Consider the following 57,671-nt stretch of genomic DNA (forward strand, 5'->3'; position numbering starts at 1 on the left):
AGGACCGCAAGGTGACACCGGAGCACAAGGACCACAAGGTATTCAAGGACCTACTGGTGTTGGAATTCCCCAAACTATATCGATTAGTGATCATGACATCACATTATCAGATGGTGGTGGAACCGTGACAGTACCAGATGATACTATATATAATACCGATGGCACTTTAACTGGCAATAGGGTGATGACAATGGGTAATTTCAATCTACAGTTTGATTCAGACTTAGATAATAGAAATACCTTAACTCTTCGAAGAACTAACAACGCAAGAGAGCTCGGTATTTCATTTAGAAACTCTGGTAATGCTTATGCTGCGGCAATTGGATTTGGAACAACGGCTAATGGTAATAACAATGGACTAAATTTCTATGCCGGTGGTAATCAAGGTGATCCAGCAGATATTCAAGAAACATTAAGTCTAAGAAATAATAATCAAATTAGATTTAGCCGATATGGAACTATAGACACCTATCAATTTGATAATACCCCTACTCGATTCTTAGGAATTGAAGCGGATGGCGATGTAGTAACTGTAGATCCAGCTTCTATAGGAAGTGATGACCAAACTGCTTCTGAAGTAGATTCTGATACTCCTGTAGATGTAGATGGTGATGGAAATACCGAAGCAACAGTAGAAGATGTAATTCAGGATATTGCACCGATTACCTCTAAGGCTGCCAGGATATTCTATCCTCCATCAATTGCTATTGATGCAAGCACTATTTCAGCAAATACAGCTGCTCCAGGTGATGAAAGTGTAGATCTTTATCAACAATATATCGATCAATTTACATTAGCAAATGCAGCTACATCACAATCAAGTGCTGGTGCTCCTGGGGCTATCCCAACATATGCTGCAAATGAATTATATTATTATGTAACATATTTTGACCCTACAGTTTTTGCAAACGTTGCTATTGATGCGAACGGAGTTATGACCTATGATATAATAGGTACGCCTGCTGATTTTAACACATTAATTAATGTAGTATTCGTAGTACGATAATTTTAGTAAACGATTTAATGAGGCTAACAAAGAAAACATATTATCTGATTCTTTTAATAACTCTATCAAATACATATATATTTGGTCAGGATACTTTCTTAGATAATTTCACACCTGCCAATTATACTGGAAATGACGGAACCCAAAATTGGAATGGGGGTTGGACCGAAAATGATTTTGGAGGAACTAACTCAGGAGCTGGAAGAATTCGTATAAATAATAATCAGCTCAGGTTTAGAAATTTTGATTCTGGATCTAATCTTTATATATTAAGAAACGTTGATTTGTCTGCCTATTCTGCTGCTGTTTTAACATTTGATTATAATAGGACGAATGGTAATGAAAGCGTAGGTGCTTTCTTTTTAAATACCTCTACAGGGTTTTATGATTTTGCTATTGGTACTCCCACAGGTGGTGGGGCTTCAGGTAGTTTAACTTTTAACATCCCTGCCGCCTACATCAATGCAAGTTCATCCATCCTTTTCTTTTCCAATAGTGGTGATTGGGGTAATAATGAAACTGTTTTTATAGACAATGTTCTTATAACCGCTACTGGATCAACTCCTGAAATTTCTATTAACGATGTTACAGTCAATGAAAATGCAGGTACTATAGATTTTACAGTTTCTCATACAGGCGGAACTACTACAGGAAATTTTACTATAGAATATAACACAGTAGATAATTCTGCAAATGCTCCTGGAGATTATCTAGCATCGACAGGTACCACAATAAATTTTACAGGAACCAGTCTTAGCTCACAAACCATTTCTATACCTATTATAGATGATAATGAAGCAGAAAATGCAGAAAACTTTTTCGTAAATCTCAGTAATCCAAGTGATGGATCTGTTACTATAACGGATAATCAAGGAATTGGAACTATCAATGCAAACGACCAAATCTCTATAACTATAAATAACGTTTCTGTTAATGAATCCGCAGGAACCGCTAATTTTACTGTAACCTCTTCTGGTGGTTCGCTAATAGGAGGATATACTTTGGATTTTGCTACTGCTGATGATAGTGCCACTGTTGCTAACAATGATTATACAGATACCAGTGCTTCCTTAACTTTTTCTGGAAGTTTAAATGAAACTGAAACTATAACAGTACCTATCCTAGAAGATACCACATTCGAATTAGATGAAACTTACTTTGTGAATTTAAGTAACCCAAGCAGCAGTTTAGTTACAATTTCAGATGATCAAGGTTTGGGAACTATTGTAGATAATGATGCTGGGATAAGCATAAATGATATATCGGTTAATGAAACTGCAGGTAGTGTTACCTTCACAGTGACACTTACTCGAGATGTTCCTGGAGGATTTTCTGTGGAATATAATACAACCAATAATACTGCGGTTTCTCCTAATGATTATACAGCAACAGGTTCTCCCAATCCCATAATTAATTTTACTGGAAATAATGGAGAAACACAAAGTATTACTATTCCTATAATTGATGACACAGATATTGAAGGAGTTGAAACATTCTTTGTAAATCTCTTGAACACGAGTAGTTCATTTGTAGAGATAACCGATAATCAGGGTATAGGTACTATTATTGATGATGAAGCTCCTTTTATAATCACAGATACCGTTACTGATAATGCTTGTAGTGGAATTTTTGTTGATAGTGGCTCCCTTAACGGACAATATAATGATAATGAAACTATAACTTATACACTTTGTCCAGACACACCCGGAAGTTCTATTGTTTTAAATTTTACATCATTTGATATTGAAAGCCCTTTTGATTTTTTACAAGTTTATGAAGGGACTAATACAACTACTTTAATAGACACATACAATAATGGAAATATCCCTACAACGGTAATCTCAACTGATCCTTCCGGTTGTTTAACTTTTATTTTTGACTCAGATGGATCTGTCACAGGAAATGGTTGGGAAGCTACTATATCTTGTTCCTCATCATCAACTCTAGTAACAGTAAACAATGTCACAGTAAATGAAAATGCTGGAACTGCAACATTTACAGCAACACATTCTGGAGGAAATGTTCCTGGTGGTTTTACTGTGAATTATGCCACTTTAGATGATACTGCATATGCAGATTCTGATTTTGTAAATACAACGGGAACTCTAAATTTTTCAGGGACTTCTGGAGAAAGTCAAACAATTACAGTATCTATTATAAATAATGTTTTTGGAGAAAATACAGAAACGTTTTTTCTTAACCTAAGTAACTCGACCTCACCTTTAGTAGGTTTAATTAATGGAGTTGGAACCATCCTTGATGATGGAGATGCTGCTGTTGCGGATGATGTACCATTAGCAATCTTCGATGATTTTAATGGATATTACGACTATGCTCTAACTGCCGGAACGCTAAGAACTGCTGACGAAGGAGTAGATCCTTGTTCTATAACGGCATCTTCATCAAATATTCTTACTACCCCAATACTAGCTGGTTCTACAATTGAAAGAGCATATTTAACTTGGGGGCATTCTGGTCAAGCTGCTGATGATGTAGTTACATTTCAAGGACAATCTGTTACCGCGGATGTTGTAAATACAGCATTTGGATTTTACTATGGAATGGTAAGTGATGTAACCTCTATAATAAATAGTCTTCCAGACCCTTCTGGAGCTACATACACTTTTACAGATTTAGTTATTGACAATAGTACTACTTATTGTGGATCTGTAGTTTTTGGAGGATGGTCATTATATATATTTTATACCAACCCTACCCTACCAGCAGTGAGTATAAACATGTATAATGGTTTTGATGCACAAGGAGGCGGTGGAGGTGGAACAGTTACATCGAGTTATACTCTAGATGGATTTTTTGCTATAGGTTCTTCTGGATCAAAAACTTCTGTATTATCCTGGGAAGGAGATCCAACCCGAACGGGAAACGAAGTTATATCGGTTACTACTACCTCTGGCACCACTAATTTAACTGGTGATGGGAACAACTCCCCTACCTTAGCAAATGTTTTTAACTCCACAATATATGACGATACAGCGAGCCCTACTATAAATGATTCTTCTTTATTCGGGTTTGATCTGGATACGTATAATATTTCATCACTAATAGCTCAAGGTGAAACTTCTGCTACAACCAATATTCAAACTGCTGGCGATTTTGTCATTTTAAATTCTGTATTACTAAAAGTACCTAGTAACTTAATGACAGGTACTGTTTTTGAAGATATTAATTATCCAGGAGGAACAGGAAGAGACCTTGCCACCTCATCTGGAGTAGGAATAGAAGGAGCTCTGGTAGAACTATATGACAATACAGGTACTTTTATCGATTCGGATATTACCGATTCAAACGGAGACTATAATATAGGCGGTATGGCTAATGGAACCTACACGCTGCGTGTTGTGAATAATACTGTACGTTCTACTAGAGGTGGCGGTACTACTTGCACAACTTGTTTACCTACACAAACCTTTAGATCCATATTTTCCGCTAGTACTTTAGGAACTGTAACAAACGAGATTGGTGGTACTAATCCACTTAATGAAGATGTAACTGCTGGCACGCTGACGGGTGCTCAAACCATTTCAGTAATAACAATAGAAAACGAAGGAGCCGTTGATATAGATTTTGGTTTTAACTTCAATACAATAGTAAATACAAACTCTAGTGGTCAAGGCTCTCTTAGTCAGTTTATAATTAACTCTAATAATCTCGACGAAACCGGATTAAACATTGAAGCTAATGGTATTTTTGATCCAGCAGCTGGTCAAGACACTTCTATTTTTATGATACCTCCTACTGGGGATCCGTTGGGAAGAGCTGCGGATCCAAACTTTATTACTGGTTTTTTTGATATCAATTTACCAAACATAGATCCACTGGATGATATCACAGACGATTCAACTCATATAGATGGTAGAACCCAAACCGCTTATTCTGGTGACACAAATACTGGTACAATCGGATCCGGAGGAACCATTGTTGGTATTTCGGGGATTACATTACCAAATTATAATTTACCAGAAATACAAGTACGTAGTGATTTTGGTGATGTCATTCAATTACAAGCATCAAATCTTGTTATAAGAAACTTGGCAGTATATGGCGGAAACAGAAGAGCAATACGACAAGATTCTGGAACAGGAAATCTAGTAACAGCAAATCTTCTAGGTGTCAACGCCCTAGGAGTTACTGGAACTGTTGGTGTTGGAAGTTATGTAGATGACGGTTTTGAAATTAATGGAGGACAAGTAACTCTTGATGGTAACTATATTTCCTCTAATACTGACTTTGGAATTTCTGTAAATGGAGGTACATCAACGCTAATACAAAATAATCACATAACCAATAATGGTTTTAGAAATTGTGAGTATAACATTAGAATTGCTAGCGGAAGCGGTGTAGTAATCCAAAACAATCTTATAGATAACTCCGCTGCTACCGGCATTTTTGACAACCAAGGTAACGTAACTATTACAGAAAACACAATTACAACAGCTGGAAGTAATAGTGGTGCTGGATGTACTGAACTTAGTGGTATCAATTTAGCGCAAAGTAATTCTTCTATTACTAATAATATTATTAATAATAATGGAGGAGCTGGTATTGTATTAACTGGTGGAACTACTTCTGGGAATCTGATATCTCAAAACTCTATTTTTGCTAATGGTACTGTTGCCGATGCACTCGGTATAGATATTGCAAGTGATGGAGTTACGATTAATGATGTTGGAGATGCAGATACAGGTCCCAATGGAAGTTTGAATTTTCCTCTTTTGGAATCCGTAACCATTTCAGGAACAAATTTAAAAATAATAGGATGGTCTCGTCCAGGAGCAATAATAGAAGTTTTCTTAACAGATATAAACCAAGGAACCGCTACTGTTGGAGATAATCAATTAGGTCTTAGTCTGGATTATGGTGAAGGTCAAACGTATTTAGGTTCTGGCACGGAAGGAAGCGGTGCGGATCTTGACAATACTATCTCATTATATACTAATGCCGATGGAAATACAGATAACACCAATAGATTTAACATTAGTATACCATTAGGTACAACAATTCCTGTTGGCAGTTTAGTTACTAGTACTGCAACAATATCAAACACTACTTCTGAATTTGGAAATAGAACTATTGTTGGAGCAGCAACGGTTATTACTAATCGAAAAATTACATATAGAGTAAAACCCAATTAATATAAATATAATAAAAACGCTTAACGTAAAAAATTTAAAACTTATAACTTAAAAAAACACAGTATCACCCAAACATTATGCATAAACATCGTCATCATTGTAAAATATTCACGAAAAAGAATCTTTTCAAGGTTTAGCTACTCGATCACTGAATAGTTTATCCCCTTATTTTATTAAAAACATATTTCTTCTTCATTCTAAAATGTAGCAAGACAAAATTATTCTTGCAAAAGAAAATGTCTTACAAATTAATAAGTGAAAATATATCTTATCGTGAAATATATGTACTTCGTCGACAAAAAAATGCATTTCAACGATACTTTTGTGAATTTTTTTTTAAAAAAAAGTAGGATGTATGAATAATTTTTATATATTCGCAGTAATTGATTTATGGTTTAACCGTAATATCAAATTTTAAAAGATATGCCCCAAAACAAATTCTACATAACGTTATTCATACTAGCTGGTTTTATTTCCAATGCTCAGTTGTCTTTTCATAATTTCGGAAATTTACAAATACATGATGAAGGTCAAGTAGGATTTCATCTAGATGTAATTAATGATGGAACCTTTGATCAAAATCGTGGGTTCGCTGGTTTTTACAATCAGGACAATTTAACAATTTCGGGAAGTAATCGTCCTATTTTTCACGATATGGAAATCGATGTAATTGATGATTTGTTTTTAGAAGTTCCTGTAGGGGTTAATAATTTTCAAGAATTTACAAATGGAAGAGTTTTTACTCCCAGAGATCAAAAACAGATTTCATTAGATTACATAAATGATGCACCATACTTAGGAGAAAATGATGATCGTTATGTTGATGGTTATGCTTCAATAACTGGTCAATTAGATTTTTCTTTTCCTATTGGTGATGATTTCCGTCATAGACCAGCACGTATTGAAAGTCAAGCTGCAACTAATACCGCAAAAGCAGCTTATTTCTTTGAAAATCCTAATTTCCCTAATTTCTTTCCTGGAAATTTTGATACTAACAGTTTTGGAGATTTATTATATGGAATTAGTATTTTCGAATTTTGGGATGTAGACGGAGACCAAGAGACAAGAGTTACCTTAACTTGGGACACTAATAGTAATATTCCTACTTTAGTAAATGATTTATCTGATCTTAGAGTTGTAGGATGGGATCCTAATTTAGAACAATGGATTAATCTAGGAAATACTTTTGTTACGGGAGATCTTGATAGCGGAGAAATTACTTCTGAATTAATCGTTCCTGATAATTTTGTAGCTTTAACTTTTGGAACATCTGGTCTTATACTTGATGGAGACTTAGAAATCTTTACAGCTGTTTCTCCTAATGGTGATGGATTTAATGATACTTTCGTAATACAAGGATTAGTTCAATACCCTGATAATGAGCTATTCGTATATAATCGTTGGGGAGTTTTAGTATACAATAAAAAAGCTTATCATGAAGTACAGCAAACTTCAGAAGGCTTTAATGGAATTTCTGAAGGTAGAGCTACTATAGCTAAAGGAGAAGAATTGCCTGCTGGAACTTATTATTATGTTTTAAACATAGAAGGAACAAAGGATAGAGCTGGTTATCTTTACGTAAATAGATAGATTCTAATCTCAATTATTACTTAAATAACTGAGGTAAAAGCATATTTTTTTAATCAGAGCTTCTAAATAACACTTCACATTTGAGTATATACGGAATCGGACTACCACAATTCCTCAAAACATACACTATTTTTTTGAAACCATAAACTCATTAATATTAGTTAATGATTTCGCTAATAACAAAATAGACTTCTAAAATCATGTTAAATATTAGATTCTCTAATAAAAGTATCAAATTTGTTATCTCATAAATCGTAATAATTTCTAAAATAATTATACTTTTAGCTATTGGTGTCTGTATTATCTATACTGTATACACTCAATTTTAGAAAAACAATTGTAAACTAATTACTGATGAAAGAAAAAGCTGGAAAAATCCAAGATATAATCGATAAAAAATTTTTAGAAGAGCGTAGTGTTTTTCTATGGGGTCAAGTAGATGACAAATCTGCTAAACACGTCATTGACAGGCTTATGTATCTAGATATGATTAGTAATGATGAAATAAAATTATATATAAATAGTCCTGGTGGTTATGTTACATCTGGATTTGCAATGTATGATACTATAAAAGCATTGAAAAGCCCTGTATCTACAATCTGTACAGGACTAGCAGCATCCATGGGTTCTATTTTATTAAGTGTAGGAGAAAAAGGACGCAGGTTTATTCAACCTCATGCTAAGGTAATGATTCATCAACCAAGTGGTGGAGCGAGAGGACAAGCCTCTAATATAGAAATTCAAGCTACCGAGATTCTTAAAACTAAAGAGTTAAGTGCTCAAATTCTTGGAGACAACTGCGGGCAAGAGATTGAAAAAGTACTAAAAGATTTTAATCGAGATTATTGGATGGATGCACAAGAATCTATTGAATATGGTATTGTTGATGGAATACTAGAATAGTATAAATTAAAAACACTTTACAAAATCAAGTCTATATCCATATGTTAAGAAGGGATTTCATAAAAATTAGTGGATTAGGCATTACTGCACTCTCATTATCTTCACTGAATATGATTCAATTAGAATTTACCAAAGATGATTTAATGGGAAAAAGTAATCCTGTTTTTTATGGAGATACTCATAAACTGAAAAAAGAAGCGCACGAAGCATTTTTAAAAATGAAAAATAAAGCTTCGGAAAGTGGTATTAGCATAAAAACTGTTTCGAGTTATCGAAATTATGCACATCAAAATAGAATCTGGGAACGTAAATATAAAAAGTTTACTAAAGAGGGCTTATCCCCTATTAATACCATAAAAAAAATAATAGAATATTCTACTATTCCCGGGACTTCACGTCATCATTGGGGTACAGATATAGATATCGTAGACGGAACACCTAAACAACCAAAAGGCCTTCTTCTAGAAGAAAACTTTCATGAAGAAGGTCCATTTTGTAAATTCAAGGAATGGATGGATATTCACGCCAATAGTTTTGGATTTTATCTAGTTTATACAAACAAAAAAGATAGAAAAGGTTTTAAATATGAACCTTGGCATTATTCCTATGCACCTCTATCTATACCCATGCTCAAATCTTATAAAAAACTGGATATAAAAAACGAATTACAAAATGCTAATCTATTAGGTAGTAATCATTTTACAATCGATTTTATACAACAATATATTACTGAAAATGTATTAGATATCAATCCTAAATTACTGTAAAACATACTAAAACATATTTCTTTCAGTTATACTAAAAAAGCCCTTTAATATTTTATGAAAGTATTTTGTAAATTTTTCTTTACGGTATGTATCGCGACAATTATAGTTTCTTGTTCATCTGAGGACGATTCTATAAACTCAAATATAAATACAGATGAACTTACCAATGAAACAAACATTTCTGATGATATACTTGCATTAGTAAATCAACATAGACAAAGTCTTGGATTATCAACATTATCCAAAAACAACACTGCAGAGCAACTCGCTATTGATCACACAAAATATATGATATCTATTGAAGAAATCAATCACGATAATTTTAATCAGCGAGGAAATATATTAGGAGATGAAGAGAATGCTACTGGAACTGCCGAAAACGTCGCTAGATTTTATTCTGATGCTCAGAGTGTTGTTGACGGTTGGTTAAATAGTACAGGGCATCGAGAAAATATAGAAGGTAATTATATGTATACTGGTATCTCCGCAATTAAAGACGAGAATGGTAGATATTATTATACTCAACTTTTTTATCGTTAACCAAGCATCAATTATGCTAATTAGCACAATTCGTATTTAAAAATACGAATTTGAATCCCCTAGTAGTCGCTTACCAAAAAATGACCTCTTTTACATTTATTTGGTAAGCAACTTTTATATTTAGTAACTTTATAACTCAAAAACTTTTACTCTAACCAAAAAATAATTGATGAGACGCGGTGGATTAAAAATAAGAATATTAATAGGTCTTGCTATTGTGGCTTTTGCTTTTATCAAGAAATGTAATAACAAAACCCATAATGAATATACAGATAGAGTTCAGAATATTAATATGACAACGGAACAGGAAATCGCTATTGGTCTCCAAAGTGAACCTGAAATGACTAGACAACATGGAGGACTATATCCAGATCAAAGGCTTCAAAATTATGTCGATAATGTTGGAAACAAACTTGTCAATAATACAATGGCTAGAGAATCTGATTACCGATATGAATTTCATCTTCTAGCTGACCCAAATACTATTAATGCTTTTGCATTGCCAGGTGGTCAAATATTTATAACCTATGCACTTTACTCTAAATTACAAAATGAAGATCAACTAGCTGGTGTACTAGGTCATGAAATTGGACATGTTTTGGGACGACATTCTGCAGAACGTATAGCAGAACACGAGTTTTGGAAAACAATATCAACAGGAGCCTCTGTAGGTGCTGATGCTGGTGGACTTGTAAATGGTATAGGACAAAATGTTCTTTTAGGAAACGGTAGAGACGATGAATTAGAGAGTGATAAATTAGGGGTTTTATTTATGATAAATTCTGGTTATAATCCTCAAGAAATGATTGGAGTAATGGAAATTCTAAAAAAAGCCGCTGGACCTAACCGTACTCCAGAATTTCAAAGTACGCATCCTGACCCTGATAATCGTATTGAAAAAATTCAAGAAGCCATTAAAGAATATAGTGTACAATAAAAACTTCGATTAGTAAATTACGAATCGAAGTTTTTAGGAGTTTTACAATTAAATTTTTAGGACATTTCTTTAAGAAGATCCATTGCTTCCTTAGCATTAGCTAATTCTGCAAATTTCAAAGCAGTATTACCTTGACTGTCTTTAGCCTCAAGATAAGCTCCTTTTCCAACTAATAACCTTATAATATCAACTCGATTATACCTAGCTGCATACATTAAAGGTGTTTTTCCATCCAATCTTAGATTTACATCACTCCCACCATCTATCATTTTTGCCACAGTATCAAGATCTCCTTTAATAACCGCCATAAAAAAAGGATCCACTTTATTAATAGTTAATTCATAATCCTTACTATCACTTACCTTTACTTTTTCTGAAGCAAAGTTTACAGGTATAATGAATAGAATCATTAATACTGCCATAATTGTTTTTCTCATAATGTTGTGAATTATTGAAGTTAGTATATTGATTTATTAATTTTTTAATAAAATAAAAGAGATAATTGTTTTTTATGCACTTACCTAATTTACAGATTTTTAACCAATAATCAACTTAAAAATTTGATAATATTTTAAAAAATTAACATTTTAATCACGAATATTTAAATTTGTAATTCCATAATCTGTCAATTATTTATGCATGTGAGTTAAAAATATTATTGTTTATTTTACATACACCAAAAATTCAATTATCGTCATTAAAACCCTATCAATCCTAAGAATTAACTATTTTATACCTTGTTCACTAAGATCTATTAATAGTTCCTCAAAAAAACATCTAAACAAAACAATCTAAACCTTCAAAAATCAGAAATCAGTATCAACAGGTTTTTGTCTGCTTCTATTCTATATTGTAATTTAGCCTCTAATCAAAATTGTCAGCAATCAGTTAAATAAGTGATTGAAAAACATCAAATCGTATATAGAAAAAGAAATGAACAAAAAAGTAATCTTAATGATTCTGGATGGATGGGGAACATCGCCAGATCCTAAAGTTTCTGCAATCGATCATGCCAAGACTCCATTTATTGATAATTTATACACAAAATACCCTAACGCTTCCTTAAGAACGGACGGTTTACACGTTGGACTTCCTGATGGCCAAATGGGAAACAGTGAAGTAGGTCATATGAATCTTGGAGCAGGAAGAATAGTATATCAAGATTTAGCAAAAATTAATATGGCGATCAAAAATGATACATTAAAAAATGAGCAAACCCTGATTGATGCCCTTAAGTATGCTAAAGAGAATAATAGAAATGTTCATCTATTAGGATTGGTTAGTGACGGAGGCGTTCATTCTCATATTAATCACATCAAGGGACTATTAGATGTAGCCAATTCTGAAGGATTAGAAAATGTTTTTTTACACGCATTTACTGATGGCCGCGATGTAGATCCAAAATCTGGAATAAATCATATCAAGGAAATTAAAGATTATATGGATACATCTACCGGAAAATTAGCTTCTGTCATTGGACGATACTATGCTATGGACCGCGATAAAAGGTGGGAACGTGTTAAACTAGCATATGACCTTCTTGTTAATGGAACAGGAACACCCACTGATAATGTTATTGAAAGTATTCGAAAAAACTATGATAACGATATCACTGATGAGTTTATTAAACCAATAGTAATAGAAGAAAAAGGGGCTCCTGTAGCCACGATTAAAACAGATGATGTTGTAATATTCTTTAACTTTAGGACAGATCGTGGTCGTGAACTCACAGAAATGCTTTCTCAATCCGACATGCATGAATATAATACTCATAAGCTTTCTCTATATTATGTTACGATGACTAATTATGATGAAAACTTTAAAAACACTCATGTAATTTATGATAAAGACAACATCACAGAAACCTTAGGCGAAGTATTATCCAAAGCTGGCAAAAAACAGATTCGTATAGCAGAGACAGAAAAATATCCTCATGTTACATTTTTCTTTTCTGGAGGACAAGAGGAACCATTTGAAGGTGAGTCCAGAATTCTTAGAAATTCTCCAAAAGTTGCTACTTATGATCTTAAACCCGAAATGAGTGCATATGAACTAAAGGATGCATTAGTTCCTGAATTAGAAAAAGGTGAGACAGATTTTATATGTTTAAATTTTGCTAATGGGGATATGGTAGGTCATACAGGAGTTATGGAAGCAGCAATAAAAGCTTGTGAAGCCGTCGATCAATGCGTAAAGGATGTTGTGACAAGTGGATTAGAAAATGGATATACTACTATACTAATTGCGGATCACGGTAATTGTGAGACAATGATTAATCCAGATGGATCTCCTCATACAGCACATACAACAAATCCTGTTCCTGTTATATTAATTGATACTGATGGAATTGAAATAGAAGATGGAGTCTTAGGGGACATTGCGCCAACTATATTGGACCTTATTGGTCTAGAACAACCAAAAGCGATGACACAAAAATCTTTATTGAAGAAATAGATAGTAAATACATAAAAATATAAAGATGAGTTTAGCAATTCTTATACTCATCTTTATACTTTTTTTGCGTTATTTTTTAACATTAAATACATAAATTAAATATTTTAAAATAAAATTAATATTGAATTTATCTTTTTAATGCATACGCCGAACCTTGTGCAAGATCTTTTAAAAAGCTAATACATATGTTAAAGTTCATCTGAAAAAAAGGGTTTAAATACTTCATAACTATCTGATTTTTAAATTATACCTTAAATTTATTTATTAATTATCTTCTAAATAGCAATTTTCGCTTAGTAAGTCTAAAACATAGCTAAAACGTCACTTATATAAGACGAAAGAAATTCAAATTCTAATTATCTAATATTTCATTTTAGTATCTTTAATATATTATTATAAATTTTATAATAATTATACGCAGCGAAATCCTACATCCTCAGTTAAGTTTTATGAGAGTAAGCACTAACCCTTATTCATGAATAAAGAAGAACAAGACAGACTGGTTAAAGCTTGTAAAAAGAATGACCGGAATGCTATGGAAAAAATATATAATACTTTTATGCCCAGGATGCTTGCGGTAAGTTTTCGCTATTGTAAAAATCAATCAGATGCAAAAGATATTGTACAAGAAGCATTTATCAAGGTTTTTAAAAACATAAAAAAATATAAACATAATGGTACATTAGGAAGTTGGATCGAAAGAATTGTAGTTAATTGTGCTATTGATGATTGGCATAAGAGAAAAAAAACAGTTTTAATAGATAATTCAGAGTCCATAGAAGAAAGTGAAGTACAAGAATTAGATGATTTTGAAAAAGATCACTTTTCTAAAAAACTTTCTGCAGATAAATTAAGAGCACTAATAAATGAACTTCCTGAACAATATAGATATGTATTAAACTTATATGCCATTGAAGGATATTCGCATAAAGAAATAGGAAAAATATTGAAGATTAAAGAAAGTACATCTAGATCTAACTATACGAGAGCGAGGAAAAAGCTTTTAGAAAATATGAGAGCTATCGGAATAGAAAAATATCAATAAATCTCTAAATGAGAAACTGATGAAAGAGGATAAAGACCTTTTAAAAGAGTTTTTGCAGACAAAATTTAAAGACGACATTATGGAATCGTCTGGAGATGGCTTTGATCTCATTTTTGATGCTGTACAAGAAAAATCCGATGACAAAAATTTGTTTTATTGGTATACCGCTGGTTTCATAATTCTAATGATTATTGGCGTGTTTACTATATACTATTTTAAAAATGATAGTACTTCAGACATTAACATAGAAACAACCAATACAGAAACTACTACTAAAAATAAAAATAGTAATCTTACGACTATAGTTCTTGATTCTATCTCGGAAAAAAAAGAAACTAATATTACGCTCATTACAAAAGATGAACCAACTGAAGATCCAGATCAATCTTCTAAGAAACCTAAAAATAGACAGATAGATGTAACTAACTTGGAGCCAGAAGACGAAATTATCGAAAAAGGTGTTATTACAGTAACGTATACTGCTTCTGACAAGTATGCATTTACAGAAAGAACAAAATACAATACACTACCAGATTCTAGTACGATTGTAGTAAGAAAAAATAGTAAGATAAACTTTACAGCAACAAAACAAGGGTATCGCAGAGCTGATATTATGGGTACCGTATTTTTAAACATTCGAAAAGATGAACACAAACCATTCATTCTTTTTGGAAAACACGGTAAAGTACAAATTACTGGTAATTCTTTTGCTATGCATTCTGCCCCGGAAGCGGATTTAATGACTTTAATCCAAGGATCTGCAAAAGTAGTTCATAATAAAACAAAAGAAGTGAAAATATTAGCTCCTGGGGAGAGTTTACGAATAGATGATAGAGGAATTTCGATATTAGAAAAATCTCCGAATCGATTTGCGTGGAAAACTGGGAAATTATTTTATCAAAATACTACCATAAACGAAATCATTAATGACCTTGGAAATAATTATGATGCCAAAATCTTATTAAAAAATCGTAATATATTAGACTGTAATTATTCTGGATCCTTTAATAATGATAGGATCCCACAAATATTGAAAAAGCTAACAATATCTTTAAATCTTAAATTAACTAAAGAAGATGATGTATATATTATTACTGGAAAAGGATGTACTAAATAAAGAAATTGATAATCTCTCAATCGTCTAAGTGGAATAAAATTTCAATATAGAAAAACCGGATCCTCATAAAAGTACTCTAATATAAAAAACACCTCTACTCAACTTTACAGAACTGCTGAGTAAACCCTATCTATGTATTAGAACTTCAAAGATAGAATAGACTTTCTAATGCATAAACCAAATAAACTATAAGACCATATTTTTAATAGAAAATACGAACCTCTTTTACAAGGTTCTAAAAAAATATTCAACGCACCTGTAAGACACTTACTAAGAAAATATAACAACTTTACCATAAAACTTTAATAGGATATACTTTTTCTAATCTAATCAATCAGTAACCTTATATTTCTTTTAAAACTAAATCAAAAGACATAAAAAACCGCCTGCAAATATTTTGCAGACGGTTTTTAAAATTTAACTAAACTATCAATTATAAATCAAAAACAATAGACTCTCCATTATCTCCGGTTAGTACAACCTCTTTATCGCAAGCTCCATCTCCGAAATCAATATTAAAATTAACACCAAAACTACTAGTGAAATCTAAAGATCCTTGAACTGGATATCTCAAGAAATTCAATCTATTAAAACAAGCCACTTTATATACTAACGGTTCATTTTCTACAGATTCTGATTTCATAAAATATGTTTGTGTTATACCTTCTACTAAAGAAGATTCTTCTAAAATAACAACCTCATCCGTCGAAAATCTATTTTCAAATGTAAAATTCCTATTTGTCGTATAACGATACGAATCACCATTAGGTTCAGTAATTACCCCATCAATAACAACATCAAAAACCTTCGTTGTTTCTGTACTCAATGCTGAATTTTGTTCAGCAACTCTATAACCATCAAATGTATAACCTTCATCTCCCCTAACATTTTTAAACACAGTAGAATCCTTCCATTGCTCGTTGAACACTCCAGCCACATAGTATTCTAGTTTACCACTCCAATCATCAAATTGACATTGTTCTTCTCTATAATCCAAAATCATTTTACTATAATAATCATACTCCTCGAAACCTGATAATGGAGTCTCTTCATTAGACACCAACAATTCTATAGATACACAACTACTTTTAGAACTCTTTGAAGAACTTTGCACCTCATTAAAAGCCGACTCAGAAATTAGATCAAAACTATCCATCGCTCCATCCAAACTATGATACATTTCAAAATTTTCTTTATCGCTATTCTGGATCGATACGTTATCATCCATATCCTCTACGGCACAACTTACCATTAATCCTAATCCTACTATACAAATCAATAATTTTTTCATGGTTTACTTTTTTAAATGAATATTATAATGTGTTTTCTATCTATTAAACCTGAAAAAATAAAAACGCTGCGTATTTTTTTATTTTTTTTAAAGTGCTTCTGATTTTTTCGCAAAAAACTTAAGTAAAACAGGGTTTTACAGCGCAACATTTTTTTATAAAAAGAGCATATTTTATATAAAATTAATCCTATGTTGATTTAAAAATTCTATAAAACTATCATCCTAAGAGCACTAAAATGGGAATTCTTATCAGAGATTAAAACTTGATCAATTGACTGAATCCTAATATTCTTTGTAAATTTGCCATCTTTAATGAGGATATTATGATCATTACTAAAACACGTGAAGAAATTGAATTAATGCGCGAGAGTGCCCTGATTGTCTCTAAAACACTTGGAATGCTTGCTCCGGAAGTTAAACCAGGAGTAACTACACTTCAATTAGATAAACTAGCAGAAGAGTTTATTAGAGATCATGGAGCTATTCCTGGGTTTTTAGGATTATATGATTTTCCTAACACTTTATGTATGAGTCCGAATGCTCAAGTAGTACATGGTATTCCTAATAATACTCCATTAGAAGAAGGAGATATCATCTCCATAGATTGTGGAGCCATTAAAAATGAATTTTATGGTGATCATGCATATACTTTTCCCGTAGGAGAAATAACTCCAGAAGTTGCACACCTACTCAAGATTACCAAAGAGTCACTATATAAAGGTATTGCCGAATTAAAAGTTGGAAAACGTGTAGGTGATGTTGGGTATGCAATTCAGAAATTTACCGAAGAAGCAGGATATGGTGTGGTAAGAGAATTAGTGGGGCACGGATTAGGGCGTAAAATGCATGAAGATCCAGAAATGCCTAATTACGGTCGCCGTGGAAGGGGTAAAAAACTTGTAGAAGGAATGGTAGTAGCAATAGAACCTATGACTAATATGGGAACACACCGTATAAAGCAATTAAGAGATGGCTGGACAATACTTACTGCAGATGGTAAACCAAGTGCTCATTTTGAGCACGATGTAGCTATTATAGATGGTAAGCCCGAAATTCTTTCTACGTTTAAATATATTTATCAGGCATTAGGTATAGAATCTGATGAAGAAGATGCATTTAGACAAGAATTATTAGCGGTTTAGTTTTTTTCCAAACATGAAAAAACTCTTCAAGTTTATATTAAACACAATTCCTAGGCCTTTATTAATTCGTTTGAGTTATGCTGTAAGACCTATAATCTCTATATTCCTGAAAGGAAATACTTTTACAGATCCTATCGATGGAAAAAGTTTTTCTAAGTTTTTACCATATGGATATGGAAATCAAAGAGACAATGTTCTTTCACCTTCTACCCTTTCTCTAGAACGTCATCGATTACTTTGGTTGTATTTAAAAAATGAAACTGATTTTTTCACTGCTAAAGCTAAAGTATTACATTTTGCTCCTGAACAGGCTTTTTATAAAAAATTTAGACATTTAAAAAACTTAGAGTATACTACTACAGATCTTAACTCTCCATTAGCAGATGTAAAAGCAGATATTTGTGACCTCCCATTTGATAGTAATCAATATGATATCATATTTTGTAATCACGTTTTAGAACACATTCCTGATGACACTAAGGCGATGCAAGAATTACTAAGAGTTCTAAAACCTGGAGGTATGGCTATCCTTCAAATCCCGCAAGATCTTAATAGAGCGGTTACTTTTGAAGACAATACTATTACTGATCCTAAAGAACGTGCTCAAATTTTTGGTCAATATGATCATGTAAGAGTCTACGGAAGAGATTACTTTGAAAAACTACGTTCTATTGGTTTTAAAGTTAATGAGGTTGATTATACCAATGAATTATCTAAAGAAGAAGTAATCAAATACTGCCTAGCTCCTGGAGAAATACTTCCCGTTTGTTATAAGGCTTAAAGAAATATCTATCAAGAAACATCTTTTTTTATATCAGATTTTTTATCACTACCAAGTTCAGAATATAATGGATCTTTAGCTATCAACTCCATTAAGTGTTTTTTGCATTCAAATTTTCGCTTTCTCACATATCCTTCGGTATAATTCGTTAATTGAGCAATTTCTTTCATACTCTTTCCATCAAAAAATAAAAACAATAGATCTTTACATTTACAATTAAGATTTAAGAGATATTTTCTATATAACGATTCACGATCTCTTTGTTCTATATTATCTATTATAGAAAAGTTTGTATCCGACACAAGGTCATTTATCCGTCCGCAACAAGAAACTTTTTTCAACTTACTTAACCTTCTCATCCAAATATTTTTAGAAATCCCATAAAAATATGTATGTATAGAATAGTCGAGCACTAAAGAATCATTTTTTATTTTTTGATACAGAATAACAAGAGCATCCTGGAATATATCTTCAGCGTCTTTTTCTGTTCCAGAATTTTTGATAATAAAACTTTTAATTATGATAAAATTCCTTTTATAAAAATCTTTTAAAATTTCATTGTTACCATGTAATATACCGTTGAAAATTTTAATCTCATCATTGTACCCCATATTGATGATATAAGTTTAGTTAGTTTTTTCTAGATAATACCTGTAACAACTTTTGTTCCATTTTTATATCAGAAGTATAATGTTCTAGAAACTTCATACTGTTCTAAAAAGGCAGATATTACTTATCAAAATTGAAATTAACTAAGACCTGAAAAAATCAAAAGTATAAATGAGAGAACACCCGTTCTCAATGAGTAAAAGTGCCTATTCATTTTCTCTATGTAACATTTTGATTGTTATAGTATCAATTTAATTTCTTTCATACTTCCCAATGTTAGGTTATGAATTAACGACCTATGTTACAATTCAACATAAAATGACGACGATTGAAAATTAAATCATTTCATTTCCTTCTTAATTTCTAGATATTCGAGTCATCATTTAATAAGGCTATTAACTAAAACTAAACAAATATGACTACCGCAGATACTTTTTCTATAGCTAATATGATTGCTATGCCAATGTGGGTACTAATGATACTACTACCTAAATGGAAAATAACCAGATTCTTAATTGACTTCAAAATAATTCCCATAGCACTCTCCCTGATTTACGCCTTTTATATTTTTCAGGCAATACAAATTGGTGGAGGCATGGATTTCGGAAGTTTAGCTTCCGTGATGGCCTTATTTACTGAAGAAAACGCAGTACTTGCTGGTTGGGTACATTATCTAGCTTTTGATCTAATGGTAGGTATGTGGATACTAGATCAAAATAAAAAGATTGGAATACATCAACTGCTAATAGCACCTTGTCTTTTTGGAACATTTATGTTAGGACCAATTGGACTTCTACTCTTCTTAATCATCAAATCAATCAAACAAAATAAATCATGAAACATCTAAATCAAATATTCAAAGAAGTAAAAAAAGAAAACCTCATATTATATTGGGCAGTCATCATATACTTTATAACCGCAATTTTTTGTCTATCTGGAGTTTTAATTGATGACAGAACCTTAATGGGAGTTAATGTTTGGATCAAACCCTTAAAATTTTCTATCTCCATTGGTATCTATACCCTAACAGTTGGATATTTGATAACACTGTATCCATATTCTAAAAGGAAAAAAAATATTATAAACAATCTAGTTGTTTGGACACTATTAATTGAACTAGCAATCATTGTATATCAGGGATCAAGAGGAGTACGATCCCATTATAACGAAGAAACGCTATTTGATGGAATGTTATTCCTAGCTATGGGATTATTAATTGGAATCAATATATTACTGATGATATTGTTCATTATTGATACTTTACGATTAAAGTTAAATACTCCCAGATCTATTCAGTATGCTATTCTGATGGGTTGGTTAATTGTATTTTTCGGAAGCTGGATAGGTGGTCAAATGATTTCGCAGATGGCTCATAATGTTGGTACAGCAGATGGTGGCGCTGGTCTTCCATTAGTCAATTGGAGTACTATTAGTGGAGATCTTAGAGTAGCGCATTTTTTTGGATTGCACGGTATACAAATAATTCCGTTATTCGCATTATGGCTGTCTAAAAAATGGACTGTTTCTAATAAAAAACAAATCATCACAGTACTTGTTTTTGGATTGCTATATGCTGGATGGATTGGGTTTACTTTTTATCAAGCCAAGCAAGGTATCCCATTACTTAAACTATAACTAAACCAATATGCTAATTAATAAAAAGAAGCGCATAAAATACTTAGGTTTTGATGACTTTTGGTTTATTATCATCGGAATTTTAATCCTTAGTTTCATTACAGATTACCTATTTAGTAATTCATTCGTTCGACTTCCTTTTGGTGAAGCTATTATTAGTTGGAGTGTATCCCTTTTCTTTTCTACCTGTGATTGGTTTATTATTCGTGCCATCATGATTTTTTTACGAAAAAGACTCCCCGATTTTAAAGATAATTCGAAGCGTATTTTTTTGTTCTTTATTTCTATTGTTAGCACTGTTTTTTTAGTTGATGTATTCGGCAATATGATATTATCTTTTATTTGGGGATTAAACTACAATCCTTTATCAAGAGCTAAAGTATTAGTCCCTGTAATTTTGATTAGCACTATGACTATGGCGATATATGAGGCTATTTATTTTTATGTCCGGCTAAAGAAATCTATAAGAGATGAGGAACAAGCAAAACAAATGATTGTACAGGCACAGTTGGATACACTTAGAAATCAAGCACAACCACATTTCTTATTTAACACTTTAAATACACTTAGAGATATCATTGATCAAAACTCTAAAGAAGATGCTAAGGAATTTGTAGATAAATTATCTGATGTCTATAGATTTATATTAGAATCTGGGAATGCAAATTTGACATCACTAAGAAATGAATTAAAATTCGCCAGATCATATATCCACATACAGTCAGAAAGGTTTGGCGAAAACCTAACAGTGCATTGGGATATTCCAGAAACCTCATTAAATATGATGATAGTACCGATGAGTCTTCAACTTTTATTAGAAAACGCAATAAAGCATAATGTAATTTCTAAATCAAAGCCACTCATCATATCAGTAAAAGTTGAGAACAACTCTTTATATATAACAAATAAGATTCAACCAAAATCTACTAAAGTTCCATCCACCAAAGTTGGGTTAAAAAACATTGAAAAACGATATGGGTTAATCTCTAGTGAACCTATTGAAATAAAAAACGATGGAAACCAATTTATTGTTTCCCTTCCATTATTAAAATCATCTGATCAAAAAAACAATTATGCAGATACTGATTATTGAAGATGAACCACGAGCAGCGAACCAATTGCAAAATAAGCTGAAAGCTGAAAAATTTGATTATGAATTATTAGACATCATTGATACGGTAGAAGATGCTGTACTATGGTTTCATAAAAATAAATCACCCGACTTAGTATTTATGGATATTCAATTAGCTGATGGATTAAGTTTTGAAATTTTCCAAAAAATAGATATTGATTCACCTATCATATTTACTACAGCCTTTGATCAATATGCTATCCAAGCATTTAAGGTTAATAGCATAGATTACCTGTTAAAACCGATCCAACAAGAGGAATTAAATCACGCATTGGATAAGTTTAAAAAATCTAATAAACAACCTGCAGTTGATCCATCTATTCTAAAAAAACTTCTTGGTAGTATGCAAACTACTACTAAAAGAGAAGGTATATTGGTTAAAGAAGGAAATGGTTTTACACAAATTAAAATAGCCAATCTGTTATATTTTTATTCTCAAGAGAGTATCACTTTTGGTGTCACTCTGGATAAAAGGTTTATTATTGATGAGACTATGGATCAGCTATTTGAATCATTAGACACCAATCAATTCTATAGAATAAATCGTGGTCAAATCATCTCTAAAAATTCAATTCAGAAGATAGACTCCTATTTCAACCATCGGGTTAAATTAGGCATTCTAAATCCCAGAGATCAGGATTTTATTGTTAGCAGACAAAAAACTAGTGATTTTAAAAACTGGTTAAATAGTTGAATTTAGTTTTCAGGAAAACCATTCAGGTTAAGTGTTTTCAATTCTTTATGATCATCTTCATAAATAAAATACACTTCTAGCTTAGGGTGAGTTTTTAAAAACGCTATAGATTTTTCTAAGCCCATAGACATCAATGCTGTAGCATACGCATCGGCATCCATACATTTTTCTGTCAATACAGAAACACTTAATAGATTAGATTTATGAGGATATCCTGTTTTTGTATCGATAATATGTGCATATCTGTTTCCATGTTCATCAACCTTAAATTTGCGATAACTACCAGAAGTTGCCATGGCTTGATCTTCTAAATAAATAACTTTGCTATAAGATTGCGTTTGATCAAAATTAGGATCTTCTACTCCTATTCTCCAAGATTGCTCTTTGATTAAATTACTGCCTTTTCCTCTGATCTCTCCTCCTATTTCAACCAAATAGTTTTCTATTTTTTTTGATTCTAGAAAATCTGCAAATACATCTACAGTGTATCCTTTTGCTAATGCATTAAAATCAATAAAAGTATTCTTATGCTGTTTTATAACCTTATCCTTTTGTAAAGTAACCTTATCGAGTCCAACAGAAACCAATAAACTATCTATTTTAATGCTATCTAATGCTACTATTTTACCTTCTGGTCCAAAATCCCACGCATTTACTAAAACTCCAACGGTAGGATCAAAAACTCCATTTGTTTCTTTATGAATTCTTTTAGATGCTTTAAATACAGTTTGGAAATGATCATCAATAGTAACTGTAGCATCTCCTTGATTAATTTTAGAAATATCAGAATCATTTTGATAGGTAGACATAGAGGTATTAATAACCGTTACTATACTATCATATGATTTTGATAGATCTATTTTTTTTGAATCAATAAACTGAACCGAAAAGGTAGTTCCAAATGCATTTCCGTTGGTATAATTCAAATGCTGTTCTGGCTCCTTATTGCATGAAAACAAGCATATCACCAAAAGTAAAAAAAGGAAATTACGAATCATATTATTTAATTGAGATGAGTTTCTATTACTTGTAATCCAGCATACTCCATTGCATATGCTTCATTTAAAAAAACCGGCTTATTTGGGTTTTCAGAATTTTGTAGTCCTACACCTGCATAAAAAACCTTCGCTTCTTGTTCTCTGGCATGCTTTTTAAACGCTTCCATCCAAACCATATCATAATTATGCGGATTATCTGGATATGCTATAGCTTTTACAATTACAAAATATCGTTGATTCGATGTATCAATACATACAAACTGTGGATGTTTCCCTAACTTACTATTAATAGCAATAAACTCGAAACCCTTTTTTTCTAATTCTTTTCCAACAATATTCATTGCTAGATTATGAAGTTCTTGTTTGGTTAAAATCCTACTCATAGCAGGCAAAGATACTACTCTCTACAAAAACTAAATACATAAACTAAAAAGTTGAGCAATCTATTGTATAAGATAATCTAAGTGTATCTGCTAAGTTCGTTTGAGCAATTTCACGATAATGATGAAAATCTTCATTAAAATTTCCAGTAGAATATGTAAATCTCACCTCAATATCTGAATTAGGTTTTGTTCTCAAATAAATCAGAGTATCCTTTTCTTGTTCAAATATATTTTGTGTCCCAAACGAATAAGAGATATTATCATTATCAACAATACCATTACCAACTGTCAAAGGTTCATTATTATTATTTCTAATTTTCAAATTCAATGCTAAAATAACCGGATACCAAGCATCAACATCTTTTATATTTTCCTTACCAGGAATAATACTATCTTTTTGAATTATTTCAGTATAATATGATGTCCCGTAATATTGTTTTAGAAGATTATATTTTTTCCCTAAAACATGGTTATAAGTTATAGAATAATTACCTTTTTCATCTGTCCAAACAGAGTCAACTGGATCGGTAAAGCAGCCGTTTAGAGAATTAGAGAACCTACAATCTATTGTTCCTAAAACTAGCTTAAAATCCTTAACATCAACCTTTCTTTCTACATCATACACCCGCCCTTTTAGAGTTGTTAAAACTGAAGTTTGATCATCATCAGACCCACAAGAAATTAACAATTGAACTATAATAATAGTTAAACTTTTTAAAACAAACTTCTTCATATTTAATATTTATTAGATCAATGCAAACGTAGTATATATATCTACTTATTATTTGTAATAAATAAGTAGATATGAATTTAGTTTCGCAGAAATCACAAATACAACAATTAACTATTTAAATCGTATAAACACACCTTTTTCAAAATAATAACTAGGAGTATAAATAGTAGTATTTTCTTCAAATCGATACCAAGGAGAAATATCAGTATCTTCAAAATTCTTAAGCAAGCATACATTCTGTGCTGGTGTATTTCCTTGTGCTAACAAAAATAGTTTCTGCCCTTGATCATTTACTATTTCATCTACTATTATTTCTATATGACCAGGAGTTCCTGGGTTTACTAGCATATCACCAATAGTCAAATCCTTTATTTTTACTTTTGGTAATTCTGTATGCAAAGATAACGTCCCCGCATACGTATAGACAAGATTCAAATATTTATAAAAATTTGATTTGGAAGAATTCGGGGTAGCTGTCTTATGAAAGGTTACTTTATTACCTCGGATCTTAGGTCTAAAACCTTCTGCATACTTTTCCCAAGAACAATAATGTCCCGAAGTAAAATTAAATCCTATGTCATCTTTTCTATTTGCATCCCAGAGATATTCTGCTCTCATTCTCATTAAAGCATCCGCACATTGTTGCAATCCATTAGCAGGAACAGGAATTTCTAAAATGGCATCATGCCAATTCTGTGCAAAGTATCTAGTATTATCATAATTTATAATAGGAGAACCGTGTTTTTTCAATTGATAATGACGAAGATATTCTTGAAAAGAACCTTTTGGATATGCTTTTCTTTTATATCCTTTCGGAAGTTCAACTCTGGTACTAATAGAATCTCCTAATTCATTAATATAACTAGGTGTTGAGATTGTGTTTTCTATGATTCCTTTAACATGGTTAGTTAATTGTTTTCCTTTAGAATTCATTCTAAGAATGACTATTAAAGCAATAACACCTAATCCAATTAAAAAATATTTCTTCATAAAAACAACATATACTAAGCAAGATACTTAAAAAAGAAAAAACCAGGGTAAACCCTAGTTTTTAACAAGCAATTAATCCCCTGATAACCATATGATTTAAATTCGATATTTTTGAGTATGATCCATTTATTAAAAATAATAAAACATTATTTAATCGTATTCTTATTATTATCTTCTTTTTCTACTCCTGCACAAGAACTTGATAGTTTATACAATATCCTGAATACTAAAAAAAATGATTCAATTATTGCCAAAGCTCACGGAAGAATAGGTTGGCTTACAATGTATACTGACTCTAAAAAAGCGCTACAACATCTAGATTCATCTCATGCCATTTACAAAAAACTTAATGATGAGAGAGGCTTAGTATACACTTCTTATCGAAAAGCTGTTATAAACAGAACGATAGGGAATTTAGAATTAGCGCTTAGCCAAATGAATTCATTTAAAGTATTTGCGGAGAAAGAAAACAACGAAAAGAATATAGCAAACGCTGCCTTCCAGTTGGGTGTTATTTACAGCGAGATGGGAGATTACCCTAAGGCTTTAGAACAATACCAAAAAGCAATCACTATTTATGAAAAAAATGACAATATTGATAGCATAGGTTTTGTCTTAAATTCAATAGGAATAATCTATAAAAACACAAAACAATATAACAAAGCGATACAAACGTATAGAAAAGCAATAAAAATTCATAAAGGAGAAAAAAATCCTAATCGTTTAAGTGATGTATATTATGGTCTAGGTTCAATTTTTAGTGAAAAAAAAGCAACAGATAGCGCTTTAAAATACTATCGAAAATCAATTAAATTAAATAAAATGATTGATAAGAAATGGGGACTAGCTCTTAACTTTACTGAAATTGGAAATATTTATAGAGAAGAAAAAAAGATAGATAGTAGTATTTATTATTTAAACAAATCTTATGAACTTCAAATCGAAAACAATTTTAATTCAAATTTAATTTTAACTATTGCTAACCTAGTATTGTTAGAAATTGACAACAATAATTTTAATAGAGCTGAAACTTTATTTAAAAAAGGTATTTCTATTAAATCTGCATCCAAAAAATCAAAAAGAGAGATGTATAGGTCAGGATATCTGCTATATAAAAGAAATTCTAATTACAAAAATGCCTTAAAAAACCTTGAACAATTCAACACCTTAAATGATAGTATAATCAATGAAAGTGTATTAAATAATGTTAATCAATTAGAAATCAAATACGAGACCGAGAAAAAAGAAAGAGAAATTGCAGAACAGAAAATTCAGATTCAAGATCAAGAATTAGATTTAATCAAAAAACAACGACAAATCACTTTATGGTCAATTACTGGAGGTATTTTAGCATTAGTATTAGGCATTACCTTTTGGTTCAACAAAGAAAGACAAAAGAGAAAACAACAAGAAATTGAGAACCTTCAGAAACAGCAAGAAATTATAAAACTAGAAGCTTTGGTCTCAGGTGAAGAAAAAGAACGAGTACGGTTAGCTCAAGACTTACACGATGGTATTAATGGTGATTTATCGGTCATAAAATTTAAAATGAATTCTTTAAACAAAAAAGCATTTTCAGAGACCGAAACAAATACGCATATCCAAGCCATAAGCATGCTAGATAATGCAATTGATCAGGTTCGTAGAATTTCACATAATCTAGCACCTCCATCCTTGCATAATTTCAGCTTGTTAGAAGCGATCAAACAGTATTGTAATAAAATACAACAAACAAATCCTTTTACTATTGATTTTCAAGATTTCGGAAACCCTTCTTCTTTTGATAGTGAGAAAGAAACTGCTATATACCGAATCATTCAGGAACTATTAAATAATATCGCTAAACATGCTAAAGCTACCGAAGTTTTAGTTCAGCTAAACAATACCGAGGAATCCTTAGAAATAACTGTAGAAGATGACGGCCAAGGGTTTGATACTCAAAATGTCAAAAATGGAATTGGCTTGCAAAATATTGCGTCACGGGTTTCTTTCTTAAAAGGTAATCTACATATAAACTCAGGAAATGATGGCAGTGCTTTTATCATTACTATTCCTTACCTAACTAGTACGAAAATCTCATGATTAAAATATGCATTTTAGACGATCATCAAATGATCATAGAAGGATTAGAATCCATGTTAAAATTAGAAACTGAAATCTCTGTAATTAACAGTTTTACGCATAAAGCAAACTGTTATGATTTTTTTGAAAAAGAAACTCCTGATGTATTACTTCTAGATATTAATCTTAAAAATGATAATGGGATAGCAATATGTGGTGAGCTCTCTAAAACATATCCCACTATTAAAATTATTGGTGTTAGTAATTACACAGAACCTGGTTTTATAAAAAACATGCTAAGAAGCGGAGCCAAAGGATATCTTCTAAAAAACACTACACAAGAAGAACTGGTAGACGCGATTAAGACCGTTATGAATGATCAAACATTTTTACCTCGTTCTGTAGAAACTATTTTATTAAATGATAGTATTGGTTCGCCTCAATCAAAAAAAAGTATTCCAAAATTAACTAGACGCGAAAAAGAAATACTACAGCTTATCAGCGATGAAATGACAAATGCAGAAATTGCAGAAAAATTAGTAGTTAGTATTAAAACTGTAGAAAGTCATCGAAACAATTTGTTGCAAAAATTTGGAGTTAAAAATGCAGCTGGACTTATAAAAAATGCTATGAATATGGGTTTTATTTCTTAACCAATTAAAAAACTCAGGGTTTACCCTAGTATTCACATTTACAACATATTACTGATTCGCAGCATCACTTCATTTTAGACCTTAGCTATATAATTATAAGCCATGTCAAAAATGAAAAAAATACTTCTTCTAATTATTGCTAGCTATTTAATTAGTTGTAGCAATGACGATTCTACCACAACGAATCAAGCGCCAGCTAATTTTACAGTAACTACAGAAATAATAAATAATGATGTTACTATTTCTTGGACTGAAGCAACTGACCCTGAAGGAAACCCGGTAACTTATGATATTGTATTAAATTCTGAAAATATCCGGACCAATGAAGAAAACACATCGTACCAAATAGACAATTTATCTTATAACACGAACTATGAAGGAAGTGTTACCGCCAAGGATACCGATGGGTTAACAACTACCAGTGATTTTAGTTTTACAATTGATGAACAACCAAATACCGCTCCTACCGAAGCATTGTTAATAGTCCCAGAAAACAATTCTAATAGTAACGATGTAGAAATCACACTTTCTTGGCAAGCTGCTTCTGACAATGAAAATGACCCAATAACCTATTCCGTATTCATTAAATCTGGAGATGAAAGTTTCGTACAATATGCAGGAAACCTAACAGAAAATCAGTTCAATTGGCCAGGTGGGGGCATTGATGAATCTCATCAATGGTATATAGAAGCAACAGATGACAAAGGAGCAAAAAGTACTTCAGAAACATTTTCATTCAGAACCATAGAAAACACTACCGTTAATTATTCTAATCAAGAACCTCCTTTTCCGGATAGAGATAGTCACGCTACTCTTATTTTTAATGATAAAATCTACCTTATTGGAGGCGGTTTAAGTACTGGAGGTGCTCGATATAATGACGTATGGGTTTCTGAAAATGGAAAAGAATGGACAGAACTAACGACGGGACCAAAATTTACAGCTCGCTTATGGCATAGTGCAGTAGTTTTCAATAATAAAATATGGATTATTGGTGGCAACGCAGCATATAGTAGCGGAAACGAACTGAATGATATTTGGAGTAGTGAAGATGGTGATACTTGGATACAAGAAAATGCAAATCCAACCTTCGCTCCAAGGTATGGTCACAGAGCTTTAGTATATGATAATCATATATGGGTGTTTGGCGGTCGAGATGTAACTATAAGTTTTAGTAGAGAAGAAGTATGGAAATCTGCGGATGGAATTAATTGGACACTCGTTACAGACAGTGCTAATTTTGGTGCAGCCTCTTTTGATGTTGTTGTTTTTAATGACAAAATGTGGAAAATTGGTGGTCGCGGATCAGGGGTATTTAGTTCTACAAATGGAGAAAATTGGCAGGAAGAAATAAACGAACCAGCTTTTGGAAGATTACGATTTCAACATTCTTGTGCAGTTTTAGACGGTAAACTATGGCTTTTTAGTGGTTATAACGACACCCATCTAAATCCCCCAATTACAGATGCCTGGTATTCTAATGATGGTAAAGAATGGTTCTTGTCAAGTGACAATATTGGGTTTCAAGCAGTAAATTTTACCAGTACAGCTTTTAGAAATACCATCGTAATTATAGGAGGTGCAACCGGAGGATCAGGAAGAAATGCTGTAAACGACATCTATCACATCACACCAGACAAATTTCTTAATTAACAGCGATGAAATGAACTACAAAAAGTAAGTTAATATCACCCAAAATGATTACTGGTGAATTCCATTTGACCTTAGAAAAAATAAATATAAACAAATGAAAACAGGACACACTTTTATAATAATACTAGCCTTATTCCTCATAGGATGTTCTAATGATGACGAAACTATTATCAACACAGAACAAGAAGGGACCAATACTGCTCCATTAGAAGCAAAACTTTTAGGACCAATTAATGGAGCAGAAGTACAACAATTTCTAAATATTACGCTTAGCTGGAAAGGAGAAGATCCTGATAACGATTCATTAACCTATGATCTTTTGTTAGGAAAAAGATCTAATCAGCTCGAAGTGTTGGTCGAAGGAATTGAACAAGAAAGTTATACCATAGATTTCTTAACTACAGGAGAAACCATATATTGGAAAGTTATAAGTAAGGATCCCGATGGATTAATCAGTGAATCTGACATTAACGGATTTAATATTTATGAAAATATCTTCGAAGGAGATTATACCATAACTTCTAACGAAGATTTAGAAAGTTTTGCCGCCAATGGTTATACCAAAATAATTGGTGATTTATCAATTGCTAATGTTACAAAATCAGAAAGCAATGATTTAAAAACACTTAACAAACTAGAAGGTTCTCTTTTTATAAAAGACACTAACTTTTCTAATTTTGATGGGTTAAACAATTTAGAAATATTAAAAGGAGACCTTAGTATAAGAAGTAATGATTTTTTAAAAAATATAACAGGATTAAGTAAAATTCAAAAACTAGAAAAAAGTGTTTTTATTGAAGCAAACCCATTACTATCTAGCTTACAAGGAGTTGAAAACATCAATCAGTCTATGGAAGGATATATTTCAATTCAGAGCAATACCACTTTAACAAATCTGTCCCCATTATCAAATCTGCTATATGTTAGCAATGATATATATATAACAGGAAATGGAAATATTACAAACTTAGATGGATTACAAAACTTGCAAGCGACGGGTGGATCGTTAGTAATAGGTGACGAATCTAACTTAAGTTCTGTAGGTTTGAATAATTTTCAATCTGTTAATTCTTTAAGATTAATTAACATTGGTAAAATCACTGAAATAAATTTTGAAAATCTAACTGTAGTAAGAGGAAATATATCTATCCAATCTAATAACATTTTAACCAACATAAATGGTTTTGAGAACATTACTGGCGAAATATCCGAAGGTTTAGGTTTATTTATTATTAATAATCCTCTATTAACAAATATTGAAAGTTTACAAAATTTGACAACACTAGAAGAATTAAAGATTTCTAAGAACATAATGTTAAAAGAGATAAATTTTAATAAACTTCTAAATGTTCAAGAAATAGAATTAAACGAAAATGATAATCTGATCAATATTCAAATGGGAAATCTAGAAAGTGTCACCGACAATTTTGAGATTACTGCTAACCCATTATTAACTGATTATTGCAGTTTAGCAAGCTATGCTAGTATCGCACTTACAGAACAAAAAGAAATCACCACTGAAGGAAATCTGTACAACCCCACTACAGAAATGATCTCTACTAGAGAGGAATGCAGACTATAATCTTACTAAAATTCGCAAAAGAAAACACTCATGAAAACACTATATTATTATGTATTGACAATGGCCCTGATTATAAGTAGTAGCTGCTCAAATGATGATGAGCAGTTACCTTCCCAAGAGCTAGAAACAGAGAATAAAGCACCACTAAAAGCAACACTTTTAGGGCCAACAAATGATGAAGAACTACAACAATTTGTAGACATTACACTCTCTTGGAAAGGAGAAGATCCTGATGGAGATCCGTTGACTTATGAAATTCTATTAGATCAAGATCCAACGCAACTACAAACAATAGCAAGTGCTATTAATGAAGAAACGTACACTATTGACCACTTGATAGCGGGAGAAACCTATTACTGGAAAATACGCAGTACAGATACCAATGATCTTACTAGTCTTTCGGATTTAAAAAAATTTAGTATTTATGAAAAAGTTTGGGAAGGTAATCTGTCGATCTCCTCACAAGCGGATCTAGATAATTTCGAGAGTAATGGATATACTAGAATTGCCGGTAATTTTTTTGTAGGTCAAATAGAAAATCCTAGATCCAATCAATTAAAAACACTTCACAAAATAGACGGTGGTTTGTGGTTTTCTAGGAATAACTTTATTGATCTCGAAGGCTTAGAGAATTTAACAAGTGTTGGAGAGCTAGGGGTTATGCTCACTAGTAATAACTTTCTCGAAACTATAGAACATCTCAAAAATCTCAAAAAAGCAGGTAGTATCGTTATTGATGACAATCCTTCATTAATCTCCCTCGATGGACTTCAAAACATTACTGAATTAACAGGAAGGTTTTTTCTAGCTGATCTTCCATTAATAACAAACTTAGACGGATTTCCTGAAGCTATTAAAGAAATCCCAGGAAATCTTTATATATCAAAATTGCCTATGATTACCAATATAGATTCACTACAAAACATTGAAAAAATCACTGGAACTTTAAACATAAATTTTACAAGCCTTAACAATTTCAATGGATTAAGCAACCTTACAGAAATTGGTGAAGATCTAAGAGTTACTTATAATGATGATTTAACGACTGTTAATTTCCCAAATCTAGCAATCGTCAAAGAATATTTTAATATTGCGAACAATGAGAACCTTACTTCCCTGAATTTTGATGTGCTATCATCACATATAGGCACTATTGCAATCATTTCAAATCCCATGCTTTCGGAAATTACAGGGTTTAACAACTTAACGACCGTAACCGATTATTTAAGTATTCTAGGTAATGATTCACTCATTAAAATTGACGGTTTTAATAGCCTTAGTGAAGCTACAGAAAATTTAAACTTACAATTTCGAAACAATGATATTTTAGAAACAATAAGTGGATTTAACAGCCTAACAAATGTAGCTGAATTGACCATTTTCAATAACGATAATATGTCATCAATTATTTTAAATACTATAGAGACTGCAAATACTATTTCATTGAATAATAACGATAACCTAACAAACATTGCACTAGAAAATCTAAACAATGTCGCGACAAGCTTTGAGATTAACACCAATCCGATATTGACCAATTATTGTGGATTATCTAATTATGCTTCCCTTGCCGTACAAGAACAAAAGGAAATTGATATCCTAAACAACGGATATAACCCCACTACCGAAATGATAGCCAACGCAACACAATGTCAACAATAAACAAAAATGAAAAAACTTATATATATCATCATGATAATTTCTAGCGGTATATACGGGCAATTAACAGGTCGTGTGGAATACAAAGAAGAAGGAGTAACTTTTGACATCCCTACAAACTGGGTTGGACAAGAAGTAGAAGAAGTTTTTATTATGGGATCTCAGGAAGAAGCCGGCTTAGTAGCAATTACTACGCATCCCACTAGGAACTTAAAAGAGCTACAAGATAACATGAAATTAGGCTTACAAGAAGGAGGAGTTACACTTCGTCTAAAAAACAACCTTAAAAAATTATCCGACACATCAGTAGAAGGTATGTATGAAGGTGTTATAGACAATCAAAAGGTACAAGGAAATGCTATTGGGCTATTAAATTCTTATGGAGAAGGTATCGTCATATTTTCTTTAATAAGTCCAGATTTATATTCTAATCGAACTTTACAAATAGGTAGAGAAGTAGCTAATAGTGTACGTTTTAATACTCCTCAACCATCTAACAACTCTTCTAATGGTTTAAATGCAGCTCAAGTAACCAAAGATTTAGGAGGCAATAAACTAATTTACTCAGAAAGTTATTATTCTAATACTCCTGGTGGAGGTGGTTATGAACGAAGCAAAGAAATTAATCTATGTCCTAATGGCGCATTTACGTATTACGGTAGCAGCTATCTAAATTTTACAGATCCCAATTTTGATCCTTATAGAAAAAATGGCCAAAGTCACGGCACCTGGAAATTTATAGATCAAAACGGGAGCGTATATCTAAACTTAAATTACAGAAATGGTAGTAAAGAAAATCTTCTTGTGCGCTATAAAGACGACAAAACATTTCTTGATGGAGGCAGATATTATCTAGGTGATGTAACGTGTTATTAAGAGATTAAAAACATTTAACAAGATCAAATGCAACGTATTATTAAGATTTTAAGTCTTTTATGAAAAGATAATAACACATATATACCGTAATAAATTAAAAGTATAATCGCATTGATTATACTTTTTTTATTTAATAAAATATACAAGTATAAATTAACAAAATATTAATAAACAATCTATTTTTTCCCTTTGTCTTTAAAGTAATTCACAACATAATTTAAACAAGACAATATGAAAACAACATTTTCACTTCTAATCGCAGCACTAACATTATCAACAACTTATGCCCAAGAAAATTCTTCATTTGGATTTAAAAAGGGAGATATTACCATCTCTGGAACTATGAGTTATTCTTATCAAAACTCTGATTCTTTTAGAAATGAAATAGATGGTAATGCATATCGATTCGAAACGAAAGGACATAATTTTAGCATCATCCCCGAAATAGGTTACTTCGTATCATCGCATTTTATGACCGGTTTAAAATTTGGATATATTAGTTCTAAAACAGAAAGCTTTGATAATGACCTTTATGATTACACATCTAAAGGAAGAGGATATAGCACTAGCCTTTTCGGAAGATACTATTTCACTCCTCAAAAAAGAGTTTCATTATTTATAGAGTTAGAAGCCGGTTACACAAAAAACACAATAGATTCTGATAGAGTATTTCAGGTTAATGATCTAACATCGTATACTAATAAAGTTCAAAATTATAGTGTAACAGCAGCTCCTGGAATAAATGTATTTATTAACAAAGATCTTTCTTTAACTTCTAGAATTGGTCGTATCGGATATTCGAATATTAAAGACAATTTTAGTAACTCTAATGGAGATACGGGAACGAATAAAAGAGACAGTATTGATGCTAGTATTTCTTTAAATAACTTCTATTTTGGAGTACTCTATAGAATATAAGCTAGAAGCAATAATTCACAAAAAAACCGATACAACAAGTATCGGTTTTTATTATTTAAAAGACATTATGCCTGTTTTATCCTCCAAAGTCATCAAATCTGATATTCTCATCAGGAATACCAAAATCTTCTCCCATTTTCTGAACAGCTTTGTTCATTAATGGAGGCCCACAGAAATATAATTCAATATCTTCTGGAGATTCATGATGATTCAAATAATTATCGATTACACAATTATGTATGAATCCAACAAATCCATCTCCTTCGGCATCTATATCACTTTTCACCTTCCAGTTATCTTCTTCTAAAGGCTCAGAAAGTGCTAAGTAGAATTTAAAATTAGGGAAGTTTTTCTCTAAATCATAGAAATGATCTAAGTAGAATAACTCACGTTTAGAACGTCCACCATACCAATACGTAACTTTACGTCCTGTTTGTAATGTTCTAAATAAGTGATATAAATGAGAACGCATTGGTGCCATACCTGCACCACCACCTACATATAACATCTCAGCTTCGGACTCATTGATAAAAAATTCTCCATAAGGTCCAGAGATAGTTACTTTATCTCCTGGTTTTTGAGCAAAAATATATGAAGATGCCACACCAGGATTTACATCCATCCATCCATTTTTACTTCTATCCCAAGGTGGAGTAGCAATACGCACATTAAGCATAATCTCTCTTCCTTCTGCTGGGTAAGAAGCCATAGAATAAGCTCTTTCTACAGTTTCATTATTTTTCATTACTAATGGCCATAAACCAAACTTATCCCATTCTGCCTGAAACTTATCCGGTGTTTCATGTTCTTCTGGGTGTGCAGTAATATCAATATCAGAATATTTAATCTCGCATTGAGGAATTTCAATCTGAATATATCCACCAGCTTTATATCCCATATCTTCAGGAATCTCTACAACGAATTCCTTGATAAAAGATGCTACATTATAATTACGTACAACAGTAGCTTCCCATTTTTTAATTCCAAATACTTCTTCTGGAACCTCGATATTCATATCCTGTTTTACCTTCACCTGACAAGCTAAACGTGCTCCGTGTTGTAATTCCTTACGAGAAAAATGTGGCGTTTCTGTAGGCAATGCTTCTCCTCCACCTTCTAATACGTGGCACTCACATTGAATACAAGTTCCACCTCCACCACATGCAGATGGTAAAAATATTTTTTCATTTCCTAAAGTAGATAATAAAGTTCCTCCAGAAGCAACTTCAATCTCCTTTTCACCATTAATAGTAATTTTTACAGGTCCTGATGGTAATAATTTATCTTTTGCAAATAATAAAATCCCTACCAATACCAAAGTAAGTACCAAAAACGAAATAATGGTGATAGCGATTGTTCCAAGTGTTGACGCTAAAAATATCATATTATTTAAGTGTTGAAACGTTAGTGTTTTCTGCTACTTCTTTAGCAGCTTTCTCTTCTATCTGAACAGTTTCCTGTTTCTTTGATTCCTCTTCATCTCCTCCTGTAAGCATTCCTCCGAAACTCATAAATCCAATTGCCATAAGTCCAGTTAGAATAAAAGTGATTCCTAATCCTCTTAATGGAGCAGGAACATTAGAGTATCTAATCTTTTCTCTAATCGCAGCAATAGCAAGAATTGCTAAGAACCAACCAATTCCTGATCCAATTCCATATACCGCAGCATGAGAGATCGCTGGGAATTCTTTTTGTTGCATAAACAATGATCCACCAAGGATTGCACAGTTTACTGCTATTAATGGTAAGAATATACCTAATGAGTTATATAAAGACGGTGAAAACTTCTCAACAATAATTTCTACTAATTGTACCATCGTAGCAATCGTAGCAATAAAAAGGATAAATGTTAAGAAACTTAAATCATAATCTGCGTACTCAGGACCTAACCATATTAAAGCACCTTCTCTAAGTATATACTTATCTAATAAAAAGTTTAAAGGTACTGTAATTGCTAAAACGAATATAACTGCAGCTCCTAGACCCACAGCAGTAGATACCTTTTTAGATACCGCAAGGTAAGAACACATTCCTAAGAAGAATGCGAATACCATGTTATCTATAAAGATCGCTTTTAAAAATAATTCTAAATATTCCATTTTTTATAATTTTTAAATTGCCAGTGGTAGCTTCATACCACCAACAATTGTGAACTTTCTAGTGATCTTCGATTAGTGCTTTATTTCTACTTCTCTGAATCCAAATAATGATCCCTACAGTTATCAAAGCCATTGGGGCTAATACCATAAAACCGTTATTTTCATAACCAAAAGCATACAATCCAGTTTTCTCTATTGGATCTCCCAATACTTTAGCACCGAACAATGTTCCTGATCCTAATAGCTCTCTGAAAAATGCTACAATTATCAATAAAACTCCATATCCAGCCGCATTACCTATACCATCTAGAAAAGATTTCCATGGTCCATTTCCTAAAGCAAAAGCCTCAAAACGTCCCATAATAATACAGTTGGTAATAATCAGACCAATAAATACCGAAAGCTCCTTACTCAATGTATAAGCAAAAGCTTTTAATACTTGATCAACTACAATTACCAAAGCAGCTACTACTACTAACTGTACAATAATTCTAATTTTTGACGGGATAATATTTCTCATTAATGAGATCACAACATTACCAATACCAAGTACAAAGATTACCGAGATAGCCATTACTATTGAAGGCTTTAACTGGGCAGTAATTGCAAGTGCAGAACAAATACCTAATACCTGGATAGTAATAGGGTTATTATCCGCTAGAGGATCTGTTAATAATTTCTTGTTTTTCTTCGAAAACAATGGCTCTTTAGGCTCTTTTACTTTAACTTCAACTTTTTCTTCTGTTACTTCAGCCATTTGTTATTTTTTTAAAGTTTCGAAATAAGGTTGATACATCTTAATTCCTTTCTTCACCATTGCAGTTACACCATCTCCGGTAATTGTAGCTCCCGCCATAGCATCTACTGCATTATCATCTTTTCTTACGTTTTTAGGATCTCCATTACCTTTCTTTACTGTAATTCCTTTATAATTTCCAGAAGCATCTAAAATACTCTCTCCAATAAAGTCATCTCTAAAATAAGCTTCTTTGATATTAGCTCCTAAACCAGGAGTCTCTCCTTTATGATCAAAAAAGGCACCTTTCACAGTTTTAAATTGTTTATCTAAAGAAACATATCCCCAGATTGCATCCCATAGACCATTTCCTCTCATAGGCACAACATAAAACTCCTGACCGTCTTTTTTACCAATAAACAATGGCATTTTTCGCTCATAATTTGGATCCTGCTTTACCTTATCATTCTCCTTCTTCACTTCTATATTAAAAGCATCAGTTGTTTTCTTAGCAGAATTTCCAGTAATGATATATTGCTCATCTCCTACATATTTATCAAACAATTCTTGTGCTTTTTCTGCAGGTACAAATTCGTTAGGATCTTCCGTATCCGAAATCCCCATTGCGAATAATATATTCTGCTGCTTTTCTGTGATTTTATTAGCCGTTATATTTGGTTTAAGTACCGAAGATATACCTGCTAATATAGAACCTACCACAACTACCATTGCAACTGCAAAGATAATTGTATATGAATTTTTATCTGTATTAATCGCCATAACTAAGCAGTTTTTAATTTTAGACGTTTCATTCTTTTCTTAACATTTCCTTGAACCACGTAATGGTCAATTGTAGGTGCAAATACATTCATCAATAAAATTGCTAAAAACACACCTTCTGGATATGCTGGATTAAACACTCTAATTAATATTGAAATAAATCCAATCAAGAATCCGTAAATCCATTTTCCTTTATTGGTTTGAGAAGCTGTTACAGGATCTGTAGCCATAAAGACAATACCAAAAGCAATACCTCCTACTATTAAGTGTTTCCAGAACTCTAGATTCATTAATGCATAAAACTTACTAGATTCTGCTATCCAACCAGCATTGGTAACTCCATTAAAAATTAGTCCCATAACCAATGTTCCTAACACAGCACTCACCATAATTCTCCAGCTTCCAATTTTTGTAAAGATTAAGAAAGCAGCTCCTAACAATATCAATAATGCCGAAGTCTCTCCTACAGAACCAGGAATAAATCCAAAAAACGCATCCATAACAGAATATGTAGCATCTCCAGAACCTAAAATATTTTTTCCTTGTGCTAATCCTCCCAAAACAGTCTCTCCAGAGATCGCATCTAACTGAGCACCTCCAGCAATTTCATTTGCTCTATCAACTGCTCCATGCACCCATACTTTATCCCCAGACATCCAAGTTGGATATGCAAAGAACAAAAAGGCTCTTATAGTTAATGCTGGATTTAAAATATTCATACCAGTTCCTCCAAATACTTCTTTACCAATCACTACTCCAAAAATAACTGCTACAGCCAACATCCATAATGGGGTATCAACAGGAACAATTAATGGAACTAACATCCCGGTAACCAAATAGCCTTCTTCTACTTCGTGTCCTTTAATAACTGCAAATAAAAATTCTACAGCTAACCCTACTCCGTAAGAAACTACCACTAACGGTAACACTTTCCATAATCCGATTATCAAATTATCAAGTGACCAAAATGCAGCACTAAAAAAACCATTAGCAGCCGCTTCTATTTCACCCAACGCTAAATAATGCTGATAACCTGCGTTAAACATACCAAAAATTAAACATGGTACTAACGACATGATTACAGTGTTCATGGTACGTTTTAAATCATCTGCTGCACGAACATGAGATCCAGAATGCGTAATCTCATTTGGCAGATATAAAAAAGTATGGAGTGCATTAAATGCGGGCGCCATCTTTTTATCTTTATACTTAAGTTTTAAGTTATGTAATTTACTCTTTAAACCCATTACCTTATCCTATTTCTTTTAACATTAAATCTAGTCCTTCTCTAATGATCTGCTGATGTGGTTGCTTAGAAACACATATAAACTCAGTCAATGCAAAATCCTCCGGAGCTACTTCATACATTCCTAATTGTTCCATAGCATCTAGATCGTTAACCGCACAAGCTTTTAAGATCTGCAATGGATAAATATCTAAAGGAAAAACAGTTTCATAATTACCGGTAACCACAAAGGCTCTATGTTCACCGTTTGTATTGGTATTTAAATCATATTTTTTATTCGGAAATAACCAGGAAAAAGTCAACGCTCTAGACGGAGATATCTTATTAAAAATCGGTTTATTCCACCCAAACAACTCATAATCATCACCTTCTGGAATCACAGTAATCATATCATGATAAAATCCTAAATGACCATCAGGCTTTACATTATCACCTGTAAGAACATTTCCGCTTATAACCCTAATATTATTATCTTTCACACCAGAATCATAAATAACAGAAGAAACTTCTGCACCGATTTTAGTTTTAAAATATTTTGGATTTTTTATTGAAGATCCAGCCAACGCAATGATACGTTCAGCGTTAAACTTACCAGTTAATAACAATTCACCAATAACAACAAGATCTTGTGGATTGACTACCCATACAACTTCTCCTTTATTTATCGGATCTACTTTTGCTATTTGCACTCCCACATTTCCAGCAGGATGAGGGCCACTTACATTGTGTAAGGTAATATTATCCAACCCGTTAAAAGGTGAATTATCCTTTTTCCCCACAGACACGTGAACATCTCCTTCTGTTAACTTACTTAACGCAGTTACTGCTGCTTGAAGCTCTTTATCTTTACCTGCTAATACGTGAGCTAGATCAGCTGCTAAAGGAGCTGTTGCATACGCAGATATAAAAATTGCTTTGGGAGCAACATCAGGATTAGCTATAACGTCATATGGACGTTGTTTGATAAAAGGCCAACAACCTGAAGACAGCAAGTGAGATTTGATCTCATCTCCACTCATTGACTTTACATCCTTTGTTCCAAAGTCTGTAAATTGTTGCTCTTTATCTGCTAAAATTTTAAATGCTAATATTTTTCGTTTAGCACCGCGAACAATTTCCACAACCTCCCCGCTTACTGGCGAAGGAAAAAGCATATTTTCATTAGATTTAGAGTGGAATAAGGGTTCGCCGGCTTTAACTTCTGTACCCTGTTTGGCAATAACTTTTGGCACAATACCGTGAAAATCGTCAGGCTTAATTGCGTAAACATTACTTTTGGTAGCTTCTGCAGTAACTTTCTCTGCTTCGCCAACAAGCTTAATGTCCAAGCCCTTTCTGATACGAATGTCTTTTGACATATTTGTAGTCTATGTTAATTAACTAAAAAAATCGTGCAAATTTAATAATTAAAACACGTAAGTGAAAGCTAGCACTCTTATAAGATTTTATTTATAATGTTTCTAAATAACAAGTTTTAGGCTTTAAAATCATCAACTCATTTTTAGGCATACATTTTGTTTATCTTTACACAGCTAACAATTCATTTAATGTCACAAAATCTTAAACAATTCTTACTAATTCTAGGAATATTTAGTAGTTCTTCATTTTTTATTACAGCTCAGCAAGTTACAAATGAAGTAAACCCTCCTGATCACATCAAAACCATTCAGCTATTTGGTAGCGAAGAATTTTCTGGAACACCTATTCTAAAACTCGGAGAACCTCTTCATATTAGATTTGATGATATCAATGGTGATGAAGTAGATTACTACTACAAAATCACTCACTATAATTTTGACTGGACTCCTTCTGTTTTATACAAAAACGAATACTTAAATGGCTTTGACGATATTAGAATCGTAAACTACGAGAATTCTTTTAACACCCTACAGATGTATAGCAACTACACTTTGAGAATCCCAAACGAAGACACAAAAGGATTAAAAGTAAGCGGTAACTATATGATAGAAATTTATGACGAGGATGATGAAATCGTATTTTCCCGGAAATTTATAGTATACGAAAGTGTAACAAGTATAAAAGCATACACAAAGAGATCAAGAAACTTAAAATATATTGACACCAGACAATCAGTACAGTTCGAAATAAGCTCTCCTAATGAGATTCTAAAAAACCCAAAACGAAATTTAAAAACATTAGTTATTCAAAACAATGATTTAAAAAATGCTATTACGGATCTCGTACCACAATTTACAATTGCGAACAGTTTAGTATATAAATACGATGTAGAATCAAGTTTTTGGGGTGGCAATGAATATCTTTTCTTTGACAGCAAAGAAGTAAGATCTCCAACTGCCAACATAAGAAGTATCGATCTTCAGAAAATATACCACAATTATTTATATACAGATATTGTTAGAGCCAATAGAATATACACCTACTACCCGGACATTAATGGTAGTTTTGTAGTAAGAAATTTGAGAGCCGAAAATAACAACACTGAAGCTGATTATGTATGGATGCATTTTTCTCTAGAATGCTACGAACCTCTTAATGGAGGAGAAATTCATCTATATGGAAATTTCAACAACTACGTTATAGACGACTCTACAAGATTGACTTATGATAAAGAAAATGGTATTTACTTCGGGAAAAAATTATTTAAACAAGGATTTAATAATTACAAATATGTCTTAGTAAATCCAGACGGCACTATTGATCCTGGATTTATCAGCGGAAACTTTGATGAAACCGAGAACGAATATATGATCATCCCTTATTATCGAGCACCAGGAGCAAGATATGACAGAGCAATTGGCAAAGGTATTGGCAATTCTAGAAATATAACAAACTAAGAAATTTAAAACCTACATTTCATCCTTGATCACAAGAAGTGTTTGAATTATTATTAATTACAAACACTAAATTAACAATACACTCTGATTATAAGTTGCTTCATTTAACTACCACCAACTTTTTTCGACATTAAACACGATAACAATACTTCTTTTCGCTATACTACTGTTACTAGTATTACCCGCATTAACTAATACCGATTTTATTCTATTTTAAAGACATTCAGAATTTTTATGTTTTGTAACGAAATACTGTTATTTTAGTCCCATTACGCAAACCATGAACTATACATGAAAGAAAAGGGGAGATTTCTTAAAAAATATAGAGGAAACGAGTGTTTAAACTGCCACGTACCTCTAGATGTTATTGATCGATATTGTCATAACTGTGGTCAAATAAACACTACCAAAAAACTATCGTTTAAGGATTTCTTTAATGAGTTTTTTGCGAGTATATTTTCATATGACTCCAGATTAAGACACACTGTAGTTGGCTTGTTATTTCGACCAGGAATGATTTCTAAAGATTATATCGAAGGAAGAAGAATAAAATATGCCAACCCTTTTAGATTTTACCTTAGTGTATCAATAATGTTTTTTATTATAAGTGGTTTATTTATTGATTTTGACACTATAATTACTAAGAATAATGATCAAGACAAAGAAGTATTAGAGATAAATTTATCTGATCAAGATAAGGATCAACAAAACGATACAACAACTAATGACACTACATCAACTTCTGACAATAAAGACGATAATGATTATGTATATTTTAGTGAGAAACAGCTAGACACCATGGATATGTTTACTGCTTTAAACAAACGTTGGAAAACATATAAATCACATTATAAAAAAACTGAGCAATTATCTGCAAGTATTGCTTTAGACAGTTTAAAGCACTCTAAAAATGGATATACCAAATACTTATACAAAAGAAGTATTAGGACAAAAAACCTAAACGAAAACCCGATGGAACTTCTTAAGTTTGTCTTTAACAAACTACCCTTCATCATCTTTTTCTTTCTTCCTTTTTTTGCGTTAACAATATGGATTATATACATAAGAAGACCTTTTAACTACATGGAGCACCTTGTATTCATTTTTCATACTCAAACCATGTTTTTCATCCTTATGGGAATTGCTATTTTAATTGATCAAATCACCAAAAGTGAAGTTGCATCTAGCATTGCGATGTTCATTTTTCTATTTTATCTATATAAGGCGATGCGTAATTTTTACCAACAAAAAAGAGCTAAAACTATTGTTAAATTTCTGTTAGTGAACGTATTATTTTTTATCTTAGCAAGTATAGGATCTTTAATTACGATCATTGGATCAATGTTTATTTTTTAATATGGTTGAACAAGTAACCAGAGGTATAAAAATTTCGGTGGACACCACCTTTGAAGGTACGTTCTTTAAGAACTATAAGATGCACTTTGCCTTTGGATATCGTATCACCATAGAAAATCAAAGTAAAGATTCAGTACAACTTACTTCTCGCTTTTGGGAAATAAAAGATGCGTTAAGTAACACTGAAATTGTAGAAGGAGAAGGTGTTATTGGCAAAAAACCCGTTTTAAAACCAGGAGAATCTCACACTTACAATAGCGGATGTCTTTTAAGTTCTCCATTTGGCGCAATGAAAGGACATTACAACATGGTTAATTTTACTTCTACAAGAAAATTTAAGGTAATCATCCCCAGTTTTAAACTCAGCTCTCCTTTTGCGCTAAATTAAGCCTCTTTATCAAATCAAATCTTATAACTTTCCCATCCTGTTCGATATGGCAGTATTTGCAATGTGAATCAAAAACGAATTTATAGCTTTTACTATAAACAAACATTGATTTAGGTTCAAACAACCCTCTAAAATCCTCTTGTCCATACTCGGTATATCGTCTTATTTCAAATAATAAACTTTCAGAAGATTCTTTCATAACGAAATATGCTCCACTACCGATTCCTGTAAGAAAACAAGCTTGTTCTAAAAAAACAGGTAATACATTTTTTTTCTTTTGAACAAAATTCGGTGTTTTCTTGTCAAAATAATTGGTAAGATTCTCTATAAAAACAGAATTTGGATATTCAATTAGACTACCACTTTCTACCTGATAAATTTTATTTTCCATAGACCCTTTTTCTACATTCCCCAAAGGACTTGGAGTAAACAATTTATTTCGCAATAACGGGGTTCTTATTTTGGATTTATCAGTGCTTTTTAAGATCGTATCTGTGACTATCCTAGAACAATTACTACCTTCTTTTCTAAACGTAGAATATGGGATACTTCCTTTATTTTGGACTTCCAACACATATTCTTTTGCCTTATCATAATATATATAATCACATACAGATGCAACTAATCGCCCACTACCATGCGTTTTTTCGGGATTTGCTTCCAACCATAACAGAAATTGATCAACATTAGACAATTTACCTTCTGAAGTAAAAGTCGCTTTAAAAGGAATTTCAAGCTCCACATCAGTCTCAGCGCTTCTTACTCTTCCTTTTCCGGGTGGAGTTATATAACGCCCAAAATCATAGTACTCTGCTATTCCTGTTTTATTCTCAATTAAAACAAAAGCAGCATGACCAGCCTTAATAACTCCTCCTTTTCCCAATCCAAAGAATTGCAACAAACTGGTAGATTTTTTTTCCTCGTCAGAAAAACGAACAAAAGTATCTGGAAAAGCTAGGGAAATTATTTTACCCGTGTAATTCATCACACGCTTAAAATTTTAATATTATACGTATTTTCAAATGTAAGATTGCATTCATAATTTACTTTCAAGCCGTTATTGCTTCAAAAGTAACAATATTTACTTCAGAATTCTGAAGATCCTCATAACGCATTGTAAGTTCTTCTTCGTTATTTTTAACAACCTGAGTCACACTTCTAGTCTTTAAAAAACCTCTATCAATCTGTAAATCTATATCCTTATTTCCTACCCCTGCATTCTTATGAAAATCTAGAAGAGTTTCTGGTGTTAATACATTTTCTTTTTCAAACACTTCAAACCAATCTTCTCTCTTACCCTTCATTTCGGAAGTATATAAAGTTGAAGATGACCAAATATAAATTTCTTTATCTAGTACTCTAAAATGTTTTTGCCTACCATCCCAAACTAATTCAAAAAATTCTAATTCTGATTGCCAATTTGCAGCAACTATAGTAAACGGTTCAATGCCTTTATAATCATAGTTCATAATTGCATCTTGCAAATTACTAGCACCTAACAAATCTTTAACTACTACTCCTCTACTTTGCCTGTAAGAAGCTAATCTTTCATGAATTTTAAAGCCTCCATTAAGAAGACAGATCATTGTATTTTTATCACTAATTCCAATCCAAGTTCCTCCAGCTACCGCATCTTTTGGAAATAACATTCTGGTTTTATCAACTTGATAAAACTCAGGAGCTAAAGTTTTTCTGTTTAATGCTTCATCTCGATTAGAGGTTAATATAAAACCGTTTTCTTGAGTGGGAATCAACGTTACTGTACACATAGATTTTTGGGTCGCATAAATTTTGCACAACTTACAAAAAAAAATACACACTATACATGTTTATAAAAGGTTAAAATAAACATTACCCTACATAATTTCCTATCTTTGCCGCTTGAAGTATTCTAACACATCTTACAAATTAAACTAAAATACACGTAACTATGGGAAAAGGTTTTTTTCAAGTTCCAACAGCAATAAATGAGCCTGTAAAGTCATATGCTCCAGGGACTCCCGAGAGAGAAGAAGTTTTGGCAACATATAAATCAATGTATAATTCATCTATAGATGTCCCATTATACATAAATGGTGAAGAGATCAGAACTGGTGACACAGGAACCATGTCACCACCACATGACCATAAACATTTATTGGGAACGTATCACAAAGCCGAAAAGCAACACATTCAAAAAGCAATAGATACTGCAATAGAAGCTCGTAAAAAATGGGCTGACCTAGCTTGGGAACAACGTGCAGCTATATTTTTGAGAGCAGCAGAATTAATAGCTGGTCCTTATAGAGCAAAAATTAATGCAGCGACTATGTTAGCGCAGTCTAAGAATATTTTCCAAGCAGAAATTGATGCTGCTTGCGAATTCATTGACTTCCTACGTTTTAATGTAGAGTTTATGACTCAGATCTATGAAGATCAACCAGATTCTACTTCTGGTGCTTGGAACAGACTAGAGTACAGACCTTTAGAAGGTTTTGTATATGCAATCACTCCATTTAACTTTACTGCAATAGCAGGGAATTTACCAGCTAGTGCTGCATTAATGGGAAACACTGTTGTTTGGAAACCAAGTGATAGTCAAATTTATTCTGCAAAAGTAATTATAGATATTTTTAAAGAAGCAGGAGTTCCTGATGGAGTTATTAATGTAGTATATGGAGATCCTGTTATGATTACCGACACAGTATTAGCAAGTCCTGATTTTGCTGGTATTCACTTTACCGGTAGTACTCATGTATTTAAAGATATTTGGGCTAAAATTGGAACGAACATCCATAATTATAAAACCTACCCAAGAATTGTAGGTGAAACAGGTGGAAAAGATTTTATCGTTGCGCATCCTAGCGCAAATGCTAAGCAAGTAGCTACAGGAATCTCTCGTGGAGCTTTTGAATTCCAAGGGCAAAAATGTAGTGCTGCTTCCAGAGCTTACATCCCTAAAAGTTTATGGGCAGATGTAGAAAAGTTCTTAAAAGCAGATATCAAGTCATTCAAAATGGGATCACCAGAGGATATGAGCAACTTTATTACTGCTGTTATTCATGAAGGTTCTTTTGATAAACTTGCTAAATTTATTGATCAAGCTAAGGAAGACAATGGAGCAACGATAATTGCTGGTGGTGGATATGATAAATCTAAAGGATACTTTATCGAGCCAACGGTTATTCTTGCAGAAGATCCTAAGTACACAACTATGTGCACTGAGCTTTTCGGACCAGTAATCACCATCTATGTATATGACGATAGTAAATGGGAAGAAACATTAACCTTAGTAGATCAGACTAGTGAATATGCATTAACTGGGGCAATCTTCTCAACTGACAGATACGCTGCTGCAGAAGCTACAAAGGCATTACAAAATGCCGCTGGTAATTTCTACATCAATGACAAACCAACTGGTGCAGTTGTAGGGCAACAACCTTTTGGTGGTGCAAGAGCATCTGGAACAAATGATAAAGCCGGATCTTACCTAAACCTATTACGTTGGGTATCGCCTCGCACAATCAAAGAAACTTTTGTAACTCCAGCAGATTATAGATACCCTTTCTTAGGAGAATAGTCTCTAGTGAAGTACATAACACATAAACCGTATATCATTTTTTGGAGTTTGACTCCAATTTTATTGATATACGGTTTTTCTTTTGACGAAGAAACATTAGATATTAATGTTCACGACACTTATTTTGTGATTTATTAGTCTCATTTTTTTACATTTTATTCTTAGGTATTGGACTACTTTATTTTACCGTTCATAAATTAAATAAAAAAAGAACATCATTACTATCTAATATCCATGTGATCTCCACAATTACCGCTACATTGATATTTATTTTTACCTTCTTACTTTCTATTTCTAAATCTACTGAGGACATAGAAGAAGTTGTATTAATTGTCCGTCTTATTTCTCTTGTTACTATAGTAGTAGCACAACCGATACTTTTCTTATATTTAATTATTAGTATTTTTCAAAAAAAATAAAAAATGATAATACGTCCAGCGCATATTGAAGACCTTCCAACCCTACTTGAATTTGAGCAAGGCATCATTGAAGCAGAACGTCCAATGGATATTACGCTTAAAACTGAAGAAAAAATAAGTTATTATAACATTAGCGAGTACATAAAATCTAATCACACAGAAGTAGTTGTTGCCGAGATTGATGGAGAAGTAGTGGGCAGTGGTTACGGACAGATCAGAGAGCGAAAAGAATTCTTCAAACAGGATACAATGGGATATATTGGTTTTATGTTTGTAAAAGATGAGTTTCGTGGACAAGGAATCAGTCAAAATATAATTCAGTATCTATCAAACTGGTTCTCGACTAAAGATATTACAGAAATACAGTTGGATGTTTATGACCAAAATCCAAGTGCCATAAGAGCCTATGAAAAAGCTGGTTTTGAAAAATATCTGGTTCGTATGCGAATTAATTCAGGAGATAAGTCTTAATAACAAGATTTCTTTTTTTAGCTCTTCTGTCATTCCAACCGAGGTTAGAACGCATCTTCATTATTAACGAAAATTCTTGTTTGACACCAAAAACAATTACAAACGTTATCTTTAGCAAGCATTTACACGATTATTCCTATAAGCCTAATTCTTTTACCGTATGAATCAAAAAAAAGCACCTTGGTATTTTCTTTTACTACTTATTCTAGCGGGCGAGTCAGTATTTATCCTTCCGTTTGTTCTTTCACGTGTATTTAGACCTACAGTACTGGAAGCGTTTAACTTGAACAACTTTCAATTAGGCGAATGTTTTTTTGTATATGGTATTGTGGCCCTATTATCTTATCTTTTTGGAGGGCCTATAGCGGATAAATTTCCCCCAAGAAAACTGATCGCCGTCGCACTATGGATGACCGCTTTAGGAGGCTTGGTCTATGCTACTTTTCCTGATTATACAACATTAAAAATATTATATGGTTACTGGGGATTTACTACCATTTTTTTATTCTGGGCACCAATGATCAAAGCTACACGGGTTTGGGGCGGATCTACTTCTCAGGGTAAGGCTTTTGGTTTTTTAGATGGTGGACGCGGATTAGTAGGAGCAATGTTTGGAGCCATGGGTGTCTTTATATTCTCTTTGTTCATAACCTCAGATGCATCACAAGTCACTGTTCTTGAAAGTAGAGCAGCATTTAAGCAAGTAATACTGGTGTCTGCTGGTATTGTAGCTCTCATAGGCTTAGCGGTGTGGTTTTTTATGAAACTTGACCACGAAACAGAACAAGAAATTATCCTTGAAAAAATAACAACATCGCAAATTTTAGAAGTATTAAAACTACCCTCAGTATGGCTATTAATGATCATTATCCTATGTGCATACGTAGGTTACAAAATCACGGATGTATTTTCGCTCTACGCTAAGGATGTGATGCTATATGACCAAGTAGAATCCGCTCAGGTAGGTACTTTTTTACTATTTGTTCGCCCGATTATCGGAGTGTTAATTGGAGTATTGGCGGATCGCACGCAAACCACTTTTTGGCTGGTGATTAGTTTTGTAGTCTCCTTTATCGGAGCTTTATTATTTGCGCTTGATATCATTTCGGATTCTGAAACGCTATTATTCTTTATTTCGATATTAGTGGTAGCAACTGGAGTATACTCAGCACGTTCTTTGTATTTCGCAGTAATGCAGAGGGGTAAAATCCCACTAGTTCTCACAGGAACCGCTGTAGGTCTTATATCACTGATAGGATATACTCCAGATATCTTCGCAGGACTTGCTTATGGATATCTTTTAGACAATTCTCCAGGTATTACTGGGCACCAACATGTATTCTGGATGCTGGCTATATTTTCTTGTACAGGAGGTATTGCTGCTTGGTATTACCATAAATTATACAAAAAGAAAACAACCTAAAACACCAATTCTAAAGTGTTTTTTTCACTGATAGTATATCAGCTACACCTTATATTTTATTGGGAGGTGTACTACTTTTTTTGTTTCAAAAAAATCTTCTTCGAAATAGTCTTGTAAATTATACTGTGTTGCTTTGGGGAATGAGGTTAGTTCCTCTGTTAAATCCCCTCCTTTTAGATACAAAATACCATTAGATAATTCATGTATTGATTTTTTAGCTACATTCTTTCTAACCCATTTTACAAAATCGGGCATATTAGTAACTGCTCTACTTACAATAAAATCAAAGCGCTCGTCGAATGTTCCTGCCCTGCGTTGTTCTGCTTTTACATTTTCCAAGCCTAAAGCACTAGAAACCTCATTTACAACACGTATTTTTTTAGCAATTACATCTACCAAGTAAAACTGAGTTTCTGGGAATAATATAGCTAACGGTATCCCAGGAAATCCACCACCTGTTCCAACATCCAACACACTTGTACCTTCTTTAAATCCTTGAATTTTAGCAATCCCCAAAGAATGCAATACATGTCTTTCATATAATAGATCAATATCCTTTCTAGAAATCACATTAATTTTAGCATTCCAATCTTTATATAATTCACCCAGTTGCGTAAACTTTTGTATTTGATCATCTGTTAAATCGGGGAAATATGTAAGTAGAATATCCATACAGTAAATTTTAAACAGCAAAAATACATGTTAACTTAATATATTTTACTACTTTTTAAGAAGTTAAAAAAATTTAAATACCTAACTTTACCGAATAAATTATGACGAAAAACGTTAAGTCATAAACACAAAGCCCATGACTACACCTACCGTAAAATTTAGTAGAGTAGATTCCGCAAAATTTTTCAGAACACTGAACAAACGTGTGAATCAATATTTCAAAGAAAATAACATTAAACGTACAGGAAACTGGAAACTTCATTTGAAGACAATTATTATGTTTTCAATATTTCTTACGCCATATTTCTTAATACTGACTCTAAATATATCTCAATGGTGGATGTTATTACTTACCGTAGTAATGGGTATTGGTATGGCTGGAGTAGGAATGAATGTAATGCATGATGGAAACCACGGATCATACTCTTCTAAAAAATGGATTAACAAATTAATGGGTAGTAGTATGTATGTACTAGCTGGAAATGTATACAACTGGCAAGTACAACATAATGTATTACATCATACGTACACTAATATCCACGGGCACGATGAAGATATGGATGCAGGAAGAGTTATACGTTTCACCAAACATGCCAAGTGGATGAAGTTTCATAAATTTCAGCACTATTACTCGGTATTTTTATATGGCTTATTAACTTTTAATTGGGCGCTGACTACAGATTTTAAACAAACCAAAAGATATTTAGCTCGAAAACTAGCATATGGTAAGCTACCAAGTCCCTTGAAACAATGGAGCACTATTGTAATTACAAAAATTATTTATGTATTGATCTGGATCGTTATCCCTATGATAATTATGTCTGTTTCTTGGTGGAAAATTTTAATAGGCTTTTTCGTAATGCATTATGTAGCAGGACTTATTTTAAGTATTGTTTTTCAATTAGCGCATATGGTAGAAGAAGCACAAATGCCGCTTCCAGACACCACGGGAACTATGAAAAACACTTGGGCAATACACCAGTTATTTACTACTGTAAATTTTTCGACAAAAAACAGATTGATCAACTGGTTTACCGGAGGATTAAATCATCAAGTGGAACACCACATTTTTCCACATATTAGTCACATTCATTATACCAAAATTTCTAAAATTGTAAAGCAAACTGCGCAAGAATTTAATTTACCATATAATGAATATAAAACCACTCGCAAAGCGATTGTTGCTCATTTCAAACATTTAAAAGAAATGGGAATCAAACCCGCTATGCAGTCATAACTTTTATTTACCAATTACCAAAATGAGCACACAAGTATCAGAAATGAGCATTCAATTATCAGACAAAATCAACAAGCTTAAAGCCTCTGCAACTTTAGCAATGGCTGCAAAAGCAAGAGAATTAAGAGCAGAAGGAAAGGATATTATCGGTTTAAGTTTAGGAGAACCTGACTTTAATACTCCAGATTTTATTAAAGACGCCGCAATTAAGGCTGTTAATGACAATTATAATTCTTATACTCCAGTAGATGGATATGTAGAATTAAAGGACGCGATTATAACAAAGTTTAAAAGAGACAATAATTTAAGTTATGATCACTCTCAGATTGTTGTATCGACTGGTGCAAAACAATCTCTTTACAATGTAGCTCAGGTATATTTAAATCCAGGAGATGAAGTTATACTCCCATGCCCTTATTGGGTAAGTTATAGTGACATTGTAAAACTAGCAGAAGGTGTTCCTGTAGAAGTTAAAACTTCGATAGAAAATGACTTTAAAATGACTGCTGATCAATTAGAAAAAGCCATAACTCCTAAGACTAAAATGATTTGGTATAGCTCTCCTTGTAACCCAAGTGGATCTATATATAGCAAAGATGAATTAAGAGCATTAGCAGATGTTCTTCAAAAACACCCCGATATTATTGTCGTTAGTGATGAAATCTATGAACATATTAATTATGTTGGTGATCATGCTTCAATGGCTCAATTTGACGATATGTACGAGAGAACGGTAACTGTTAATGGAGTTGCTAAAGCTTTTGCCATGACTGGATGGAGAATTGGATATATAGGAGCTCCAAAAGCGATTGCTAGAGCTTGTAATAAAATGCAAGGACAAGTAACTAGTGGCGCTAATTGTATTGCGCAAAGGGCAGTAATTACAGCCTTAGAAGCTCCGGTTAGTAAAATCCAATACATGGTTGATGAATTTAAAAACCGTAGAAAATTAATTTTAGATTTGTTAGCCGAAATCCCGGGATTTGAATGCAATGAACCAGAAGGAGCATTCTACGTCTTCCCCGATGTTTCTTACTACTTTGGTAAAACTATTAATGGAAATATAATAAAAAACGCTTCTGATTTCTCTATGTTTTTATTAGAACAAGCGAATGTTGCTACGGTAACTGGAGATGCTTTTGGGAATGGAAATTGTATTAGAATTTCTTATGCCGCAAGTACAGAGCAAATCAAAGAAGCAATCAATAGAATTAAAAAAGCATTAAGCTAAATTAGCAATACTGTATAACTTTTATTAAAAAGCCGATGATTCAATAAAAATTATCGGCTTTTTATTTTCCTAAAAATAAATTACTGTTTTTTGAGTTATTAGATTGCTATATTAAATGTTTTGGGGAAAACACTTAAGAAGAGATAATTGTAGTTTGAACATAAATAACAATCTTAAAACCTACTTTTGTATTTATGGACATTCTTGAAAAAGAACGTATTGTTCAAAAAAATGTGCTTGAAATTTTTAAAGAAAATTTTAATAGCCCTTATTCCGAAGATGAAATTCTAAACTATACTCCTTCTGATGTAGAGGATACTGTTTCATATTATGAGTCAATTCTTGATATCTTTTTTATCGAACCAGAATACCTACAAAGTGTAAAAGGCTGTGTAAAGGATACTATTAAAAAAGTCGCAGAGCTTTGGCATATCAACCCATATGCTTTTGGCCCTTGGGAAGAATCTTATTAATTATTCAACTACGATAAAATACTATCTGTTCCTCCAGAAGAAAGGAGTAAGCAAAATAAGAACTGTGAACAGCTCTAATCTTCCTATAAGCATTAGAAAAGAACACCACCATTTACCAAAGGCTGGTAGTACATCAAAATTATTTACAGGACTTAGCTTACCTAAAGCAGGTCCAACGTTCCCTAAAGACGAGGCCGCTCCACCTATAGCAGTTTCAAAATCCAGTCCTAACATTCCTAACACTAAAGACCCTATTATAAAGGATAGCATATACAATATAAAAAATGCTAATATATTAAACACAATCTCTTTAGAAACCGCTCTTTGATTATAACGCACAGGCAACACAGCTCTAGGATGTAATGTCCTTTTAAATTCTAAAATACCATTACGAATTGTAATAAGATGCCTTACTATTTTCATCCCACCTGCTGTGGATCCCGCCGAACCTCCTAAAAACATTAATCCAAAGAATACTATCTTCAAAAAAGGAGTCCAAACCGTAAAATCAGCAGAAACAAAACCTGTAGTAGTAATAACAGCCAACACCTGAAACAAAGAATGCCTAAAAGCGCTTTCTGCCTCTCCAAAAACCATAGGATGATCTATAACAGAATTCGCTGGATCTGCTTTTAAATAAATAATTAATGCGGCTATAGCGGTAAAAGCCACTATAGAAATCCCGTACCATTTAAACTCTTCGTCTTTAAGAAATTTTCCGAATTTTCCTTTAAAACCAAAGTAACTCAAGATAAAATTCATTCCTGCAAGGAACATAAACAAAATAATGATATACTGTATTAAGGGTTGATCATTCCAATAAGCGACACTTGCATTTTTTGTAGAAAACCCTCCTGTAGACAATGTACTAAGTGCATGATTTATCGCATCAAAGAAATCCATCCCGGCAAGTTTCAATAAGATTGTCTCTGCCGCTGTATACCCAAAATATATTAGCCATAACCTTTTTGCAGTATCAGTGATCCTTGGATGTAACTTATCAGCGCTTGGACCAGGAGCTTCTGCTGCAAATAACTGCATCCCTCCTATTCCTAACAACGGAAGAATAGCTACAGCAAGAACAATAATCCCCATTCCACCGATCCAATGTGTAAGACTACGCCAAAAGAGAACACCTTTAGGAACAATTTCTATTTCATTAAGGATAGAGGCTCCGGTTGTAGTATAACCAGACATTGTCTCAAAGAAAGCATTGGTAAATGATGGAATTGCTTCAGAAAATATATACGGTAGCGTTCCACTTAAAGACATGAATATCCAACCAAATGTAACAACAATATACCCTTCTCGTTTATTTATTGATTTTTGATGTTCCTTAGTAAGAAACATTAAAATTATACCCACAAACATAGTCGATAATGCTGCTAACATTATCTGCATTGTAACACCGTCTTTATAAATAAAACTTACAATGGTTGCTATTAGCATAAAACCTCCATTACAGAGCAATAAAAGCCCCATAATATGAGTGATAATTTTAAAGTTTAGTTTGGACATGTTACAAGAAAAGGTTTTCTATTTTCTTAATAGATTTAGGTAGACAACATACCACTACTCGATCTCCTGCTTTAATATAAAAACCTCCTAAAGGAATCATCCCAACTCCATCTCTTATAACTCCAGCTATAATAGCGGAACGAGGAAAATCAAGATCTCTAATTAGGTTATCACTTACTTCGGAAGTTGGTTTTACAATAAACTCCAACAACTCGGCATTCATATTATTAAGCTTCGTCATAGCAACTACCTCTCCTTTTCGGATAAATCTAAAAATATTATTAGCTGCTAATAGTTTTTTATTGATTAATGTATCAATACCTATAGAATGAGAAAGCTGGAAATAATCCATATTCTCTACCAGGGCAATTGTTTTACGCACTCCTTTAGATTTAGCTACTAAACAAGACATGATGTTGGTTTCAGAGTTACCTGTTACTGCAATAAACGCATCCATATCATCTATATTCTCTTCTTCAAGCAATTCTACATTTCGTCCATCCCCATTAATAATCAATGCATTTGGTAAATCGTCCGCTAAGTCAAATGCTTTGTCTTTATCACTTTCGATCAGCTTTACTCTAAATTTATGATCACATAGATCACAGGTAGTTTTATGTCCAATTTTACTACCTCCCAAGATCATCACTTTTTTAATTTGTTCTTTTACTTTACCCGTTAACTTGTAAAGCTCATCTACTCCTCCTTTAGAAGTAACAAAATAAACCTGATCTCCTTCCTTAAATTTTGTATCTCCTCTAGGAATTATTGTGTATTGCGTTCCCGATCTTTGAATGGCTATTGGCATAAAATGAAGTTCCGGAAAAATCTCGGCAGCCTCTCTAACAGTTTTATCCACAAACAATGCGCTGCTAGAAAGAGTCGTTCCTACCATGGTTAGTGCACCATCCTCAAACTCATAACTATCACTAAAAGCCGATTGATTTAATAATAATTCTATCTCACTTGCCGCTAGCGCTTCTGGAGAAATCAATTCATCAATTCCAAACTTGATAAAACCAACTTCTTCTTTATTCTCTATAAATTCTGTATTGGAAATTCTGGCAATTGTTCGCTTAGCACCTAATTGTTTTGCTAAAACACATACGGTAATATTGGTAGTCTCACTAGAGGTAACACTAATCACCATATCAACATTCTGTACTCTGGCATCTTTTAAAATACTTATTGAGGTAGCATCTCCCTTAATCACTCTAATATCCAGATGGCTATCAGCATAATTTAAGCATTCCTTATCAGGATCAATCAGGGTAATATCCTGAGATTCAAATGAAAGTAATTTTGCCAAATGAAATCCTACTTCACCAGCACCGGCAATAATAATTTTCATCTGTGTTTTCTGTTATTTATCATCAAAAGATAAAATTAAACTTCAGCAAAATCCCCTTAATAACAAAGTGAAAATTTCTTGCTGAAAAATAAAAGCCTACAAAGATAGTGGAATTTCATTAATTCATAAAACAATTAATAACTAGTCACTTATTTTATATCTACTATTCCATTTCAATTAACAAGAACATAGGCTTACCAAAAATCCGCTGTACCAGTATTCATAGACAACTAATCATTAAACTACAGAATCATTAATAATACTTAAACACATCTGTAACAAAAAACATACTTTAACCGTCTTAAAAGAACATCATCAATCAAAAAACAATCATGAAACATTCTGCATTAAGTATTTCAATATTTATAATTTCTTCAATTCTATTCACTGTTAGTTGTAACACAACAAACAACAACACCTCTTCAACGGAAAACAAAAGTGATCATATTATAGAAAAGAAAATAGATTCATTATTAAAATCATTGCATCAAAACAGAAAATTTAATGGAAATATTTTAATCGCTAAAAATGACCAAATCATATACAAAAACGAATTTGGCTTTTCTGATGGCTACAAAAAAAACATTCTTAAAG

51 protein-coding genes and 1 pseudogene (1 of these 52 running past the window's edge) are annotated in these 57,671 nt (G+C 32.5%); 33 read left to right on the top strand and 19 right to left on the bottom strand.

Annotated features, from left to right (window positions below):
* From J8L88_RS18485 to J8L88_RS18515, 7 genes and pseudogenes are all read left to right on the top strand, one after another.
* Positions 1–1,006 (top strand): annotated as a pseudogene (locus J8L88_RS18485) (hypothetical protein); the annotation flags it as partial.
* Between the two features lie 17 nt (positions 1,007–1,023).
* Entirely contained in the window at positions 1,024–6,159 is a 5,136-nt protein-coding gene (locus tag J8L88_RS18490) for an S-layer family protein (RefSeq protein ID WP_211061515.1), read from the top strand.
* A 423-nt stretch (positions 6,160–6,582) separates the two neighbouring features.
* Positions 6,583–7,749, top strand: coding sequence for a gliding motility-associated C-terminal domain-containing protein (locus J8L88_RS18495; RefSeq protein WP_211061516.1), 1,167 nt, complete (start codon positions 6,583–6,585; stop codon positions 7,747–7,749).
* A gap of 354 nt (positions 7,750–8,103) precedes the next feature.
* A complete protein-coding gene (locus J8L88_RS18500) occupies positions 8,104–8,652 on the top strand; it encodes a ClpP family protease (protein WP_027395685.1) in 549 nt (182 codons plus the stop codon).
* Between the two features lie 41 nt (positions 8,653–8,693).
* Positions 8,694–9,419 (top strand): M15 family metallopeptidase, encoded by a 726-nt coding sequence (locus J8L88_RS18505; RefSeq protein ID WP_211061517.1) that lies wholly within the window; start codon positions 8,694–8,696, stop codon positions 9,417–9,419.
* A 54-nt stretch (positions 9,420–9,473) separates the two neighbouring features.
* Positions 9,474–9,959: a CAP domain-containing protein gene (locus J8L88_RS18510; protein WP_051336376.1), complete on the top strand. Its 486-nt coding sequence runs from the start codon at positions 9,474–9,476 to the stop codon at positions 9,957–9,959.
* 169 nt (positions 9,960–10,128) lie between these two features.
* On the top strand, positions 10,129–10,896 hold the full coding sequence (locus J8L88_RS18515) for a M48 family metalloprotease (protein WP_027395687.1): 768 nt from the start codon (positions 10,129–10,131) through the stop codon (positions 10,894–10,896).
* 56 nt (positions 10,897–10,952) lie between these two features.
* On the opposite strand, the gene J8L88_RS18520 is transcribed toward J8L88_RS18515, so the two are convergent.
* The gene (locus J8L88_RS18520; RefSeq protein ID WP_027395688.1) at positions 10,953–11,333 is read right to left on the bottom strand and encodes an ankyrin repeat domain-containing protein; all 381 of its coding nucleotides are present in this window, start codon (positions 11,331–11,333) and stop codon (positions 10,953–10,955) included.
* Positions 11,334–11,829: 496 nt separating this feature from the next.
* Here J8L88_RS18520 and gpmI point away from each other — a divergent pair, with 496 nt between their 5' ends.
* From gpmI to J8L88_RS18535, 3 genes are all read left to right on the top strand, one after another.
* Complete coding sequence (gene gpmI / locus J8L88_RS18525; protein WP_211061518.1) at positions 11,830–13,350, top strand: 2,3-bisphosphoglycerate-independent phosphoglycerate mutase; 1,521 nt, start codon at positions 11,830–11,832, stop codon at positions 13,348–13,350.
* Positions 13,351–13,825: 475 nt separating this feature from the next.
* On the top strand, positions 13,826–14,395 hold the full coding sequence (locus J8L88_RS18530; protein ID WP_211061519.1) for an RNA polymerase sigma factor: 570 nt from the start codon (positions 13,826–13,828) through the stop codon (positions 14,393–14,395).
* Between the two features lie 19 nt (positions 14,396–14,414).
* Entirely contained in the window at positions 14,415–15,512 is a 1,098-nt protein-coding gene (locus J8L88_RS18535) for a FecR family protein (protein ID WP_211061520.1), read from the top strand.
* A 433-nt stretch (positions 15,513–15,945) separates the two neighbouring features.
* Here J8L88_RS18535 and J8L88_RS18540 read toward each other — a convergent pair whose 3' ends face one another.
* Positions 15,946–16,803, bottom strand: a complete 858-nt coding sequence (locus tag J8L88_RS18540) for a hypothetical protein (protein ID WP_211061521.1) — start codon at positions 16,801–16,803, stop codon at positions 15,946–15,948.
* Positions 16,804–17,126: 323 nt separating this feature from the next.
* On the opposite strand from J8L88_RS18540, the gene map reads away from it, so the two are divergent.
* Complete coding sequence (gene map, locus J8L88_RS18545) at positions 17,127–17,945, top strand: type I methionyl aminopeptidase (RefSeq protein WP_027395693.1); 819 nt, start codon at positions 17,127–17,129, stop codon at positions 17,943–17,945.
* Between the two features lie 13 nt (positions 17,946–17,958).
* Positions 17,959–18,726, top strand: coding sequence for a class I SAM-dependent methyltransferase (locus J8L88_RS18550; RefSeq protein ID WP_211061522.1), 768 nt, complete (start codon positions 17,959–17,961; stop codon positions 18,724–18,726).
* 11 nt (positions 18,727–18,737) lie between these two features.
* On the opposite strand, the gene J8L88_RS18555 is transcribed toward J8L88_RS18550, so the two are convergent.
* Complete coding sequence (locus tag J8L88_RS18555) at positions 18,738–19,337, bottom strand: RNA polymerase sigma factor (RefSeq protein ID WP_027395695.1); 600 nt, start codon at positions 19,335–19,337, stop codon at positions 18,738–18,740.
* Between the two features lie 413 nt (positions 19,338–19,750).
* Here J8L88_RS18555 and J8L88_RS18560 point away from each other — a divergent pair, with 413 nt between their 5' ends.
* The 4 genes from J8L88_RS18560 to J8L88_RS18575 are packed head-to-tail and all read left to right on the top strand — an operon-like array spanning position 19,751 to position 22,796.
* Positions 19,751–20,173, top strand: coding sequence for an ABA4-like family protein (locus J8L88_RS18560; protein WP_118389448.1), 423 nt, complete (start codon positions 19,751–19,753; stop codon positions 20,171–20,173).
* Positions 20,170–20,970 (top strand): hypothetical protein, encoded by an 801-nt coding sequence (locus tag J8L88_RS18565; RefSeq protein WP_118389446.1) that lies wholly within the window; start codon positions 20,170–20,172, stop codon positions 20,968–20,970. The genes J8L88_RS18560 and J8L88_RS18565 overlap by 4 nt, the downstream gene beginning before the upstream one ends.
* A 10-nt stretch (positions 20,971–20,980) precedes the next feature.
* Positions 20,981–22,063, top strand: coding sequence for a sensor histidine kinase (locus tag J8L88_RS18570; RefSeq protein WP_211061523.1), 1,083 nt, complete (start codon positions 20,981–20,983; stop codon positions 22,061–22,063).
* Complete coding sequence (locus J8L88_RS18575) at positions 22,044–22,796, top strand: LytTR family DNA-binding domain-containing protein (RefSeq protein ID WP_211061524.1); 753 nt, start codon at positions 22,044–22,046, stop codon at positions 22,794–22,796. The genes J8L88_RS18570 and J8L88_RS18575 overlap by 20 nt, the downstream gene beginning before the upstream one ends.
* A gap of 2 nt (positions 22,797–22,798) precedes the next feature.
* Here J8L88_RS18575 and J8L88_RS18580 read toward each other — a convergent pair whose 3' ends face one another.
* From J8L88_RS18580 to J8L88_RS18595, 4 genes are all read right to left on the bottom strand, one after another.
* Entirely contained in the window at positions 22,799–23,794 is a 996-nt protein-coding gene (locus J8L88_RS18580; protein ID WP_211061525.1) for an FAD:protein FMN transferase, read from the bottom strand.
* A 5-nt stretch (positions 23,795–23,799) separates the two neighbouring features.
* Positions 23,800–24,177, bottom strand: coding sequence for a Na(+)-translocating NADH-quinone reductase subunit F (locus tag J8L88_RS18585; protein ID WP_211061526.1), 378 nt, complete (start codon positions 24,175–24,177; stop codon positions 23,800–23,802).
* A 43-nt stretch (positions 24,178–24,220) separates the two neighbouring features.
* A complete protein-coding gene (locus J8L88_RS18590; protein WP_118389438.1) occupies positions 24,221–24,910 on the bottom strand; it encodes a hypothetical protein in 690 nt (229 codons plus the stop codon).
* A 111-nt stretch (positions 24,911–25,021) separates the two neighbouring features.
* Positions 25,022–25,900 (bottom strand): DUF4846 domain-containing protein, encoded by an 879-nt coding sequence (locus tag J8L88_RS18595; RefSeq protein WP_211061527.1) that lies wholly within the window; start codon positions 25,898–25,900, stop codon positions 25,022–25,024.
* A 117-nt stretch (positions 25,901–26,017) separates the two neighbouring features.
* On the opposite strand from J8L88_RS18595, the gene J8L88_RS18600 reads away from it, so the two are divergent.
* The 7 genes from J8L88_RS18600 (at position 26,018) to J8L88_RS18630 (ending at position 35,302) form a co-directional block, all read left to right on the top strand.
* Positions 26,018–27,982: a tetratricopeptide repeat protein gene (locus tag J8L88_RS18600; RefSeq protein ID WP_211061528.1), complete on the top strand. Its 1,965-nt coding sequence runs from the start codon at positions 26,018–26,020 to the stop codon at positions 27,980–27,982.
* Entirely contained in the window at positions 27,979–28,614 is a 636-nt protein-coding gene (locus J8L88_RS18605; protein WP_211061529.1) for a response regulator transcription factor, read from the top strand. The genes J8L88_RS18600 and J8L88_RS18605 overlap by 4 nt, the downstream gene beginning before the upstream one ends.
* A 111-nt stretch (positions 28,615–28,725) precedes the next feature.
* Positions 28,726–30,267 carry a kelch repeat-containing protein gene (locus J8L88_RS18610; RefSeq protein ID WP_211061530.1) on the top strand — a complete coding sequence of 514 codons (1,542 nt, stop codon included), beginning with the start codon at positions 28,726–28,728 and terminating at the stop codon, positions 30,265–30,267.
* 94 nt (positions 30,268–30,361) lie between these two features.
* Positions 30,362–31,849 (top strand): hypothetical protein, encoded by a 1,488-nt coding sequence (locus J8L88_RS18615; protein WP_211061531.1) that lies wholly within the window; start codon positions 30,362–30,364, stop codon positions 31,847–31,849.
* A gap of 30 nt (positions 31,850–31,879) precedes the next feature.
* Positions 31,880–33,511, top strand: coding sequence for a hypothetical protein (locus J8L88_RS18620; RefSeq protein WP_211061532.1), 1,632 nt, complete (start codon positions 31,880–31,882; stop codon positions 33,509–33,511).
* Positions 33,512–33,517: 6 nt separating this feature from the next.
* Complete coding sequence (locus J8L88_RS18625; protein ID WP_211061533.1) at positions 33,518–34,384, top strand: hypothetical protein; 867 nt, start codon at positions 33,518–33,520, stop codon at positions 34,382–34,384.
* Positions 34,385–34,615: 231 nt separating this feature from the next.
* Entirely contained in the window at positions 34,616–35,302 is a 687-nt protein-coding gene (locus J8L88_RS18630) for an outer membrane beta-barrel protein (protein ID WP_211061534.1), read from the top strand.
* A gap of 76 nt (positions 35,303–35,378) precedes the next feature.
* On the opposite strand, the gene nqrF is transcribed toward J8L88_RS18630, so the two are convergent.
* Genes nqrF through J8L88_RS18660 form a run of 6 tightly spaced genes read right to left on the bottom strand, consistent with a single transcriptional unit; the run spans position 35,379 to position 41,521 of the window.
* A complete protein-coding gene (gene nqrF, locus J8L88_RS18635) occupies positions 35,379–36,686 on the bottom strand; it encodes an NADH:ubiquinone reductase (Na(+)-transporting) subunit F (RefSeq protein WP_027395709.1) in 1,308 nt (435 codons plus the stop codon).
* Position 36,687: 1 nt separating this feature from the next.
* Positions 36,688–37,401 (bottom strand): NADH:ubiquinone reductase (Na(+)-transporting) subunit E, encoded by a 714-nt coding sequence (gene nqrE, locus J8L88_RS18640; RefSeq protein WP_027395710.1) that lies wholly within the window; start codon positions 37,399–37,401, stop codon positions 36,688–36,690.
* Positions 37,402–37,459: 58 nt separating this feature from the next.
* Positions 37,460–38,158: an NADH:ubiquinone reductase (Na(+)-transporting) subunit D gene (locus tag J8L88_RS18645; protein ID WP_051336378.1), complete on the bottom strand. Its 699-nt coding sequence runs from the start codon at positions 38,156–38,158 to the stop codon at positions 37,460–37,462.
* A 3-nt stretch (positions 38,159–38,161) separates the two neighbouring features.
* Positions 38,162–38,917, bottom strand: coding sequence for a Na(+)-translocating NADH-quinone reductase subunit C (locus J8L88_RS18650; protein ID WP_027395712.1), 756 nt, complete (start codon positions 38,915–38,917; stop codon positions 38,162–38,164).
* A 2-nt stretch (positions 38,918–38,919) separates the two neighbouring features.
* A complete protein-coding gene (locus tag J8L88_RS18655; RefSeq protein ID WP_027395713.1) occupies positions 38,920–40,164 on the bottom strand; it encodes an NADH:ubiquinone reductase (Na(+)-transporting) subunit B in 1,245 nt (414 codons plus the stop codon).
* 4 nt (positions 40,165–40,168) lie between these two features.
* Positions 40,169–41,521 carry a Na(+)-translocating NADH-quinone reductase subunit A gene (locus tag J8L88_RS18660; protein WP_027395714.1) on the bottom strand — a complete coding sequence of 451 codons (1,353 nt, stop codon included), beginning with the start codon at positions 41,519–41,521 and terminating at the stop codon, positions 40,169–40,171.
* A gap of 189 nt (positions 41,522–41,710) precedes the next feature.
* Between J8L88_RS18660 and J8L88_RS18665 the strand changes: the two genes are divergently transcribed.
* The 3 genes from J8L88_RS18665 to apaG all read left to right on the top strand — a co-directional run bounded on the left by J8L88_RS18665 (position 41,711) and on the right by apaG (position 44,723).
* Entirely contained in the window at positions 41,711–42,979 is a 1,269-nt protein-coding gene (locus tag J8L88_RS18665; RefSeq protein ID WP_035086827.1) for a DUF5103 domain-containing protein, read from the top strand.
* A 291-nt stretch (positions 42,980–43,270) separates the two neighbouring features.
* Complete coding sequence (locus J8L88_RS18670) at positions 43,271–44,335, top strand: DUF3667 domain-containing protein (RefSeq protein WP_211061535.1); 1,065 nt, start codon at positions 43,271–43,273, stop codon at positions 44,333–44,335.
* Between the two features lies 1 nt (position 44,336).
* Positions 44,337–44,723, top strand: coding sequence for a Co2+/Mg2+ efflux protein ApaG (gene apaG / locus J8L88_RS18675; RefSeq protein ID WP_027395717.1), 387 nt, complete (start codon positions 44,337–44,339; stop codon positions 44,721–44,723).
* Here apaG and J8L88_RS18680 read toward each other — a convergent pair.
* Together J8L88_RS18680 and J8L88_RS18685 are read right to left on the bottom strand one after the other, a co-directional pair.
* The gene (locus J8L88_RS18680) at positions 44,698–45,708 is read right to left on the bottom strand and encodes a DUF6695 family protein (RefSeq protein WP_027395718.1); all 1,011 of its coding nucleotides are present in this window, start codon (positions 45,706–45,708) and stop codon (positions 44,698–44,700) included. The genes apaG and J8L88_RS18680 overlap by 26 nt on opposite strands.
* Before the next feature lie 64 nt (positions 45,709–45,772).
* Positions 45,773–46,492, bottom strand: coding sequence for an NRDE family protein (locus J8L88_RS18685; RefSeq protein WP_027395719.1), 720 nt, complete (start codon positions 46,490–46,492; stop codon positions 45,773–45,775).
* Positions 46,493–46,653: 161 nt separating this feature from the next.
* On the opposite strand from J8L88_RS18685, the gene pruA reads away from it, so the two are divergent.
* The gene (gene pruA / locus J8L88_RS18690) at positions 46,654–48,282 is read left to right on the top strand and encodes an L-glutamate gamma-semialdehyde dehydrogenase (RefSeq protein ID WP_027395720.1); all 1,629 of its coding nucleotides are present in this window, start codon (positions 46,654–46,656) and stop codon (positions 48,280–48,282) included.
* Positions 48,283–48,472: 190 nt separating this feature from the next.
* Here the strand turns inward: pruA and J8L88_RS23695 are convergent, their stop codons facing one another.
* Positions 48,473–48,595 carry a hypothetical protein gene (locus J8L88_RS23695; RefSeq protein WP_256439433.1) on the bottom strand — a complete coding sequence of 41 codons (123 nt, stop codon included), beginning with the start codon at positions 48,593–48,595 and terminating at the stop codon, positions 48,473–48,475.
* A gap of 109 nt (positions 48,596–48,704) precedes the next feature.
* On the opposite strand from J8L88_RS23695, the gene J8L88_RS18695 reads away from it, so the two are divergent.
* Together J8L88_RS18695 and J8L88_RS18700 are read left to right on the top strand one after the other, a co-directional pair.
* A complete protein-coding gene (locus tag J8L88_RS18695; RefSeq protein WP_027395721.1) occupies positions 48,705–49,172 on the top strand; it encodes a GNAT family N-acetyltransferase in 468 nt (155 codons plus the stop codon).
* A 160-nt stretch (positions 49,173–49,332) separates the two neighbouring features.
* On the top strand, positions 49,333–50,595 hold the full coding sequence (locus tag J8L88_RS18700) for a nitrate/nitrite transporter (RefSeq protein ID WP_211061536.1): 1,263 nt from the start codon (positions 49,333–49,335) through the stop codon (positions 50,593–50,595).
* A gap of 42 nt (positions 50,596–50,637) precedes the next feature.
* On the opposite strand, the gene rsmG is transcribed toward J8L88_RS18700, so the two are convergent.
* Positions 50,638–51,267, bottom strand: a complete 630-nt coding sequence (rsmG, locus tag J8L88_RS18705) for a 16S rRNA (guanine(527)-N(7))-methyltransferase RsmG (protein WP_118389409.1) — start codon at positions 51,265–51,267, stop codon at positions 50,638–50,640.
* A 136-nt stretch (positions 51,268–51,403) separates the two neighbouring features.
* On the opposite strand from rsmG, the gene J8L88_RS18710 reads away from it, so the two are divergent.
* From J8L88_RS18710 to J8L88_RS18720, 3 genes are all read left to right on the top strand, one after another.
* Positions 51,404–52,504 (top strand): acyl-CoA desaturase, encoded by a 1,101-nt coding sequence (locus tag J8L88_RS18710; RefSeq protein ID WP_027395724.1) that lies wholly within the window; start codon positions 51,404–51,406, stop codon positions 52,502–52,504.
* Positions 52,505–52,547: 43 nt separating this feature from the next.
* Positions 52,548–53,735, top strand: coding sequence for a pyridoxal phosphate-dependent aminotransferase (locus tag J8L88_RS18715; RefSeq protein WP_211061590.1), 1,188 nt, complete (start codon positions 52,548–52,550; stop codon positions 53,733–53,735).
* A gap of 194 nt (positions 53,736–53,929) precedes the next feature.
* On the top strand, positions 53,930–54,208 hold the full coding sequence (locus J8L88_RS18720) for a hypothetical protein (RefSeq protein ID WP_027395726.1): 279 nt from the start codon (positions 53,930–53,932) through the stop codon (positions 54,206–54,208).
* Positions 54,209–54,229: 21 nt separating this feature from the next.
* Here J8L88_RS18720 and J8L88_RS18725 read toward each other — a convergent pair whose 3' ends face one another.
* Both J8L88_RS18725 and trkA read right to left on the bottom strand, forming a co-directional pair.
* The gene (locus tag J8L88_RS18725; RefSeq protein ID WP_027395727.1) at positions 54,230–55,726 is read right to left on the bottom strand and encodes a TrkH family potassium uptake protein; all 1,497 of its coding nucleotides are present in this window, start codon (positions 55,724–55,726) and stop codon (positions 54,230–54,232) included.
* Between the two features lies 1 nt (position 55,727).
* Positions 55,728–57,077, bottom strand: a complete 1,350-nt coding sequence (gene trkA, locus J8L88_RS18730) for a Trk system potassium transporter TrkA (RefSeq protein ID WP_108801854.1) — start codon at positions 57,075–57,077, stop codon at positions 55,728–55,730.
* A 332-nt stretch (positions 57,078–57,409) separates the two neighbouring features.
* Here trkA and J8L88_RS18735 point away from each other — a divergent pair, with 332 nt between their 5' ends.
* Positions 57,410–57,671, top strand: partial view of a serine hydrolase gene (locus tag J8L88_RS18735; RefSeq protein WP_211061537.1) — the start only. It continues 839 nt past the right edge of the window; 262 of the gene's 1,101 nt are visible here — the first part of the coding sequence; the start codon lies at positions 57,410–57,412; the stop codon falls past the right edge of the window.

Origin of the sequence: Aquimarina sp. MMG015 (assembly GCF_018100855.1) — a bacterium.
GTDB classification, from domain to species: Bacteria; Bacteroidota; Bacteroidia; order Flavobacteriales; family Flavobacteriaceae; genus Aquimarina; species Aquimarina latercula.

What these genes read in the sequence shown, in the direction of transcription:
- J8L88_RS18610 (WP_211061530.1), top strand. Translation starts at nt 28,726, where the DNA reads ATGAAAAAAATACTTCTTCTAATTATTGCTAGCTATTTAATTAGTTGT.
- J8L88_RS18725 (WP_027395727.1), bottom strand. Translation starts at nt 55,726, where the DNA reads ATGTCCAAACTAAACTTTAAAATTATCACTCATATTATGGGGCTTTTA.
- J8L88_RS18520 (WP_027395688.1), bottom strand. Translation starts at nt 11,333, where the DNA reads ATGAGAAAAACAATTATGGCAGTATTAATGATTCTATTCATTATACCT.
- J8L88_RS18575 (WP_211061524.1), top strand. Translation starts at nt 22,044, where the DNA reads ATGCAGATACTGATTATTGAAGATGAACCACGAGCAGCGAACCAATTG.
- J8L88_RS18540 (WP_211061521.1), bottom strand. Translation starts at nt 16,803, where the DNA reads ATGAAAAAATTATTGATTTGTATAGTAGGATTAGGATTAATGGTAAGT.
- J8L88_RS18650 (WP_027395712.1), bottom strand. Translation starts at nt 38,917, where the DNA reads ATGGCGATTAATACAGATAAAAATTCATATACAATTATCTTTGCAGTT.
- pruA (WP_027395720.1), top strand. Translation starts at nt 46,654, where the DNA reads ATGGGAAAAGGTTTTTTTCAAGTTCCAACAGCAATAAATGAGCCTGTA.
- J8L88_RS18665 (WP_035086827.1), top strand. Translation starts at nt 41,711, where the DNA reads ATGTCACAAAATCTTAAACAATTCTTACTAATTCTAGGAATATTTAGT.
- J8L88_RS18720 (WP_027395726.1), top strand. Translation starts at nt 53,930, where the DNA reads ATGGACATTCTTGAAAAAGAACGTATTGTTCAAAAAAATGTGCTTGAA.
- J8L88_RS18490 (WP_211061515.1), top strand. Translation starts at nt 1,024, where the DNA reads ATGAGGCTAACAAAGAAAACATATTATCTGATTCTTTTAATAACTCTA.
- J8L88_RS18695 (WP_027395721.1), top strand. Translation starts at nt 48,705, where the DNA reads ATGATAATACGTCCAGCGCATATTGAAGACCTTCCAACCCTACTTGAA.
- J8L88_RS18595 (WP_211061527.1), bottom strand. Translation starts at nt 25,900, where the DNA reads ATGAAGAAATATTTTTTAATTGGATTAGGTGTTATTGCTTTAATAGTC.
- J8L88_RS18700 (WP_211061536.1), top strand. Translation starts at nt 49,333, where the DNA reads ATGAATCAAAAAAAAGCACCTTGGTATTTTCTTTTACTACTTATTCTA.
- J8L88_RS18495 (WP_211061516.1), top strand. Translation starts at nt 6,583, where the DNA reads ATGCCCCAAAACAAATTCTACATAACGTTATTCATACTAGCTGGTTTT.
- rsmG (WP_118389409.1), bottom strand. Translation starts at nt 51,267, where the DNA reads ATGGATATTCTACTTACATATTTCCCCGATTTAACAGATGATCAAATA.
- J8L88_RS18560 (WP_118389448.1), top strand. Translation starts at nt 19,751, where the DNA reads ATGACTACCGCAGATACTTTTTCTATAGCTAATATGATTGCTATGCCA.
- J8L88_RS18615 (WP_211061531.1), top strand. Translation starts at nt 30,362, where the DNA reads ATGAAAACAGGACACACTTTTATAATAATACTAGCCTTATTCCTCATA.
- J8L88_RS18590 (WP_118389438.1), bottom strand. Translation starts at nt 24,910, where the DNA reads ATGAAGAAGTTTGTTTTAAAAAGTTTAACTATTATTATAGTTCAATTG.
- J8L88_RS23695 (WP_256439433.1), bottom strand. Translation starts at nt 48,595, where the DNA reads ATGTCCTCAGTAGATTTAGAAATAGAAAGTAAGAAGGTAAAAATAAAT.
- J8L88_RS18605 (WP_211061529.1), top strand. Translation starts at nt 27,979, where the DNA reads ATGATTAAAATATGCATTTTAGACGATCATCAAATGATCATAGAAGGA.
- J8L88_RS18620 (WP_211061532.1), top strand. Translation starts at nt 31,880, where the DNA reads ATGAAAACACTATATTATTATGTATTGACAATGGCCCTGATTATAAGT.
- trkA (WP_108801854.1), bottom strand. Translation starts at nt 57,077, where the DNA reads ATGAAAATTATTATTGCCGGTGCTGGTGAAGTAGGATTTCATTTGGCA.
- apaG (WP_027395717.1), top strand. Translation starts at nt 44,337, where the DNA reads ATGGTTGAACAAGTAACCAGAGGTATAAAAATTTCGGTGGACACCACC.
- J8L88_RS18660 (WP_027395714.1), bottom strand. Translation starts at nt 41,521, where the DNA reads ATGTCAAAAGACATTCGTATCAGAAAGGGCTTGGACATTAAGCTTGTT.
- J8L88_RS18515 (WP_027395687.1), top strand. Translation starts at nt 10,129, where the DNA reads ATGAGACGCGGTGGATTAAAAATAAGAATATTAATAGGTCTTGCTATT.
- J8L88_RS18535 (WP_211061520.1), top strand. Translation starts at nt 14,415, where the DNA reads ATGAAAGAGGATAAAGACCTTTTAAAAGAGTTTTTGCAGACAAAATTT.
- J8L88_RS18715 (WP_211061590.1), top strand. Translation starts at nt 52,548, where the DNA reads ATGAGCATTCAATTATCAGACAAAATCAACAAGCTTAAAGCCTCTGCA.
- J8L88_RS18680 (WP_027395718.1), bottom strand. Translation starts at nt 45,708, where the DNA reads ATGAATTACACGGGTAAAATAATTTCCCTAGCTTTTCCAGATACTTTT.
- J8L88_RS18625 (WP_211061533.1), top strand. Translation starts at nt 33,518, where the DNA reads ATGAAAAAACTTATATATATCATCATGATAATTTCTAGCGGTATATAC.
- J8L88_RS18655 (WP_027395713.1), bottom strand. Translation starts at nt 40,164, where the DNA reads ATGGGTTTAAAGAGTAAATTACATAACTTAAAACTTAAGTATAAAGAT.
- J8L88_RS18630 (WP_211061534.1), top strand. Translation starts at nt 34,616, where the DNA reads ATGAAAACAACATTTTCACTTCTAATCGCAGCACTAACATTATCAACA.
- J8L88_RS18570 (WP_211061523.1), top strand. Translation starts at nt 20,981, where the DNA reads ATGCTAATTAATAAAAAGAAGCGCATAAAATACTTAGGTTTTGATGAC.
- J8L88_RS18710 (WP_027395724.1), top strand. Translation starts at nt 51,404, where the DNA reads ATGACTACACCTACCGTAAAATTTAGTAGAGTAGATTCCGCAAAATTT.
- nqrE (WP_027395710.1), bottom strand. Translation starts at nt 37,401, where the DNA reads ATGGAATATTTAGAATTATTTTTAAAAGCGATCTTTATAGATAACATG.
- J8L88_RS18530 (WP_211061519.1), top strand. Translation starts at nt 13,826, where the DNA reads ATGAATAAAGAAGAACAAGACAGACTGGTTAAAGCTTGTAAAAAGAAT.
- J8L88_RS18565 (WP_118389446.1), top strand. Translation starts at nt 20,170, where the DNA reads ATGAAACATCTAAATCAAATATTCAAAGAAGTAAAAAAAGAAAACCTC.
- J8L88_RS18555 (WP_027395695.1), bottom strand. Translation starts at nt 19,337, where the DNA reads ATGGGGTACAATGATGAGATTAAAATTTTCAACGGTATATTACATGGT.
- J8L88_RS18670 (WP_211061535.1), top strand. Translation starts at nt 43,271, where the DNA reads ATGAAAGAAAAGGGGAGATTTCTTAAAAAATATAGAGGAAACGAGTGT.
- J8L88_RS18510 (WP_051336376.1), top strand. Translation starts at nt 9,474, where the DNA reads ATGAAAGTATTTTGTAAATTTTTCTTTACGGTATGTATCGCGACAATT.
- J8L88_RS18585 (WP_211061526.1), bottom strand. Translation starts at nt 24,177, where the DNA reads ATGAGTAGGATTTTAACCAAACAAGAACTTCATAATCTAGCAATGAAT.
- J8L88_RS18685 (WP_027395719.1), bottom strand. Translation starts at nt 46,492, where the DNA reads ATGTGTACAGTAACGTTGATTCCCACTCAAGAAAACGGTTTTATATTA.
- J8L88_RS18645 (WP_051336378.1), bottom strand. Translation starts at nt 38,158, where the DNA reads ATGGCTGAAGTAACAGAAGAAAAAGTTGAAGTTAAAGTAAAAGAGCCT.
- gpmI (WP_211061518.1), top strand. Translation starts at nt 11,830, where the DNA reads ATGAACAAAAAAGTAATCTTAATGATTCTGGATGGATGGGGAACATCG.
- J8L88_RS18600 (WP_211061528.1), top strand. Translation starts at nt 26,018, where the DNA reads ATGATCCATTTATTAAAAATAATAAAACATTATTTAATCGTATTCTTA.
- nqrF (WP_027395709.1), bottom strand. Translation starts at nt 36,686, where the DNA reads ATGATATTTTTAGCGTCAACACTTGGAACAATCGCTATCACCATTATT.
- map (WP_027395693.1), top strand. Translation starts at nt 17,127, where the DNA reads ATGATCATTACTAAAACACGTGAAGAAATTGAATTAATGCGCGAGAGT.
- J8L88_RS18550 (WP_211061522.1), top strand. Translation starts at nt 17,959, where the DNA reads ATGAAAAAACTCTTCAAGTTTATATTAAACACAATTCCTAGGCCTTTA.
- J8L88_RS18505 (WP_211061517.1), top strand. Translation starts at nt 8,694, where the DNA reads ATGTTAAGAAGGGATTTCATAAAAATTAGTGGATTAGGCATTACTGCA.
- J8L88_RS18500 (WP_027395685.1), top strand. Translation starts at nt 8,104, where the DNA reads ATGAAAGAAAAAGCTGGAAAAATCCAAGATATAATCGATAAAAAATTT.
- J8L88_RS18580 (WP_211061525.1), bottom strand. Translation starts at nt 23,794, where the DNA reads ATGATTCGTAATTTCCTTTTTTTACTTTTGGTGATATGCTTGTTTTCA.